Annotated in this window: 59 protein-coding genes, 2 tRNA genes, 1 other RNA gene and 2 pseudogenes (1 of these 64 cut by a window edge); 29 read left to right on the top strand and 35 right to left on the bottom strand. The window is 54.5% G+C overall.

What is annotated here, in order from left to right; genetic code table 11:
* From DXB00_RS03605 to rpsT, 5 genes are all read right to left on the bottom strand, one after another.
* Positions 1-168: the start of an S-layer homology domain-containing protein gene (locus DXB00_RS03605; protein ID WP_119214535.1), read on the bottom strand. 924 nt of this gene lie to the left of the window's left edge; 168 of the gene's 1,092 nt are visible here — the first part of the coding sequence; its start codon is at positions 166-168; the stop codon falls past the left edge of the window.
* A gap of 206 nt (positions 169-374) precedes the next feature.
* Positions 375-1,022: an SdpI family protein gene (locus DXB00_RS03600; protein ID WP_158581249.1), complete on the bottom strand. Its 648-nt coding sequence runs from the start codon at positions 1,020-1,022 to the stop codon at positions 375-377.
* A complete protein-coding gene (locus tag DXB00_RS03595; RefSeq protein ID WP_119214533.1) occupies positions 1,006-1,290 on the bottom strand; it encodes an autorepressor SdpR family transcription factor in 285 nt (94 codons plus the stop codon). The genes DXB00_RS03600 and DXB00_RS03595 overlap by 17 nt, the downstream gene beginning before the upstream one ends.
* Positions 1,290-1,523 (bottom strand): hypothetical protein, encoded by a 234-nt coding sequence (locus DXB00_RS03590; protein ID WP_119214532.1) that lies wholly within the window; start codon positions 1,521-1,523, stop codon positions 1,290-1,292. Before DXB00_RS03590 ends, DXB00_RS03595 begins: the two co-directional genes overlap by 1 nt.
* A 164-nt stretch (positions 1,524-1,687) precedes the next feature.
* A complete protein-coding gene (rpsT, locus tag DXB00_RS03585) occupies positions 1,688-1,951 on the bottom strand; it encodes a 30S ribosomal protein S20 (protein WP_110436956.1) in 264 nt (87 codons plus the stop codon).
* Between the two features lie 140 nt (positions 1,952-2,091).
* Here rpsT and gpr point away from each other — a divergent pair, with 140 nt between their 5' ends.
* From gpr to DXB00_RS03550, 8 genes and pseudogenes are all read left to right on the top strand, one after another.
* Complete coding sequence (gene gpr / locus DXB00_RS03580) at positions 2,092-2,976, top strand: GPR endopeptidase (protein ID WP_119214531.1); 885 nt, start codon at positions 2,092-2,094, stop codon at positions 2,974-2,976.
* A gap of 71 nt (positions 2,977-3,047) precedes the next feature.
* Positions 3,048-3,182 (top strand): hypothetical protein, encoded by a 135-nt coding sequence (locus tag DXB00_RS17635; protein ID WP_305143086.1) that lies wholly within the window; start codon positions 3,048-3,050, stop codon positions 3,180-3,182.
* A gap of 38 nt (positions 3,183-3,220) precedes the next feature.
* The gene (spoIIP, locus tag DXB00_RS03575; protein WP_119214530.1) at positions 3,221-4,114 is read left to right on the top strand and encodes a stage II sporulation protein P; all 894 of its coding nucleotides are present in this window, start codon (positions 3,221-3,223) and stop codon (positions 4,112-4,114) included.
* Positions 4,115-4,203: 89 nt separating this feature from the next.
* Positions 4,204-5,652, top strand: coding sequence for a spore germination protein (locus DXB00_RS03570; protein WP_118729615.1), 1,449 nt, complete (start codon positions 4,204-4,206; stop codon positions 5,650-5,652).
* Positions 5,649-6,275, top strand: a complete 627-nt coding sequence (locus DXB00_RS03565; RefSeq protein ID WP_117490291.1) for a Ger(x)C family spore germination protein — start codon at positions 5,649-5,651, stop codon at positions 6,273-6,275. Before DXB00_RS03570 ends, DXB00_RS03565 begins: the two co-directional genes overlap by 4 nt.
* Complete coding sequence (locus DXB00_RS03560) at positions 6,268-7,122, top strand: hypothetical protein (protein WP_119214529.1); 855 nt, start codon at positions 6,268-6,270, stop codon at positions 7,120-7,122. Before DXB00_RS03565 ends, DXB00_RS03560 begins: the two co-directional genes overlap by 8 nt.
* 142 nt (positions 7,123-7,264) lie before the next feature.
* A pseudogene (locus DXB00_RS03555) lies at positions 7,265-7,599 on the top strand (arsenate reductase family protein).
* Between the two features lie 207 nt (positions 7,600-7,806).
* Positions 7,807-8,223 carry a hypothetical protein gene (locus DXB00_RS03550; RefSeq protein ID WP_118285196.1) on the top strand — a complete coding sequence of 139 codons (417 nt, stop codon included), beginning with the start codon at positions 7,807-7,809 and terminating at the stop codon, positions 8,221-8,223.
* A 355-nt stretch (positions 8,224-8,578) separates the two neighbouring features.
* Here the strand turns inward: DXB00_RS03550 and DXB00_RS03545 are convergent, their stop codons facing one another.
* The 6 genes from DXB00_RS03545 to DXB00_RS03520 all read right to left on the bottom strand — a co-directional run bounded on the left by DXB00_RS03545 (position 8,579) and on the right by DXB00_RS03520 (position 14,144).
* Positions 8,579-9,937, bottom strand: coding sequence for a PFL family protein (locus DXB00_RS03545; RefSeq protein WP_118729621.1), 1,359 nt, complete (start codon positions 9,935-9,937; stop codon positions 8,579-8,581).
* Positions 9,938-10,009: 72 nt separating this feature from the next.
* Positions 10,010-10,279, bottom strand: coding sequence for an ACT domain-containing protein (locus tag DXB00_RS03540; RefSeq protein ID WP_118285197.1), 270 nt, complete (start codon positions 10,277-10,279; stop codon positions 10,010-10,012).
* A gap of 81 nt (positions 10,280-10,360) precedes the next feature.
* Positions 10,361-11,332: a radical SAM family heme chaperone HemW gene (hemW, locus tag DXB00_RS03535; RefSeq protein WP_119214527.1), complete on the bottom strand. Its 972-nt coding sequence runs from the start codon at positions 11,330-11,332 to the stop codon at positions 10,361-10,363.
* Between the two features lie 156 nt (positions 11,333-11,488).
* On the bottom strand, positions 11,489-13,300 hold the full coding sequence (lepA, locus tag DXB00_RS03530; RefSeq protein ID WP_118729613.1) for a translation elongation factor 4: 1,812 nt from the start codon (positions 13,298-13,300) through the stop codon (positions 11,489-11,491).
* A gap of 431 nt (positions 13,301-13,731) precedes the next feature.
* A tRNA-Gly gene (locus DXB00_RS03525) sits at positions 13,732-13,807 on the bottom strand.
* Positions 13,808-14,068: 261 nt separating this feature from the next.
* Positions 14,069-14,144 (bottom strand) — tRNA-Phe (locus tag DXB00_RS03520).
* Positions 14,145-14,896: 752 nt separating this feature from the next.
* On the opposite strand from DXB00_RS03520, the gene DXB00_RS03515 reads away from it, so the two are divergent.
* From DXB00_RS03515 to DXB00_RS03495, 6 genes are all read left to right on the top strand, one after another.
* Entirely contained in the window at positions 14,897-15,430 is a 534-nt protein-coding gene (locus DXB00_RS03515; protein WP_118729612.1) for an RNA polymerase sigma factor, read from the top strand.
* Positions 15,431-15,562: a hypothetical protein gene (locus tag DXB00_RS17630; RefSeq protein WP_256372571.1), complete on the top strand. Its 132-nt coding sequence runs from the start codon at positions 15,431-15,433 to the stop codon at positions 15,560-15,562.
* Entirely contained in the window at positions 15,550-16,110 is a 561-nt protein-coding gene (locus DXB00_RS03510; protein ID WP_119214526.1) for a DUF4367 domain-containing protein, read from the top strand. Before DXB00_RS17630 ends, DXB00_RS03510 begins: the two co-directional genes overlap by 13 nt.
* Before the next feature lie 130 nt (positions 16,111-16,240).
* A complete protein-coding gene (locus DXB00_RS03505; RefSeq protein WP_119214525.1) occupies positions 16,241-18,250 on the top strand; it encodes an S-layer homology domain-containing protein in 2,010 nt (669 codons plus the stop codon).
* A 24-nt stretch (positions 18,251-18,274) separates the two neighbouring features.
* Positions 18,275-19,705: an MBOAT family O-acyltransferase gene (locus tag DXB00_RS03500; RefSeq protein WP_117751612.1), complete on the top strand. Its 1,431-nt coding sequence runs from the start codon at positions 18,275-18,277 to the stop codon at positions 19,703-19,705.
* A 12-nt stretch (positions 19,706-19,717) separates the two neighbouring features.
* Positions 19,718-20,728 carry a hypothetical protein gene (locus tag DXB00_RS03495; protein ID WP_117751613.1) on the top strand — a complete coding sequence of 337 codons (1,011 nt, stop codon included), beginning with the start codon at positions 19,718-19,720 and terminating at the stop codon, positions 20,726-20,728.
* A gap of 57 nt (positions 20,729-20,785) precedes the next feature.
* Here DXB00_RS03495 and DXB00_RS03490 read toward each other — a convergent pair whose 3' ends face one another.
* A complete protein-coding gene (locus tag DXB00_RS03490) occupies positions 20,786-22,201 on the bottom strand; it encodes an alanine/glycine:cation symporter family protein (RefSeq protein ID WP_119214524.1) in 1,416 nt (471 codons plus the stop codon).
* Positions 22,202-22,310: 109 nt separating this feature from the next.
* Complete coding sequence (locus DXB00_RS03485; RefSeq protein ID WP_117751615.1) at positions 22,311-22,943, bottom strand: alpha/beta hydrolase-fold protein; 633 nt, start codon at positions 22,941-22,943, stop codon at positions 22,311-22,313.
* 132 nt (positions 22,944-23,075) lie between these two features.
* Here DXB00_RS03485 and glpK point away from each other — a divergent pair, with 132 nt between their 5' ends.
* Positions 23,076-24,563, top strand: coding sequence for a glycerol kinase GlpK (glpK, locus tag DXB00_RS03480; protein WP_118729606.1), 1,488 nt, complete (start codon positions 23,076-23,078; stop codon positions 24,561-24,563).
* A 69-nt stretch (positions 24,564-24,632) separates the two neighbouring features.
* Here glpK and DXB00_RS16980 read toward each other — a convergent pair whose 3' ends face one another.
* The 8 genes from DXB00_RS16980 to DXB00_RS03445 form a co-directional block, all read right to left on the bottom strand.
* Positions 24,633-24,788 (bottom strand): hypothetical protein, encoded by a 156-nt coding sequence (locus tag DXB00_RS16980; protein ID WP_243022687.1) that lies wholly within the window; start codon positions 24,786-24,788, stop codon positions 24,633-24,635.
* Positions 24,785-25,060: an HAD hydrolase-like protein gene (locus DXB00_RS16975; RefSeq protein WP_243022685.1), complete on the bottom strand. Its 276-nt coding sequence runs from the start codon at positions 25,058-25,060 to the stop codon at positions 24,785-24,787. The genes DXB00_RS16980 and DXB00_RS16975 overlap by 4 nt, the downstream gene beginning before the upstream one ends.
* Positions 25,057-25,512, bottom strand: a complete 456-nt coding sequence (locus tag DXB00_RS03470; RefSeq protein WP_119214523.1) for a hypothetical protein — start codon at positions 25,510-25,512, stop codon at positions 25,057-25,059. Before DXB00_RS03470 ends, DXB00_RS16975 begins: the two co-directional genes overlap by 4 nt.
* On the bottom strand, positions 25,509-25,718 hold the full coding sequence (locus DXB00_RS16970) for a hypothetical protein (protein WP_243022683.1): 210 nt from the start codon (positions 25,716-25,718) through the stop codon (positions 25,509-25,511). The genes DXB00_RS03470 and DXB00_RS16970 overlap by 4 nt, the downstream gene beginning before the upstream one ends.
* A gap of 108 nt (positions 25,719-25,826) precedes the next feature.
* Positions 25,827-26,048 carry an ATP-binding cassette domain-containing protein gene (locus DXB00_RS03460; RefSeq protein ID WP_337764215.1) on the bottom strand — a complete coding sequence of 74 codons (222 nt, stop codon included), beginning with the start codon at positions 26,046-26,048 and terminating at the stop codon, positions 25,827-25,829.
* Positions 26,049-26,276: 228 nt separating this feature from the next.
* Positions 26,277-26,951 (bottom strand): response regulator, encoded by a 675-nt coding sequence (locus DXB00_RS03455; RefSeq protein WP_118729604.1) that lies wholly within the window; start codon positions 26,949-26,951, stop codon positions 26,277-26,279.
* A 12-nt stretch (positions 26,952-26,963) separates the two neighbouring features.
* Positions 26,964-28,106 (bottom strand): sensor histidine kinase, encoded by a 1,143-nt coding sequence (locus tag DXB00_RS03450; RefSeq protein ID WP_147359182.1) that lies wholly within the window; start codon positions 28,104-28,106, stop codon positions 26,964-26,966.
* Between the two features lie 11 nt (positions 28,107-28,117).
* Entirely contained in the window at positions 28,118-28,585 is a 468-nt protein-coding gene (locus DXB00_RS03445) for a hypothetical protein (protein WP_119214521.1), read from the bottom strand.
* Positions 28,586-28,782: 197 nt separating this feature from the next.
* Here DXB00_RS03445 and DXB00_RS03440 point away from each other — a divergent pair, with 197 nt between their 5' ends.
* The 9 genes from DXB00_RS03440 (at position 28,783) to DXB00_RS17895 (ending at position 35,457) form a co-directional block, all read left to right on the top strand.
* Positions 28,783-29,469, top strand: a complete 687-nt coding sequence (locus DXB00_RS03440) for a F0F1 ATP synthase subunit A (protein WP_118729602.1) — start codon at positions 28,783-28,785, stop codon at positions 29,467-29,469.
* Between the two features lie 32 nt (positions 29,470-29,501).
* The gene (gene atpE / locus DXB00_RS03435; protein WP_110436420.1) at positions 29,502-29,717 is read left to right on the top strand and encodes an ATP synthase F0 subunit C; all 216 of its coding nucleotides are present in this window, start codon (positions 29,502-29,504) and stop codon (positions 29,715-29,717) included.
* A gap of 15 nt (positions 29,718-29,732) precedes the next feature.
* Positions 29,733-30,224, top strand: coding sequence for a F0F1 ATP synthase subunit B (gene atpF, locus DXB00_RS03430; protein ID WP_118729601.1), 492 nt, complete (start codon positions 29,733-29,735; stop codon positions 30,222-30,224).
* Positions 30,221-30,727: an ATP synthase delta subunit family protein gene (locus tag DXB00_RS03425; RefSeq protein WP_118729600.1), complete on the top strand. Its 507-nt coding sequence runs from the start codon at positions 30,221-30,223 to the stop codon at positions 30,725-30,727. The genes atpF and DXB00_RS03425 overlap by 4 nt, the downstream gene beginning before the upstream one ends.
* Before the next feature lie 14 nt (positions 30,728-30,741).
* Positions 30,742-32,250: a F0F1 ATP synthase subunit alpha gene (atpA, locus tag DXB00_RS03420; RefSeq protein WP_117489330.1), complete on the top strand. Its 1,509-nt coding sequence runs from the start codon at positions 30,742-30,744 to the stop codon at positions 32,248-32,250.
* Complete coding sequence (atpG, locus tag DXB00_RS03415) at positions 32,238-33,191, top strand: ATP synthase F1 subunit gamma (RefSeq protein WP_119214520.1); 954 nt, start codon at positions 32,238-32,240, stop codon at positions 33,189-33,191. Before atpA ends, atpG begins: the two co-directional genes overlap by 13 nt.
* 17 nt (positions 33,192-33,208) lie before the next feature.
* Complete coding sequence (gene atpD / locus DXB00_RS03410; protein WP_117750962.1) at positions 33,209-34,606, top strand: F0F1 ATP synthase subunit beta; 1,398 nt, start codon at positions 33,209-33,211, stop codon at positions 34,604-34,606.
* Positions 34,606-35,004, top strand: coding sequence for an ATP synthase F1 subunit epsilon (atpC, locus tag DXB00_RS03405; RefSeq protein ID WP_110436414.1), 399 nt, complete (start codon positions 34,606-34,608; stop codon positions 35,002-35,004). The genes atpD and atpC overlap by 1 nt, the downstream gene beginning before the upstream one ends.
* Before the next feature lie 201 nt (positions 35,005-35,205).
* Positions 35,206-35,457 carry a hypothetical protein gene (locus tag DXB00_RS17895; protein WP_118729599.1) on the top strand — a complete coding sequence of 84 codons (252 nt, stop codon included), beginning with the start codon at positions 35,206-35,208 and terminating at the stop codon, positions 35,455-35,457.
* 247 nt (positions 35,458-35,704) lie between these two features.
* Here the strand turns inward: DXB00_RS17895 and ssrA are convergent.
* The 7 genes and pseudogenes from ssrA to DXB00_RS03360 all read right to left on the bottom strand — a co-directional run bounded on the left by ssrA (position 35,705) and on the right by DXB00_RS03360 (position 42,822).
* Positions 35,705-36,058: a transfer-messenger RNA gene (gene ssrA, locus DXB00_RS03395) on the bottom strand.
* Positions 36,059-36,124: 66 nt separating this feature from the next.
* A complete protein-coding gene (gene smpB, locus DXB00_RS03390; protein ID WP_117490323.1) occupies positions 36,125-36,595 on the bottom strand; it encodes an SsrA-binding protein SmpB in 471 nt (156 codons plus the stop codon).
* 717 nt (positions 36,596-37,312) lie between these two features.
* Positions 37,313-37,894 (bottom strand): xanthine phosphoribosyltransferase, encoded by a 582-nt coding sequence (locus DXB00_RS03385; protein ID WP_118479573.1) that lies wholly within the window; start codon positions 37,892-37,894, stop codon positions 37,313-37,315.
* 110 nt (positions 37,895-38,004) lie between these two features.
* The gene (locus DXB00_RS03380) at positions 38,005-38,616 is read right to left on the bottom strand and encodes a toprim domain-containing protein (protein WP_118729598.1); all 612 of its coding nucleotides are present in this window, start codon (positions 38,614-38,616) and stop codon (positions 38,005-38,007) included.
* A 41-nt stretch (positions 38,617-38,657) separates the two neighbouring features.
* Positions 38,658-39,664 (bottom strand): annotated as a pseudogene (gene holA, locus DXB00_RS18105) (DNA polymerase III subunit delta); the annotation flags it as partial.
* A 3-nt stretch (positions 39,665-39,667) separates the two neighbouring features.
* Entirely contained in the window at positions 39,668-41,890 is a 2,223-nt protein-coding gene (locus tag DXB00_RS03365) for a ComEC/Rec2 family competence protein (protein ID WP_118729596.1), read from the bottom strand.
* A gap of 68 nt (positions 41,891-41,958) precedes the next feature.
* Positions 41,959-42,822, bottom strand: a complete 864-nt coding sequence (locus DXB00_RS03360; protein ID WP_118729595.1) for an AraC family transcriptional regulator — start codon at positions 42,820-42,822, stop codon at positions 41,959-41,961.
* Between the two features lie 339 nt (positions 42,823-43,161).
* On the opposite strand from DXB00_RS03360, the gene DXB00_RS03355 reads away from it, so the two are divergent.
* On the top strand, positions 43,162-44,529 hold the full coding sequence (locus DXB00_RS03355; protein WP_118729594.1) for an MATE family efflux transporter: 1,368 nt from the start codon (positions 43,162-43,164) through the stop codon (positions 44,527-44,529).
* Positions 44,530-44,823: 294 nt separating this feature from the next.
* Here the strand turns inward: DXB00_RS03355 and DXB00_RS03350 are convergent, their stop codons facing one another.
* Positions 44,824-46,008 (bottom strand): tyrosine-type recombinase/integrase, encoded by a 1,185-nt coding sequence (locus DXB00_RS03350; protein ID WP_117492469.1) that lies wholly within the window; start codon positions 46,006-46,008, stop codon positions 44,824-44,826.
* A gap of 89 nt (positions 46,009-46,097) precedes the next feature.
* Positions 46,098-46,283: a helix-turn-helix domain-containing protein gene (locus tag DXB00_RS03345; protein WP_110436195.1), complete on the bottom strand. Its 186-nt coding sequence runs from the start codon at positions 46,281-46,283 to the stop codon at positions 46,098-46,100.
* Positions 46,284-46,463: 180 nt separating this feature from the next.
* On the opposite strand from DXB00_RS03345, the gene DXB00_RS03340 reads away from it, so the two are divergent.
* Positions 46,464-47,663 (top strand): S-layer homology domain-containing protein, encoded by a 1,200-nt coding sequence (locus DXB00_RS03340; RefSeq protein ID WP_117492470.1) that lies wholly within the window; start codon positions 46,464-46,466, stop codon positions 47,661-47,663.
* Between the two features lie 53 nt (positions 47,664-47,716).
* On the opposite strand, the gene DXB00_RS03335 is transcribed toward DXB00_RS03340, so the two are convergent.
* The 4 genes from DXB00_RS03335 to DXB00_RS03315 all read right to left on the bottom strand — a co-directional run bounded on the left by DXB00_RS03335 (position 47,717) and on the right by DXB00_RS03315 (position 54,464).
* Entirely contained in the window at positions 47,717-52,147 is a 4,431-nt protein-coding gene (locus DXB00_RS03335; protein WP_158557315.1) for an S-layer homology domain-containing protein, read from the bottom strand.
* A gap of 170 nt (positions 52,148-52,317) precedes the next feature.
* The gene (locus DXB00_RS03330) at positions 52,318-53,175 is read right to left on the bottom strand and encodes a phosphoadenosine phosphosulfate reductase family protein (protein WP_242988269.1); all 858 of its coding nucleotides are present in this window, start codon (positions 53,173-53,175) and stop codon (positions 52,318-52,320) included.
* Positions 53,159-53,512, bottom strand: coding sequence for a type II toxin-antitoxin system PemK/MazF family toxin (locus DXB00_RS03325; protein WP_117492473.1), 354 nt, complete (start codon positions 53,510-53,512; stop codon positions 53,159-53,161). The genes DXB00_RS03330 and DXB00_RS03325 overlap by 17 nt, the downstream gene beginning before the upstream one ends.
* Before the next feature lie 712 nt (positions 53,513-54,224).
* Positions 54,225-54,464 (bottom strand): helix-turn-helix domain-containing protein, encoded by a 240-nt coding sequence (locus DXB00_RS03315; protein WP_117492475.1) that lies wholly within the window; start codon positions 54,462-54,464, stop codon positions 54,225-54,227.
* A 180-nt stretch (positions 54,465-54,644) separates the two neighbouring features.
* Here DXB00_RS03315 and DXB00_RS03310 point away from each other — a divergent pair, with 180 nt between their 5' ends.
* The 3 genes from DXB00_RS03310 to DXB00_RS18100 are packed head-to-tail and all read left to right on the top strand — an operon-like array spanning position 54,645 to position 55,545.
* Complete coding sequence (locus tag DXB00_RS03310; protein ID WP_199697250.1) at positions 54,645-54,944, top strand: helix-turn-helix domain-containing protein; 300 nt, start codon at positions 54,645-54,647, stop codon at positions 54,942-54,944.
* Positions 54,944-55,069 (top strand): hypothetical protein, encoded by a 126-nt coding sequence (locus tag DXB00_RS17625; RefSeq protein WP_278278778.1) that lies wholly within the window; start codon positions 54,944-54,946, stop codon positions 55,067-55,069. The genes DXB00_RS03310 and DXB00_RS17625 overlap by 1 nt, the downstream gene beginning before the upstream one ends.
* 41 nt (positions 55,070-55,110) lie before the next feature.
* Positions 55,111-55,545, top strand: coding sequence for an ImmA/IrrE family metallo-endopeptidase (locus DXB00_RS18100; protein ID WP_110437197.1), 435 nt, complete (start codon positions 55,111-55,113; stop codon positions 55,543-55,545).
* 30 nt (positions 55,546-55,575) lie between these two features.
* On the opposite strand, the gene DXB00_RS03300 is transcribed toward DXB00_RS18100, so the two are convergent.
* A complete protein-coding gene (locus DXB00_RS03300; protein ID WP_117555250.1) occupies positions 55,576-56,205 on the bottom strand; it encodes an ABC transporter ATP-binding protein in 630 nt (209 codons plus the stop codon).
* Positions 56,206-56,464: the final 259 nt, after the last annotated feature.

Here is a 56,464-nt window from a genome sequence, read left to right as displayed (position 1 = left end):
AGCCCACGCGTACTCTCCTGCTGTATCATAAAAGTAAACCGAGTGTTCAGGAAGATACGCATACGTCTCCACGGTGTTCGCGCTCAGTGCATAGGCTGCCGTGATCGCGCTTACGACCACCGCAACCGCCAGCACCGCAACGGTCACCAGCTTTCGCGTTCTTTTCATAATATTCTCCTTGCCCAGTGGTTATAATAGATAGGGTGTATTCCCCACCTATGTAAACTTGCTTCAAAATTATAGCACACTGTTCCCCACTTTACAAGTTAAAATATGACTAAATTTGTTGTAACCATTCTGTAATTTTAACCTTTTTATACAAGAAAAGCGCGGTTTTCCACCAAACCGCGCTTTCAAAGTCCATTTTTCGTCTATCACTGCTGTTCTGCGCGGTACCATCGCCAGCTCAGCACAGTCGGGATAATCGTTGCCGCCGCCATTGGCGCAAGCACCAGCACAAACTTTGCAGTTTCGTTTGGAACGAACGAGCCTGCCGCACCGATAATACCCGCCGCAAACAGCATGCGGCCCGCCGCACGATGCGTTTTCGTCCAGACAGTTTCGCTCGACAGCGTCCACGGCGTTTTGAGTCCGCAGTACCAGTTCATGCGAAACTTCGGCATAATGTTGCCGAGGCACATCACCAGCAGGCTGACGAGCAGACATACGACTGTCGGCACATCGACCGTACCCGGACGCAGTGCTTCCGCAATGCAGATGCCGCACATTGCGGTCAGAAACAGGTCGATCATGATCTGAAACCCGATATAGACATCGTAAAACTTGCTGTAGTTCCTGCTTTTCGGGTCAAACCGCGGCAGAAAGTAAAACAGAACCGCAAACAGCGGTGCCATCCCGGCCACGATCCACAAATGCCATCTGGTTTCGTAATTCATATGGCCGGCAAGATCCCACTGCATGGGAATCTCTGCGGGCAGCCTGCTGTAAAACGCGGCTGTCATTGCCGCCGGCAGCAGCGACAGCACCCACGCCGTCACCTGCAGTCTACTGATTTTTTTCATTCCTGCCATCTCCTTTCAAGGCGCTGATCCATTCAAGAATCTCATCCACGACCGACATATTCAACTCATAATAAATGTACTTGCCCTGCTTGTCATCCAGCACCAGACCCGCATCCCGCAGGACGGACAGGTGATGCGAAATGGTTGCGCCCGACACCTCGAAGTGCGCCGCAATATCGCCCGCCGCCATCGGTCCGCGCTGCAGCAGCGACAGAATTTCGCGCCGCACCGGATCGCTAAGTGCCTTAAAGCTCTGCTGAAACCCCATTACTGTCCCCTCTTTCGTGCGGCAAACCACATTTTGCGTCCGCAGACCGGACAATATAGCTGCCAGTCATTTCCCACATGCGTGCGGAAAACCAGCCGCTTCCACGGCAGATTCTGCTTCGTGCCGCAGGATTTACAAATTAAATCGCACCTTGCAAGCGCTTTTGCCTGCCAGATTACCAGTATTGCCGCTAAAATCAGCGCAATCGCGCAAATCAGAATGGTAATGTCCATTCCGTTCACCGCCCTTCTCGCTATCCTATTAATTAGATGGCCATCTAATTGTTTTCAGTATACCACATCTTCTGCGTTTGTCAATACATTTCGATAAATATCTAAATGACGCAAAAAGAAAAACCGCAAGTTAAACTTGCGGTTTCGATGTTCTATACCAGAACTTACGCCATGCCGTTGAGCTTGGTAGTCATCTTGCTCTTCTTGTTGGACGCATTGTTCTTGTGCAGGAGGTGCTTGGCAGCCGCCTGATCGACAGCCTTGACAGCGGTCGTGTAAGCAGCAGTTGCTTCAGCCTTATCGCCGCCAGCAATCGCAGCATCAAACTTCTTCAGAGTGGTCTTGAGCTCGCTCTTAGCCATCTGGTTGTTCAGCGCCTTTACGGAGTTAACCTTAACGCGCTTCTTTGCAGACTTAATATTGGGCATTCTGAAAACACCTCCTTCGTTTTCTATTCAACAGTGATATTATTCTATCATCTTCTCACAAAAAAAGCAAGTGTTTTTTTCATTTTCTGCATAAAAACTTTTTCCTCGAAAAAAACTATCCTTATAAGGAGGGATTGCGCATGGCTTTCCGCACCGATCTGGCCGTTGAGGCGATTGAAAACCATAAAACAGCCGCTGCCCTGCCGCATGTCCGGCAGTCCGACCACATGCTTGAGGGCTTCGCCGTACACGAGGTACGCATTCTCTCAGAGGATGCCGCCCGCGAGATCGGCAAGCCGCAGGGGCGCTATCTCACGCTTGAGCTGGATGCACTCATCCGCCGTGAGGAGGACGCGTTTCCGCGTGCCTGCAAGGCGCTCAGCACACTGCTGCGCGAGCTGCTGCCGCATCCGAATGACGGTCCGGTGCTCATCGCCGGACTGGGCAACCGTATGATAACCCCCGATGCCATTGGTCCGCAGACCGCCGATCATGTCATTGCCACGCGGCATCTGGTCGCGCAGTCGCCCGCTATTTTCGCGGACTGGCGGCCCGTTTCCGCACTGGCTCCGGGTGTGCTCGGACAGACCGGCGTCGAGACCGGCGAGGTCATCTGCGGTGTGCTCGACCGCGTGCGCCCTGCCGCTGTCATCGCCGTGGATGCGCTTGCCGCCGGTCGGCTGTCGCGGCTGCTGCGTACGGTGCAGCTGGCAGATACCGGCATTACGCCGGGGGCCGGCGTGGGAAACGCCCGCGCAGCGCTCAACAAGGAAACACTCGGCGTGCCGGTTATCGCCGTCGGTGTGCCGACCGTGGTGGACGGCGCAACGCTCGCACATGAGATCAGCAGTCAGCTTGGGCAGCCTGATTGTGAAGCGCTGGACGACCTTTCTCAGCCGGTGATGATCACCACACGCGATATTGACCGCGAGGTCGCTGACATCTCCCGCATGATCGGCTATGCAGTCAACATGGCGCTGCATCCGCACCTCAGTGTTGCCGATATCGACCTGTACCTCTCGTGACAGGTTTCGGGCATACTCGCACGCTGTACGGCGTATGATAGATAGCATGAAACAGCAAGGAGGATGGCGCAATGAAGCGGCGTAAACATCAGAAATTCCGATCGAGAGGCGGCATCCGCCTGCCTGCCGTCATCACCCTCTGTCTGGCGCTGTCGCTGCTGATTTTTCCCGGGCAGGCGGCGAGCCGATCGCACAAAAGGCACTGACCGGTCTGGCTCGCAACAGCGGCTTTGTCACCCGCGCAATGGCGCTCGAATTCGGTGTTTCGCCGGACGATACCGCTGAGGTGTACACGCCGCGCACGGCTGCCGCAGCGCGGGATGAGCAGGCGGAAAATCCGCTTGCAGAGAGCACCTATGTGCCCTCGTCCGACACCGAGAACGACAATCCGGTGCTGTCGGCCGCTGACAAGGCTGCCACGGTCTCCATCAACAACGAGACCTCGTATGACGTGGATGCGGCAGACTGTCTGGCCGCAGACGAGCATTTTTCCGCTGATGGAGATGGGCCGCAGGTGCTTATCTATCACACACACAGCAGCGAAAGCTACACGCCGGATGCCGCTTTTCCGTATACACCGACCGAGACCGAGCGCACGACCGATACCAATTATAATGTAGTGCGCGTCGGTGACGAGCTGCAGAAGGTCCTCGAGAACAACGGCATTGAGGCCGTACATATCCGCGAAATTTTCGATTCGCCCGTGTACACTGGCGCGTATGACCGCTCACTTGCCGTGGTTGAGGACACGCTGGCAAAATATCCATCCATCACAACCGTCATTGATGTGCACCGCGACTCGATCCTGACCGATGACGGCCGCGCCTACAAGACCTCCTGCACGATAAACGGCGAGGAAACCGCACAGCTTATGCTTGTAGTCGGCACAGATGACGGCGGCCTGTATCACCCGGACTGGCAGGAGAACCTGAATCGTGCAGCATCGCTGCAGTACCGGCTCAACCGCACCTATCCGACGCTCATGCGTCCGCTTAATCTGCGGACCCAGCGTTTTAATCAGCATGCAACGCACAGCGCGTTTTTGGTGGAGGTAGGTTCGTCGGGCAATACGATGACAGAAGCGCTGAAAGGGATCAGATTATTTGGCGAGGTTCTTTCGGCCGAATTGACCACTTGACCGTAGGGCGGAATGAGATCACCCCGCCCTACAAGATAACTTTCCGAATAATTTTTATCATAGTGCGCACCCTAACTTGGGGTGAAACTATGGAAACGATCACATTTACCGCCGATCTGGAACGAAACATCCGCATGATGCAGGAGCTGTTCCGGAACGACGATACGCTTATCATACGGCGTGCCATCGGTCAAAACGGACTGCGCTGTGCGCTGTTTTTCTTTGACGGCATGGTAAATTCCCTTGCCATCAACCAGAGCCTTGTGCGGCCGATCCTGCGCTGTGAGCAGCCGCGGCTTTCCGCCGATATACTCGCCGCCGCTGTGCTCCAGGCCGACGAATGCCGCGTGGAAACCGATATGAACAAGGTATTTGCCGCCTTTCTCTACGGTGACGCCATTGTACTGACTGACGGCGATGCACGTCCGGTTCTCGTCAACACCAAGGGCTTCGACAAGCGCAGCACCGCCGAGCCGGAAAACGAGCGCGTGCTTTCCGGCCCGCGAGAGGGCTTCACCGAGTGCTTTATGCCCAATCTGGCGCTCATCCGCCGCCGCGTGAATGACCCTCGGCTGAAATTCCGGTTTATGCGCGTCGGCAGCCGCACGAACACCAACGTGTGCCTGTGCTATATCGCCGGACTGTGTGAAAACAGTCTGGTTGAGCGTCTGGAAACGCGTCTGACCGCGCTCGATATCGACAGCGTGCTCGACTCCAACTATCTTGCCGAACGCATACGCGACCACCGCTGGTCGCCGTTTCCGACGCTCGGCACGACCGAACGGCCGGACGTTGCCGCTTCCCGTATGCTGGAGGGTCGGTGCGTCGTTGTCGTGGACGGCAGTCCGGTAGCGCTCACAGCGCCGTTTCTGTTTCAGGAGTGCTTTCAGTCCAACGACGATTACTATATCAGCTTTCTGCAAGCGAATCTTTCGCGCATCCTGCGTGTCGTCGGATTTGTATTCACGATCACGTTTCCCGCCATGTACGCCGCACTCATGCTCTATCACCGAGAATTAGTGCCCGCGCGGCTGCTGTTCGCTGTCTCCGCCGCACAGCGCGGCGTTCCCCTTCCCATCGGTTGGGAGATTTTGCTCATGCTGTTCGTGCTCGAGGCACTCAAGGAAGCCGGAGCGCGAACGCCCGGTGCCATGGGACAGACGATGAGCATTGTCGGCGGTCTGGTGCTCGGTGATGCAGCGGTTTCCGCGCGATTTGCCGCCGCACCGACCGTTATCGTAGTCGCTATCGCGGGTGTCACCGGTCTGATGGTGCCCAAGCTGCAGACTGCTGCCCTGTGGCTTCGCTTCGTGCTGCTCGCTGCTGCAGCCTCCTGGGGACTGTACGGCGTTGGTCTTGCACTCGGATTAACACTCGCAGCACTGTGCCGCATGCACTCGTGCTCGGTACCGTACCTGCTCAATCTGGTGCCGCGCATCTCTGCCGAGCACGAGGACACCTGGCTTCGCTATCCATGGTTTTTCATGCGCTGCGACCGCTTTGCCGTCAAACGCCCGTCGAAGGAGGAACGCCCGTGAAGCTGCTCAGATTCCTGCCGCTGCTGCTGTTGCTGTGCGGCTGTGCGAGAGAGGTTTCGCCGGTATCCGCGCTCGCGCTCGACTGCAAAAACGGTGTGTACTGCCTGACCGCCGAGGTTGTGCGGCAGGACTCGCCGGATGACACCGCCGCTCCGGCTTACCTGTCCGCCACCGGAACCGATGTGACGGACGCGCTGCGCAATCTGCGCAGTATCCTGCCGGGAGATCTGTATTTAAGCCATGCACAGGTGCTGCTTTTAAGTGAGGAAGCAGTTTCCGAGAGCATTCTTCCGCTGGCGGACTATCTTTGCCGTGAAAACGATGTGCGGCTCAGCTTGCGGGCAGCCGTCGTGCGGGACGGCTCTGCCGCCGAGCTGCTGGAGAACGACAACGAGGTGTACGCGCTCAGCGAGCTGCTTGACCGCTCCGCGCAGGACGGTATTCTGCCGGATATGCCGCTGTACCGCGTCACCGATGTGCTGCACGCAGACGGCACAGCCATTCTTCCGGCCTTGCGCGTGGATGCGTTCGGACAGACAGCACCGGCAGGTACGGCAGTGTTCAAAAACGAACGGCTGAACTGCTTTTTAGACGGTGAGATCGGCGGTGGTGCCTATGCGTGAGCGACTGTTTCCGCGGTGGTGTACGGCGCTGTTTGCCCTGCTGCCGATGAGTGAATTACTGTATCTTCCTGCCGACGGGCAGAGCGTGTACGCCGCTGCACTCGCGTGTACGGTCTGTGCACTGGCCGGTATCGGAGCAGCAAGGCTGTCCGACCGTGTTCGGCATTCGGCTCCTGCACAATGGGTGCTCGCCCTGACCTCGCTGTTTCCGCTGCTTGCATCCATCGCCCGCATGAGCATTTTCCTGCAGAAGACCGTGTTCACCGGACGCTCATGCGGCAGCACAGTTGTGCTGCTGACAGTCTGCATCCTGCTCATGGCATCAATGGGGCTCAACCGCTGTGCCATGTGGGCACTGCCGATTGCGTGGCTTGCCGGTACGGTACTCCTGCTCTCCGGCGTGCTGACATTCACACAGCTTACGCCTGCCAGCTTTTCCGCACCGACAGCGGCATTGCTGCCGCAATTCCGGCATATTCTGTACTCCCTGCTGCCGGCATCGGTCGTACTGGCGTTATCTCTGCCGGAGACCAGGCTGTCCGCAAGCGTGTCACGCGGACTCAGCGCAGGTGGTGCATTGCTCGCACTCCTGCTACTGCGCACAGTGCTGCTGCTTGGAGCTAACACCGCTGCCCTGCTCCCCTATCCGGCGTTCACTGCCGCCGGACTGGCTGCCATCGGCAATTTTGCCCGACACGGCGAGGTATTCTTCGCAGTGCCTCTCCTCCTGTGTGAGTTGGCCGATGCGCCGCACTTGTCTGTGTGCTGCTGTATCCGTTCACACGCACCTGCGGCGTTTTGCACCTGCGCCGACCGCAATAGGATCTGGGCAACACCGCACAATTAAAGCTGCGGTTCCTTGCGCAGGCTCCGGTCGCGCTGCCGCGGCGCTTTGCGCAAATCGCTCTTGTTCAATTATGCGGTATTGCCCTTGTTTTCCTCTCCCAGTTCTGCTATAATGCAAACAGCAGAGCAAAGGAGATTACGGCATGAATATTCAGATTTTCGGCAAAAACAAGTGTTTTGATACCAAAAAAGCGCAGCGATGGTTCAAGGAGCGCGGCATTAAATTCCAGATGATCGACCTTGCGCAAAAGGGCATGTCCAAGGGTGAACTGGACAGCGTGCTGAAGGCTGTCGGCGGACTGGACAACCTGCTCGACCAGAAAAGCAAGAGTTATGCGTCGCTTGCCTACCTCGCCTACGATGAGGACAAGAAGGAAAAGCTGCTCGAGGACGGCACGCTGATGAAAACGCCAATTGTCCGCAACGGCCGTCAGGCAACTGTCGGCTACCAGCCGATGTTTGGGAGCAGTGGGAATAACTTCTCCAAAGCCGTTCTATGCCTCAGAACGGCTTTTTCCGTGTCCGTTGTCCACTTTAGCGCCTTGTATAAAATATTTTTAGGAAAATGCTGTCATTTTGCAAAATATACCCTCTTTCTGTATCTGCTGTCTGATAAACTATGTTCGATAATAAGAAGCGGCATTAATTTATGCTTCTGATTTCATGCGAAAGTGAGGGAGAGCTCATGAAGGGAAAAGGCAAGCGTTTTCTGGTTCTGCTGACCACCGCCAGCCTGAGTCTGAATATGCTCAGCATCAGCGCTTTTGCAGCAGAAGATTCTCCGGAGACGGACGCTGCTTTCGTTTCAGAGATCTCAAACGATGAGACCGATTTATCTGTAAACCGTCCGGATTCCGATGTTCCGGAGGTTTCCTACGAGCCGATCATTATCGACATTCCTGATGGACCGATTCCGGCTGGTGAAACCTGGGACAACGAGGTTTCGGCTACAGATATTGCAGAGAACGATATTCCAACGGCTGACAGCTTCAAGGAGCACCTGTCCGGCGGCTCATCCAAACTGTGGATAACCGTAGGGGTTGTCTCCGGTGCAGGCGTGATTTTCACTACCATGTGCCAGAAAGGCAACGAGAATCGGTAAAAACCATAAACGCCCGCTCATTTTTGAGCGGGCGTCAGTCTGTCAAAAAAGTATTATTTTAATTTTTACGCTTCGTGCGGCAGCACGCATAAAATAGAATTTGCGGAGCAAATTCATAAAAAGTCGGGGCGTGTACCTGACTTTTTATACAAGGGAAGAAAAAATGTGCCCGCAGGGCGCGGTTTTTCTTCAGTATTCGCTCGAAAGCGTGGTTTCGAGCGAGAGGCTGCTCGAAAAACGAAGTTTTTCGACAGTCTCACGCCCGCTCATTTTTGAGCGGGCGTCTTTTCGTCTCACAGGCAGAGCATAAAAACAGCTCAGGCATTGCTGAGCTGTTTTTATGCGCTTTATGCAGTTAGTTCTTAAGACTCTGAATCGGAGCCGGAATACGACCTCCGCGGTTAATGAACTTCGCAGGAGAACCGGTCTTGATCGGCATGATCGGAGCCGAGCCAAGCAGGCCGCCGAACTCGACCATATCACCGACTCCCTTGCCGATGGCCGGGATAACACGGACAGCAGTGGTCTTGGTGTTGACAACACCGATTGCGATTTCGTCCGCGATCAGGCCGGAGATGACCTCGGCGGTGGTGTCACCCGGAACAGCAACCATGTCGATACCAACCGAGCATACCGCAGTCATTGCTTCGAGCTTCTCAAGGGTCAGTGCGCCTGCCTGAGCCGCCGCAATCATACCCTCGTCCTCGGAAACCGGAATGAATGCGCCGGACAGACCGCCGACACTCGAGGATGCCATAACGCCGCCCTTCTTAACGGCATCGTTCAGCATAGCGAGGATTGCGGTCGTGCCGCAGCCGCCGCAGACCTCCAGACCGACTTCCTCGAGGATACGCGCAACCGAGTCACCGATCGCCGGCGTCGGTGCGAGAGACAGGTCAACAATGCCGAACGGCACGCCCAGACGCTGGCTTGCCAGTGCGCCAACCAGCTGACCCATACGGGTGATTTTGAACGCAGTTTTCTTGATCACGTCGGCAACCTCACCGATGGAGCAGTCGCCTGCACGGCGGATTGCGGACTGCACAACGCCCGGACCGGATACGCCAACGTTGATAACGGTCTCCGGCTCACCGATGCCGTGGAACGCACCGGCCATGAACGGGTTATCGTCTACTGCGTTAGCAAAAACAACCAGTTTGGAGCAGCCCATGGAATCGTTGTCCTTGGTCAGTTCTGCGGTCTGCTTGATGATGCGGCCCATCAGACCGATGGCATCCAGATTGACGCCCGCCTTGGTGGACGCAACGTTGACCGACGAGCAGACCAGATTGGTCTCCGCCATTGCCTCCGGAATAGAGTTGATCAGGATCTCATCGCCCTTGGCAAAACCCTTCTGCACCAGAGCCGAGAAACCGCCGACAAAGTTAACGCCGGTGCTCGCAGCGGCACGGTCAAGCGCCTTGGCCAGCGGCACATAGCTGTTTGCCGAGGAGGTCGCACCGACCATGGCGATCGGCGTTACCGAAATACGCTTGTTGATGATCGGGATGCCAAGCTCGCGCTCAATCTGCTCGCCGGTGGCAACCAGCTTTTCCGCACGGCGCGTTACCTTATCGTATACCTTGTCCGCCAGCACATTAATGTCGTCCGCCGCAAGGTCGCGCAGCGAAATGCCCATCGTGATGGTACGAATGTCGAGGTGCTCCTCCTCGATCATCTTAATGGTTTCCAGAATATCTTTCGTGTTGATCATAGACATTTAACTAAACCTCCTGAAAAATTGAGAGTTGAGAATCGGTTACCTGCTCTCGATTCCGTCAATTTGTCAGATTTTGTGCATTGCGTCAAAGATGTCCTCATGCATGGTGTGAATCTTCATGCCGAGCTCCTCACCATCCTTGTCAAGCAGGTCGATGAGCGTGTTGAAGTCTACGGTGCACTTATCAATGTTTACCAGCATGACCATTGCAAATACATCGTCCATTACATTCTGAGAAATGTCGATGATGTTGACCTGATGCTCATAGAGCGTGTTCGAGATCTTGGCGATGATACCGGTACGGTCCTTGCCTGTTACTGTGATTACTGCGCGCATGTTGATTCCTCCATTTTTGCGTATATGTTAATTTATCACAAACAAATGAATAATGGAAAATTGAGAATCCGTCGTTCTCAATTATTCTCCGGCTTCCACCACGGTATTGATGATGCTGTTGGAAACCAGAAAGCCCTGTTCGGTGAGATACCACCGTGTACCCTCGTGAGCGGCAAGACCGTGTTTTTCCAGCATGCGGAATACCTGCTCGTAAGGAGCCGTGCTGACATGGTATCGGTTTTCGAGATCGTGCATATCCGCACCGTCCGAGGTCCGCAAACGCACCAGCAGGTATTCGCCCTGCCGCCGGAAGTCCGAGACCTCCTCCTCGTCCTGCGGGATGCTCTCACCGCTGATATAAGCCCTGATATCCCGGGCAAACGCGAACCGGCGGCCATTCAGGAAGGAATGGGCACCCGGTCCCAGTCCGAGATAGTCGGAAAGATCCCAGTATTTGAAATTATGCCGGGAACGAAAACCCGGTTTTGCGAAATTTGATATTTCATAGTGCTCGAAGCCGTTCCTGCGGAGCAGCCTGCACATGGCAAGATAGGTATCTGCCTGCGTATCATCATCCGGCAGAACCGGATTTTCACGTCCCATCGGTGTTGCAGGCTCCAGTTTGAGTCCGTAGCACGACAAATGCTGCGGATTCAACGTCAAACACTGCGTTACCGAGTCGAGAAACTGCGCCTGCGTCTGGTTTGGCAGGCCGTACATCAAGTCAAGGCTGATGTTGGTAAAGCCACACTGCCGTGCGAGTTCTACGGCTGCCTGTGCCTGTGCAAAGTCGTGGATACGGCCGATGCGTTTGAGCTCGGTGTCGTGCACCGCCTGCACGCCAAACGAGAGCCGGTTGACGCCGTGCTTATGCATGGCCTCCAGCACCGCTTGATATGTGCTCTCCGGATTGCATTCCACCGTGATTTCGGCGTTTTCCGCAATCGCAAAGCATGCCCCGACCGCCTGTAAAATCCTGCTGAGATAGTCTGCGCCAAGGCAGGTCGCGTACCGCCGCCGATGTACACGGTATCGACCGTGTAACCGGAACAGCGTTCGCCGTACGCCTTTATATCACGAATCAGCGCCGCCGTGTAATCGGCTTTGAGCGACGCATCCGTGACCGAATAAAAATCGCAGTACGCGCACTTTTTCACGCAGAACGGGATGTGCAGGTAGAGGCCGAGCAGCTTGCCGCCTGTTGCAGCGTTAGTTTTCCTCATCGAGTTTAAGCACAGCCATAAAAGCCTCGGTCGGCAGCTGAACCGTGCCGAGCGCACGCATCTTCTTCTTGCCTTCCTTCTGCTTTTCGAGCAGCTTCTTCTTGCGCGTGATATCACCGCCGTAGCACTTAGCCAGTACGTCCTTGCGGAGCGCCTTGACCGTCTCGCGGGCGATAACCTTGCCGCCGATGGCTGCCTGAATCGGCACCTCGAACAGCTGGCGCGGAATATTTTCCTTCAGCTTTTCGCAGATACGGCGGGCACGGCCGTAGGCCTTGTCGCGGTGCGCGATAAAGGACAGCGCGTCCACCTGATCGCCGTTGAGCAGCATATCGACCTTAACGAGATCGCTCTTGCGGTAGTCGATAAATTCATAATCGAGCGACGCATAACCCTTGGTACGAGCCTTGAGCGCGTCGAAAAAGTCATAAATGATCTCACCGGTCGGCATTTCATAGTGCAGCTCGACCAGATTGGAGTCCAGATACTGCATATCCTTGAAGATGCCGCGTCGGTTCTGACACATCGGCATGATATTGCCGACGAACTCCTGCGGCGTCATGATGGATGCCTTAACATACGGCTCGCGGGCCTCCTCGATGACATCCGGGCTCGGATAGTCGTGCGGATTGTCGCAGCGCTGCACGGTGCCGTCAGTCTTGCTGACCTCGTAGATAACACTCGGCAGGGTGGTGACAAGATCGAGGTCAAACTCACGTTCGAGACGCTCCTGAATGATCTCCATGTGCAGCATACCGAGGAAGCCGCAGCGGAAACCGAAGCCGAGTGCGACCGAGCTTTCCGGCTCAAACGACAGCGCTGCGTCATTGAGCTGCAGTTTTTCAAGTGCGTCACGCAGATCGGGATACTTGGAGCCGTCCTCGGTGTAAATGCCGCAGAATACCATCGGACGTGCCGGACGATAGCCGGGCAGCGCCTCCGGCGTCGGATTTTCCACACCGGTAACGGTATCGCCCACGCGGGTGTCGGACACCTTTTTAATAGAGGCGGTAAAGTAGCCAACCTCACCCGCACACAGCTCCTGCTGCGGAGACAGACCAAGCGGCAGCATGTAGCCGCACTCAAGTACCTGAAATTCAGCACCGGTGGCCATCATTTTGACCTTCATGCCCGGGCAGATCTTACCGTCAAGCAGGCGCATGTAAACGACAACGCCCTTGTACGGGTCGTACTGGCTGTCGAACACGAGTGCGCGCAGCGGCGCATCCGCATCGCCCTCCGGCGCCGGAATATCGGTTACGATGCGCTCGAGCACCTCGTGAATGTTGATATTCATTTTTGCGGAAATTTCGGGCGAGTCCTCTGCCGGAATGCCGATGATATCCTCGATCTCCTTCTTGACGCGCGGCGCGTCTGCCGCCGGCAGGTCGATCTTGTTGATGACCGGCACGACCTCCAGACCGGCGTCGATGGCAAGATAGGTGTTGCCGAGCGTCTGCGCCTCAATACCCTGTGCCGCATCAACGACCAGAAGCGCACCCTCACACGCCGCCAGAGAACGTGAAACCTCATAGTTGAAGTCCACATGACCCGGGGTGTCGATCAGGTTCATTTCGTAGGTCTTGCCGTTGTCCGCGGTGTATTCCATGCGGACAGCGCGCGCCTTGATGGTAATGCCGCGCTCACGCTCAAGCTCCATATTGTCGAGTAACTGCTCCTCCATTTCACGCACGGAAACGGCCTTGCACTGCTCCAGCAGACGGTCTGCCAGCGTAGATTTGCCGTGGTCAATATGTGCAATGATGGAGAAATTACGAATTTGCTCGCGATTTTTCACGTCGAAAGCTCCTTATCTGTAAACTGTAAACCTAATAAATATAGGCTCATTATAGCATATTTGGCGGGGTGTCACAAGCGTTCTTTCGCAGTTTACGTTTGTTTCTCTGCTGCAAACGTGAATTTTGTATTTTTTCATAAATTTCATTTTCTGATAAGAGGAATTTCATGCAAAGCGGTTATTGTATTATCATGATGAAGCAGTAAACCGACAAAGAATTAGCGGCGGCCGGCGGTTTGGGGTAAAACAAAAGCACCGATTTTACTCGGTGCTTCTAATTGGAGCGGCTGACGAGGCTCGAACTCGCATCCACACCCCGCAAAAGCCGCAGGCTTTCACGGGGACCCCGACCTCCGATTTTATGAAGGTGGAGGAAGCGAGTGTGCTGCGGGCAAAAGAAAAGCACCGAATGACATCGGTGCCCTTTGATTTGGAGCGGCTGACGAGGCTCGAACTCGCTACCTCCACCTTGGCAAGGTGGCGCTCTACCAGATGAGCTACAGCCGCATATTTGATTTTTCGCGCTAACGCGATTTTTAACTCGAAGATGGGTTACTTGTCGCTCCGACGCTACATCTCCGGGCGGAATCGCTTTTTCTACGGAAAAAGCCACGCTGGTTGAAATATGCCACCGGCATATTTCCAAGAGCCGCCTGCTCTCATTCCAATGTCGCAAAGCGACAATTCAGAGGTTAGAGGGCTACGGCCTCGATTCCTCAGCACGGAGGTATTATTTTTTAATGAGTGCCAATGGCACTCATTAAAAAATGGTGCCTCCGGGCGGAATCGAACCACCGACACGGGGATTTTCAGTCCCCTGCTCTACCGACTGAGCTACAGAGGCGTTTTTACAGCGCTTGTTTAGTATATTATATTCCCTCGGAAATGTCAACAACTTTTTTCAAAATTTTTTGTATATTCTGCAAGCAGGCGAAAACAGTCACAGAAGCTCAGTCTGCGACTGTATCACTTTTCTCTTCCGTTTTACGGCGGATTTGTCCCCACAACAAGTCCGCCGCTCTATCCTTTTCATGCGGGAGCAGCCACACGGTGCAGCCCAAAATAGTTCAACTGAAACGCGCCTCCTTTATGTATGTCTGGTCATTTATACTGTCTGCCGCCTGCCTTGCCATTTGAAATGTCGGATAGCGTTCTCTGCAAATCTCGTCATTGGCCGGCACGGCAGCCAACACGCTGGTTTGTGAATCAATCGAGTCCAGTTTCCACTATCCACGCAATCCCTCCTTTCCGGCTCTCCTGCCCTGCTCATACTATATAGACGAATGCCCTTCCGGTTTTGTGACACTCTTCCGCAAAAAAATAGGGCAATACCGCATAATTGGACAAGAGCGATTTGCGAGTAAATTTTGCGTACTGACGAGGCGCGGTTTTGCGGTAATACTTGATGTATTACCGTGAAATCGCAACAAAGTCAGGGCGCGAAATTTCCGCAAAGCGCCGCAGCTTTAATTGTGCGGTATTGCCCTAGAAATTTTTTCGCCATGAGAAGAGCAGCCTGTAAATCCGCTCTTCAGATTGCATCGTCAGGCACAATATGCTATAATCTGCTAAAATAATAGGCAGGAAGGCGTAAAAATGTTTCTCTATCTGGCAATGATCGACTCGGACGCAGACAAGTCCAAGTTCGAGATTCTTTACAGCGAATACAAAAATCTGATGTACTACACCGCAAACCGCATTCTGCGCAACAGCAGAGATGCGGAGGACGTGGTGCATCAGGCTTTTCTCAAAGTCATCGAAATTCTGGACACCATTTCTTCACCGAGGTGTCACAAAACGCGTGCGCTGCTCGTCACTATTACCGAGCACAAAGCGATCGACCTGTACCGCGAAAAGCAGCGCCGCAATGTCCTGCCGCTTGTCGAAGAATATGTCGGAGCCGCGCCTGCCGCCGAGATTGAGCGTCTCGCCGAGCGCGACACTCTGGCGGCCGCTATCGCTGCACTGCCGCCGCGTTACCGCTCGGTACTGCTTCTGCGGTACGACTGCGGCTATTCCAACGCGGAGATCGCGAATATTCTGGATACAACCGAGCCGAACGTGCGCAAGCTCATCCAGCGTGCCAAGGAAAAACTCAGCGCAGCGCTGAGTGGGATGGAGGAACCGTAAATGAAGATCACTGACGATATGCTGTCCGCGCAGGCCGCCGAAGCGCGCGAGCTGTGGCTGCAAGCCTGTACGCCGGATGCGCTGCCTGAGCACCGTTCTCCCGGAAATTCCGGCGCGAAATGCGCCGTCTGATGCGTGCGCAAAAGCACTCTGCGGCGTTCAACCGGAGCCTTCGTCTTGCGCGCCGCACGGCCGCTGTTCTGCTGCTTTCCGCTGCGGTTTCGTTCGGCTGCGCGATGAGCGTAGAAGCATACCGCGTATCGCTAATCAATACTGTCGTGCGCGTGTTTAACGACCTGACCGACTATCGTTTTTCGTCTGCCCTGCCGTCCGAAACCGACAGCAAGGCGTTCACACCGCCGGTTCTGTCCGGTCTGCCGGATACCATGCACAAAACCGATGAGCGCAGCACACCTAACGGCTATACCGTCACCTACGAGAGCACTACCGATTTTCTCGACCTGACCTGCACCCGGATTACGGACACTTCGGAGGCACACAAGCTCGTGGACACGGAAAACGCATCCGTTACCGAATTTGCTCTGCACGGCAGTCCGGTTACGATGGTCGAGAAAAACGGCACGGTCACGCTCCTCTGGACGCACGATGACATCGTCTATCACCTGTACAGCAGCCTGCCCGCCGATACCTGCCGCAAACTCATCGAGAATCTGCAGTGATTCTCTGCTGATATTGCAAAGAATTGCTATTGCGGCCCGCCCTGCCGCGGTGTTATAATGATAAATTGTGAAAGTGTATAAACCACGCGCATGATTTTCTGCGCGAAAACAATCACGGAGGTTTACTCTTTTGAAAAAACATCGCTATACCGCGGCGGCCGTAATGCTCAGTCTTTCGATGCTGACCGGCGCCGCTGCCGCCGATTATTCCGATCTAAAGCCGCACTGGGCCGAGCAGGCCATGGAATTCGCCGTACAGTCCAACCTGATGGACGGCATTTCGGAATATACCTTTGCTGCAGATGCACCTGCGACCCGCGCCTGTCTGGTGCAGGCGCTGTACCGCATGGCGCACGCGCCTGCGGCTGACACAGTGCTTACCTTTCAGGATGTCGCGGAGGATGCGTCCTTCCTGACCGCGGTTCAGTGGGGTGTGTCCAACGGCATCATCACCGGTTACAGCGACACGGTGTTTCGCCCCGGCACCTCACTTACGCGCGAGCAGTTCGCCGTTATGCTGTACCGCTTTGCCGAATACAAAAAGCTGGATGTGACGGCACAAAGCGCGCTCTCCGGCTACACGGATGCTTCTTCGATTCATCCGTATGCGCAGGCCGCCATGCAGTGGGCCAACGCCGAGGGACTGATCACCGGCACGACCGCGACCACACTGTCTCCGCAGCGCACAGTCTCCCGCGCACAGCTGGCGACTATTTTGCAGCGTTTTGCACCGATGGTCTCCTACCAGCAGCGGGAAACCGATGCGCCGCAGCCGCCGCAGACCCATTCCTACACGGCCTTCACCACCAAACTGGGTGACGTGACGCGCAGCGAGACCGAACAGGACCTGACCGAAGTCCATCGAGCGACCCGCCGTTACACGGACGGTCAGGGCTGCGCGGTCGAAATGGGACACTCTGCCGCCGTGCTGGACGCACCCGCGCACACAGCCGCGCAGTTTGAGATGAAGGGCATGTCCGGCACCGTTCGCTGGTACGACACCGCAGCGTCCTCGTGGAAACAGCAGCCGCTCACTGCGGGCACGCTGCCGAGCGGCATGTACTTCCTGCGGGTGGACGGCGTGGACAGCATTCTCGTCACGCCGATGACCTATGCCGCGCGAGACAACGGCATGATCGAGTATTTCCCGGGCAAAAACGGCTCGCTGAAGATCGAGCGGACAGCTTCTGGCTTCCGGTTCTCCGTGCAGGTTGCGGCTCTTACGCAGGGCACCTACAGCGACTATCTGCTGCTGACTTCTCAGCAGACGCTCATCGACTGGAGCGACCCATCCATGCTCAGCCGCTGGGCGAACTACAGCCTGATCGGCACCAACCGCTGGTGCTACAACGGTTACTACTATACCGCACCTTCGACCTACTATCCGTTCGACGAGAACTATTTCTACTCGCTTCCGGCGGCACATATTGCCGGCAAGATGGCAAACGACACCGATCAGCCGGCCTCCCGCGCGATCGGTCTGGCGATGATCGACCTGATGCGCGAGCAGCAGAACGAGTACGGCTTTATCCCCTCTCAGGCAGGCAGCACCTGGCTCAAGACGGATTACGGCATCGAACCCGGCTACTACGACACCCGCTTCAACACGGATTTCTGGCTGGCGAACATCAACGCAGCCGAAAACTTCGGTGTGACCGGCTGGCTGGACAAGACCCGTAAGTATGCGGATTTTCTCGTCAGCTTTGCCGAGCAGCATCATTTCACCTTCGGGGCCGGCGATGACGAGGGATGGCTCGTGCAGGATTACTGGCACCCGAACGGAGAGTCCTCGCCGACACACGCTTCGCTCAACCATCATGCCGCCGAAGCCGAATTCCTGTACCGGATGGCAGACGCAGTTAAGGAGGACAGCTACGCCGTCCTCGCTGACCGCATGGTGCGCGGCATTGAGCAGAGCGAACTGCTGTGGTACAAGCCGGACGGTGATCTGAACTACTCCTACAAGCCGGACGGCACCTGTTCCGGTCAGGATTATCCGTATTTGACCTACAACGACCTGCTTGAGCTGCAGCGGCTGTATGCAGCCCGGCACGGTCAGGAAAATCCGGCGATCGCCCGTTTGCTGCAGGTCAAGCTGACCTGGATGAATAAAAACGGCGTGACCGGCTACAACAAATAATTTTGGGGACGGAGAGAAATAAACGTGACACCAAATTCATTCGCTTATATCGTCTTTCTGGTGATAGGCGCACTCATTTACCACCCACTGTCACAGAAGGCCAAGAAACCCTTTCTTCTGCTGCTGAGCATCTGTTTTTACGCCATCGGCGGTGTAAAATTTCTGCCGTTGCTGGCGCTGACCGTTGCCTTCAACTTCTTTGCGGCGCAAAAGCTGGAACGCACCGAGCGTAAGCGCGGTCTGCTCACGCTGGTGCTTGTGCTCAACCTCGGCGCACTCGGGTTATTCAAATACCTCGGCTTTTTCGGAGAGCTGCTCGGCTGCACCGGTGTGCAGCTCAGTCTGCCTCAGCTTGCTCTGCCGATCGGCATTTCGTTCTACACGTTCGTCATCTGCGGCTATATGATCGACGTGTACCGCGGTCGTGAAGCCGAGCGCAATTTCCTCGATTTTGCGCTGTTCACCACCTTCTTTCCGGCAATCCTGTCCGGCCCGATCGAGCGCTCGAAGAACCTGCTCCCGCAGATCAAGCAGCCGCGCCGCGCAACTGCGGACGATGTGCGCTTTGCCGCCGAACGGCTCATCGAGGGCACGGTCAAGAAGGTGCTGCTCGCAGATAATCTGGCGATTCTGGTCAACACTGCATACGCTGATCCGGCGCAGTTTTCCGGTCTGGAGCTGGCGTTCGCCGCAGTGGCGTATGCCCTGCAGATCTACTGCGACTTTTCCGCCTACTCCGATATGGCGATCGGCTCCGCGCGGCTGTTCGGCATTACGCTGATGGAAAACTTCCACGCACCGTACATGGCGCAAAGCTCCAAGGAATTCTGGCACAGATGGCACATTTCCTTGTCCACCTGGTTCCGCGACTACTTATATTTCCCGCTCGGCGGCAGCCGCAAGGGCAAAGCGCGCACCTACATCAACGTGCTGATCGTGTTCGCACTGAGCGGCCTGTGGCACGGTGCCGCCATGAAATATGTGCTCTGGGGACTGCTGTTCGGCGTTTTCCAGGTTATCGGCGGCCTGCTGACACCGGCAAAGCAGCGCCTGTGCGCTGCACTGCACATTCCGTGGGACGCAGGCTGGCTGCAGATCATCCGCGTGATTATCACCTTCGGCCTTTCCACGTTTGCGTGGATATTCTTCCGCGCGGATTCCGCTTTGCAGGCGTGTGCTATTATCAAACGCATTGTGACGGCGGCAGGCGCATGCTTCCCGCTTAACCTGACGCATCTCGGTCTGACCGAGCGTGCGCTGCATGTGCTTGCCGTGAGCCTCATCGGACTGGTGCTGACCGACATCATCGGCGACCGGTTCCCGCTGCGGGAAAAGCTGCTGGAGACCGTCTGGCTCCGGTACGCGGTCTGGGTTATCCTGCTGGCAGTGACGGCCGTGTGCGGCGCGTACGGCACCGGATTCAACCCGCAGGAATTCGTCTATTTCCAGTTTTAAGGAGGAATCGCCGTGAAACACATTTTCAAGAGAGAACTGGCGGCCTTCCTTGCCGCTGCGGCAGTGCTCGGCGGTATCCTCGCCGGTGCGACCCATTATCTCACACCGCAGCAGCATGATTACGGCTCGGTCTGGGGCATGTACGAACAGGAGCAGACGGATTCGATCGATGTGCTGTTCTTCGGCTCGTCCGTCACCTACTGCGATGTCGTTCCTGCCGTGTACTGGAAAAACTCCGGTCTGACCGCCTTTGTGCAGGCCGGACCCGAGCAGCCGCTTCCGCTGACGCTGGATTACTTAAAGGAAAGCCTGCGCACGCAGTCACCCAAGGCGGTTTTCGTGGAGTGCACCGGTATAGCGTTCCACAAATACATGGGCTTCACCAAAACCAACATCGGTCAGATGCCGTGGGGCATCAATCGTCTGCACGCGACCTTTTTTAACGCCGAACCCGAAGTCCGCAAGGGACTGCTGTTTCCGCTGTACTTCTATCACGACCGCTGGACGACCCTCAAGAGCGAGGACGTGCAGCCGTACACCGAGGATATGCTGGCCGGCTACACCTTTCTGTCCGGCGGCACGGACAAGGGTCCGGACGACTGCGAAACGGTTGATATTGCCCCCGAGGACTGGGCGCGCAATATGGACGCCCTCGAAGACATTTACGCGCTCTGCCGCAGGAACAATATTCAGCTGGTACTGTACCGTGCCCCGACAAAGCGTCTGCACGATGCCGACTGGAACAGGCTGACCGCGCAGTTTGACGGACGCGAGGGTGTATCGACACTGAATTGCAGCGACTACACCGCGCAGATTGCCGCAGATCCGGAAAACGACTTCTACGACTCACTGCATTACAACTGTGTCGGTGCGGAGAAATTCAGTGTGTTTCTCGCGGACTGGACGAAGAACAATCTCTCGATCTCGCCGGATGAACCGCAGGATACCACGCTGTGGACGGCACGCCTGCAGCATTTCCGCGATTTAACGGCAAATCCGCCGCAGGAGAACACAAACGCATAACAAAAAAGGACTGCTGCACAGGTTTTATCCTTGTGCAGCAGTCCTTTTCTTATGCGCTTATTTCCAGAAATCAGTTTCTTCCTTGATGCCAATGTTCTTCGCGTGAAATACCGGATTCTCACCGCGCTTGCGGCTTGCAACGTAATCATTCAAGCACCTGATTGCCGTGCCGCCAAGAATCAGGATAGTCGGCACGTTGACTACGACGATCATACCCTGCAGCATATCCGCAGTATCCCAGACCAGACCGGCGTTTGCAATCGCACCGATGAACACGATGGCCGTAGCAAACAGACGGAAGAGGAGCAGCTCATGCTTTTTGATGTTGCGATGCAGGATGAACTCCAGACAGCCCTCGCAGTATGAGTAGTTGCCGAGCAGCGTGGTGAACGCGAACAGCATCATCGCCACAGCAAGGAACACCGGACCTGCCGTACCGAGCGTGGATGCGATAGCATTCTGTACATAAACCGCACCGGCGATTTCCTCGGTCGGAACAACGCTGGTGGACAGACACATGAACGCCGTTGCCGTACAGATGAGCAGCGTGTCGATGAATACGGACAGCATCTGCACCAGACCCTGCTTGGCCGGATGGGAAACAGATGCGGTTGCGGCTGCATTCGGTGCAGAACCCATACCTGCTTCATTCGAGTACAGACCGCGCTTCACGCCGTACATGATGCAGCTGCCGGAGAAGCCGCCCATCACGGACTGGAAGTCAAATGCGTTGCGGAAGATCGACGCGAACATGCCCGGTACATTCCTGATGTTCAGGAAGATGATGAGCAGCGAAACCAGTACATACAGGATACCCATGAACGGAACAAGGATTTCGGTGATGCTTGCCAGACGCTTTGCGCCGCCGAGTACCATTACACCGAACAGGAACGCCAGAATGACGCCGATGAACGCCGGCGTGATAACCGGATGGTAGAACTTGAACACCGAGAATGTGGACTGCAGATTGTACGCTGCCAGCATGTTATAGCCGACTGCGTAGATCAGGATGATGAGCACCGAGAAGATGACACCCATCCAGCGCTTGCCGAGTGCATCGCGCATGTAGTACGCAGGACCGCCGTAGCAGCTGCCGTCCGGTGCACGCTTTTTGTAAATCTGCGCGAGCGTAGACTCGATGAAGGCGGTTGCACCGCCGAGCAGTGCGGTTACCCACATCCAGAAGATAGCGCCCGGTCCGCCGAGGCAGATTGCCGTGGATACACCGATGATGTTGCCCGTGCCGACACGTGACGCGGTGGAGATCATGAGTGCGCCGAACGAGGAAATGCTCCCCTCGCTTTCCGGCTTCTCCATGATGACCTTGCACGCGTCCCTGAACAGACGAATCTGGATGAACCTGCAGCGGAACGTGAAATAAATGCCGCTGACTACCAGCAACAACGGCACAAACCACGGCTGATACAGCACATCCGATATCGCTGCGATAACGGAGTTGATCGTTTCCAACATAATTTCTATTCCCTTTCCAAAGTACTTTTGTTATCGGTTGTAGTCAACCGGTAACATTTATTTATTATTATACAGGAATCCGACAGACTTCTCAAGCATAAGTTATACCTTAATAAAATAAGTGTTCCAGTACCCACGCAAACGCCTTTGCCGTGCGGCAGTCCGGCTGCTGAAAATGCCCGCCGCTGTTCCATTCCAGTGTGCAGCTTACGTTTTTCTCCTGCAGGAGCGCATACGCTGCCCGCATGCGGTCACCGACGGCAGCCATCACCGGATTGCGCGTCTTTTCCTCGCGGTTGCCCAGGCTGAGATAGACGGCAGCGCTGTGCAGATCATGCGCCTGCATGTACTCCAGAAATTTCGGAAACCACAGAGACGGCGAGGCTGCCGCGATGCCGGAAAAACGGTCGGTCCGATATGCGCTCCACAGGGCAAACAGCCCTGCCATCGAGTACCCGCCGATGATGTATCGTCTGTCTGCGTCCTCACACAGCGGCAGGATTTCGCGGAGCAGTGCCGCAGCACCGTCTCCGAAGTCCTCATGACCGAAAACCGCCGGTGCGCACCACGGAGACAGGTCATTGTTCCAGCTTTCAACCTTGACGGCAATCAAACGGAACGGCTGTGCAGTCAGCCGCTTGATCTCACGAATTTCGTTCTCGATGGCCGGCAGGTCGTGATCCCCAACCGGCTGCAGCAGCACGTTTTTCGCATTCGGCTCGCCGTATTCATAAATTCTCATGCAATCCCCTTCTTCTATGCATTTTTCGCACTGATTTTACCACAAAATGCACTGCACCGTCAAATTTGCAGCGATTGACAATCCGCGTCCGCAACGGTATGATAGATGCAAAGAGTAAAAGGAGTTTCCGCTATGGGAAAATATATACTGGCGCTCGATCAGGGCACGACAAGCTCACGAGCGATCTTATTTGACAGCGAACAGAATATTCTCGCCATCCGGCAGCATGAGCTGACCCAGCACTATCCGCACGAGGGCTGGGTCGAGCAGGACCCGATGGAAATCTGGTCCACGCAGTATGCAGCTATGCTCGAGGTGCTGGCGGCAGCCGATGTTTCTCCGTCCGATGTGGCGGGCATCGGCATCACCAACCAGCGCGAGACGACCATCCTGTGGGATAAAAATACCGGACGGCCGATTCACAACGCTATCGTCTGGCAGTGCCGCCGCACAGCGGATATTGTGGACAGGCTGGTGCAGGACGGTCTGTCCGGGCACATCCGACGTACGACCGGTCTGGTGCCGGATGCGTATTTTTCGGGAACGAAAATCAAGTGGCTGCTCGACCATGTGGAGGGCGCACGAGAGAAGGCCGAGCGCGGAGAAATCCTGTTCGGCACGGTGGATTCCTGGCTGGTGTGGAAGCTGACCGGCGGCAAGGTGCACATCACGGACGCGACCAATGCCGCACGCACGATGATCTTCGACATTCACCGTCTGGACTGGGACGATACCCTGCTCCACGCGCTCGATATTCCCCGGGCGATGCTGCCGCGCGTGTGCTCCTCGAGCGAGGTGTACGGTTCTGTTTCCCTGCCGGGCGGCGATATTCCGATTGCAGGCATTGCGGGCGACCAGCAGGCGGCACTGTTCGGTCAGACCTGCTTTGCGGCAGGCGATGCGAAAAACACCTACGGCACGGGCTGTTTTCTGCTGATGAACACCGGCACGTCCGCTTGCGAGAGCGAAAACGGCCTGCTGACCACCATCGGCATTCAAATCAGCGGAGAGACGCAGTACGCGCTCGAGGGCAGCGTGTTTGTCGGCGGCGCCGTCATCCAGTGGCTGCGGGATGAGATGCGCTTTTTCTCCGAGAGCCGCGATGCGGAATACTACGCGGGCAAGGTGAAGGACACCGGCGGCGTGTACCTCGTGCCTGCATTCACCGGTCTGGGCGCGCCGCATTGGGATATGTACGCACGCGGCTGTCTCATCGGTCTGACGCGCGGCACGACCCGCGAGCACATCATCCGCGCCGCACAGGAGTCCATCGCCTATCAGGTGAACGACCTGCTGACCGCCATGAAACGCGATACCGGCACTACCCTCTCCTCCCTTTCTGTGGACGGCGGTGCCAGCCGCGACAGCTTCCTGATGCAGTTCCAGAGCGATATTTCGGACTGCACGATTCGCCGTCCGGTCATCCGCGAAACGACCGCGCTCGGCGCATGCTATCTTGCCGGACTCGCGACCGGTGTGTGGCGCAGCCGCGAGGAGCTGAAGCAGCTCTGGCGATGCGATACGCTGTATGCGCCCTCGATGGACGAGAATAAACGCCGCAAGCTGCTCTCCGGCTGGGATAAGGCGGTTGGACGGTCGCTTGATTGGGCGGAGCATTAAAAACAGCAAAAAGCAAACCCGAAGTGCAGGCGTAAAACCTGCACTTCGGGTTTTGTATTTCAGTATGCTTTAATCGTTCGCCTGAATCCACGCGGGCAGCTGCTCGATGTTCAGCAGCACATCGTCCGCACCGGCCTCGAGGAACACCTGCCGCGCACGATCGAGTGCAGCCTGCTTTTTCTCAGCAGAGAGTGCCTCATAGGCTGCCTGCGTCATGCCCATCACACTGCTGCCTCGAGCACGCCGAGCGAGCGGACACCGGCATTCCTGCCTTCCTGAATGTCAGACACAGTGTCACCGACCTTGACGACCACCTGCACGGACGGCACCTGGAATTTCTGCATGTTGGCAAAAATCATATACGGGTTCGGGCGGCCCAGACCGTCCACCGAATCCGGGCTGAACCACGCGTCCGGTGCGTAGCCCTGTTTTGCCGCATTTTCGGTGACAACTGCCATCATTGCATCGGTATAACCGGTCATGGAGCCGATTTTCAAACCCATTGCTGCTTGATGTAGTCATACATCTCGCGGAAGCCATAGATATTGAACAGCTGACGGCCGAACACCCGTGTCAGCAGGCCCTGTTTGCCGAAGGAATAAATGATGGCAAAGCCGTAGGTGATGGTCGGCAGGTACATCGGCAGGGTTGCGATTGCCTGCAGAGCCTGTTTGAGCGGACGCGCAATACGCGGGTAATGAATTGCGTAAGCAATGACGAATGCGATTGTCGTTGCCAGTACAGCCGCTGCCGCCGATACGCGGAAGCTGTTGCCGAGTGTCCGTCCGAAGCCCTTGCTGTGCAGCACCGAGGTGTAAAACCCGGTCGTGATGCCGTTATCCAGAAAGGATTTTCCGAACAGCTTGAGCACCGGCACGGCCAGAAATATAAGGAACAGCAGTGCGATTACACCAAAGATCACATGCAGCTCCCTGTTATGTCGTTTCATGCCGCGTTACACCACCGCTCCGATCGCTGCCGTGCTGCGAACAATGCGTAAATATTATTGCGCTTGATCTCAAGCTGATTGAGGATAAACTTGCGCACGAAGTCGTTGTTCGGACGGTTTTTCAGTCCGTACAGGACATTGTGCTGCACATCCAGATTGGGAAACAGCGCATAATCCTGAAATACAATGTTAAGGCAACACCGCACAATTAAAGCTGCGGCGCTTTGCGGAAATTTCGCGCCCTGACTTTGTTGCGATTTCACGGTAATACGTCAAGTATTACCGCAAAACCGCGCCTCGTCAGTACGCAAAATTTACTCGCAAATCGCTCTTGTCCAATTATGCAGTATTGCCTTAAATCCGCGTTTCTCCATCGGCGTATATGTGATATCCTGTCCGTTATAGCGGATGGAGCCGCTGTCCGCGCCGATAATGCTGAGGATCAGGTTGAGCAGCGTGGTTTTGCCGCAGCCGGACGGACCGAGAATGGAGACAATTTCACCGTCCTCAATACGCAGCGAAATATCCTTCAGCACCTCTGTGCCGTCGAATGCTTTGCGAATATGCTCCTAACATAAGCTGTTGTACTCCCTTCTTGTTTTCAACGGTTTCCATTGTAACCGAACAATCGGTGCCGCTTCTAACGCTTGCGCATCAAGTTCTTATCAAAATCCTGTAAAGTGAGGTCGGGAAATGTAAAGTAAAAATCCTCCGTAAAACGGAGGATTTTTACAACACTCATCTTATATAGAATGATATAGGATTTATTTCCGCAGAAAATACACCAGACACGGTCGTCCGCCGGTGCGGTAATCCATCTCACTGCCAATAACCTGCTGTTCAGTCAGGTAATTCATATACCGGCGCACAGTGACAACTGACAAGCCAACATGCGATGCGATCTCATCACTGGTATGCCGTGTATCCGGCGCAGCCCGCAGATATGCCTCAATGCGCGAAAGCGTCTGGCTCTGCAAACCTTTTGGCGGCGTGACAGGCTGTGTCGGCATCGCAGCCTGAAACAGCGTATGATCGAGCGCCTCCTGACTGAAGCTGTCGCGCTGCACGCTCTCTCTCCGGCGGCAGAACACGTCCAGCGCCTGCCGGAACCGCTCATATGCGAATGGTTTGACCAGATAATCCACTGCACCCAGTCGCGCGGCATCGTTGACCGTTTTTGCGTCATTCGCCGAAGTGACCATGATGACATCCGCGTCCACACCTTCCGCGCGAAGCTGCAGCAGCAGTTCGGTGCCGCTCATCTGCGGCATGTAAACATCTAAAATAATCAGGTCGATCGGGTTGCGCTGCAGCCAAAACAGCGCCGGATGCGCCGCTGAAAACGTCTGCACGACGGCAAACCGGCTGTCCTGCTCGATACACCGGCGGTTGAGCCGTGTAATCATCGGATCGTCCTCAATAATAACCGTTGTGTACATCGGATTTCCTCCTTACTGCTGTCCGTTTGCGGATTCCGCAACCGTAATGATGAACGAGCTGCCGATTCCCGGCTCGGATTCGACGCGAATCGTTCCGTGGAACGCGTTCACGGTTTCCTTGACGAGTGACAGACCGGTGCCTCTGCCCTCGCCCTTGGTGGAAAAGCCGCGCTCGAAAATGCGGTCCAGCTTATCGGCGGCAATGCCTGCACCGCTGTCGTCCACGCTGATGAGCATGCCGTGCTCTCCCTCGCGAATGCTGACCGTCACTTCCTTCTGTGCGTTTTCCGGTGCATCCCGCAGTGCGTCAAACGCATTCTCAGTCAGGTTTCCAAGAATGGTGATCAGACTGCTCGCCGGAAGATACTGTCCGTCTCCATGCAGCTCACTCGCCGGGTCGAGCACAAACCGGATGCCCAGCTCTGCCGCACGATACGCCTTGCCGATCAGCAGCGCCGCAACCGACGGCTCCCGAATACGCTCAGAAATATAGCCGATCGAGTGTGCGCGCGTCTGCGTTAAATGCAGCACATAGTCCTCCGCCTGCTTGTACTCGCCCAGCTGTAACAGACCGAGAATCACATGCAGCTTGTTGGTAAACTCATGCGTATACGCCCGCAGCGCACCGACAATGTGCTGCACGCCGGTCAAATCCTGCGCCAGTCGCGTGACCTCGGTCCGGTTGCGGAAAATAGCGATAACACCCTCCACCTTGCCGTCCCGCCAAAGCGGCATACGGTCGGAAATTACCGAAACGTGCTTGATGGACTCCAGACCGATGTTGTATTCACTTTTGCCGGTCTGCAGCACGCGCGCCATCGTCGAGCGCGGATAGACCGTCTTTAACGGCTGACCGAGTGCATCCTTCACCTTGATTTTGAGAATATCCGCTGCCGCACGGTTCATATAGGTGATCATGCTGTGTTCGTCGATCGCCATCAGACCCTCATCCAATGCATCCAGAATATCCATGCGCTGCAGAAACAGCTGACGGAACGCGTCCGGCTCATAGCCCAGCAGTTCCCGCTTGACCCGCTTGGAAAACCGCACGCTGAGCAGACTGCCGATGCCAAGCGCGAACAGCGTGATGAGCAGATACGACAGCAGCACACGCAGCACCGTCCGATGGTAGGAGCGCAGATACAGCCCTGCCATGACGATACCGGTCACCTGCCGTTTTCATCGCGCATGACAGCATAGGCACAGCGATCCGCGCCGTCCGGCATCTCATCGTTCGAGAGCACCGGCTTTTCCTCGCTGCACAGGCGGCTGACCGTATCCGCTTTCAGTTCGGGCAGCAAAGATGCGTCGCCTGTACCGGACACGAGATCGTAAAACACTGTCGGCTTGCCCTTAATATCATACACGCCGAGCATATCCACTTCAGATACACGCCGTACGGTCCGCGCCAAATACTGCTGTGCGTTATCTGCCCGAATATCCTCGATCAGCAGCGGCGCATCTGCCGCCATCTGCGCTGCATTGGACAGCAGCTGGTCGCGCGTCCGCACCTCCTGATACAGGCCGATGCCCAAACCGACCGACGTGGACAGCAGCACCACCACCGCAATGCACAGGATCAGCATCCGGCGCACCTGCCGGTGCAGTGAGCCGGAGGAACGTGCATTTATCAAATTCATCCACTCCTTTTAAGAAGATACTTCATATCATAACACACTGGTCAACATTCATCAAATCCCCTCTGCAGATTTATGCAAATCTGTCAAATTGCGCGGGTTAATTTTTTTTAGTTTCATAAGCTTGCGTAAACTCCGACAGGTTTTTACAATAAGCGCGTAAACCAACTTATAGACAAACGAGGTGATGCCCTTTGGGTGAAATCAAAGCGGAATTGAATGCCGAACTGCAAACCCATATTGCGTTCGAGATTCCGCTGTTCGGCGGAATACCGGTTCCGGAATCCGCTGTGGTAAGCTGGGCAATCATAGTTGTGCTGACCCTGCTTGCCATCTGGCTGACGCACGGACTGCGCAAGCGTCCCGGGCGAAAGCAGATCGCCGCAGAGATGCTGGTGGGCTTCATCAACAATTTCTGCCGCGACACACTGGGCGACAAATACTGGCGCACCTTCGCTCCGTACCTTGGCACGGTAGGCCTGTATCTTGCGCTGGCGAACATGGCCGGTCTGTTCGGCGTAACGCCGCCGACCAAAGACCTGAACGTCACCGCCGGTCTGGCGATCATGAGCGCCCTGCTGATCTACGGCTCGCAGTTCCGGTTCCACGGTCTGCGCGGCGGACTGAAAAAGTTCAGCGAACCGGTTTCGGTCGTCACGCCGCTCAACATTATGGAGATCGGCATTCGGCCTTTGTCGCTCTGCATGCGACTGTTCGGCAACATTTTCGCCGGATTCGTTATCATGGAGCTGGTCAAAATGGCCATTCCGGTCGTTGTCCCCATCCCGCTGAGCCTGTATTTCGATGTATTCGACGGTATGATACAGGCAATCGTATTTGTATTCCTGACAACACTTTTTCTGTCGGAATCGCTTGAGTAACCACTGTTTTATCTGAGAAAGGATCACAAAAAATGAGTATTGCTATTGGTGCAGCTATTGCAGTTATGACCGGCATCGGCGCCGGTCTCGGTATCGGCTATGCAACCGCGAAATCCTCGGAAGCCATTGCACGTCAGCCGGAGGCCTCCGGCCAGATCAGCAAAAACCTGATCCTCGGCTGTGCACTGGCCGAGGCAACCGCCATCTACGGTTTTCTGATCGGTATCCTGCTTATCTTCATGAATTGATCGGGGTGAGATCGAATGATCCTCAATCTAAATTCGCAGATTATCTGGGTGTTTGTTGATCTGCTCATCCTGTTCGTGCTGATGAAGAAATTCCTGTTCGGACCCATCACAAAAATGCTCGATGACCGTGCGCAGCAGGTGTCGGACACGCTCGATCAGGCGGACAAACGTCTCGCCGAGGCTGAGCAGCAGCAAAACGCGCACGCCGCACAGCTTGCTTCCGCAAAGCAGGAGGCAGCGCAAATCATCGAGGATGCCCGCACGCGCGGTCAGCAGGAGTACGACCGGCTGGTTGCAGAAGCGCAGACCGCTGTGCAGCGGCTGGACGAGCAGGCTGCCCGCCGTCGGGAATCCGAGCGGACGCAGATGCTCCGTGAGGCGAAAAAGGAGATTGCCGCTCTCGTTCTGCTGACCACCGCCAAGGTATCCCAGCGGACGCTGAACAGCGACACCGACCGCGCCATGATCGATGATTTTCTGCGGGAAGAAACGGAGGCCGCGCGATGAACTCGACCGCCGTACAGTATGCCGGTGCCCTGCGTCATACCGGCTGCACGCTGAGCAATCTGCAGCGAACCACCGATTATCTGACCGGCTGTGCGCCGCTGTGGGACGCGCTGTGCTCGCCTGCCGTTTGTGCGCGGGAGAAAAAAGCTGTGCTGTCCCGCCTGCCCGATTTTGACACGATGGGCGAGCTGAAGCACTTTTATCTGCTGCTGGCGGACAAAAACCGCTTTGCGCTCCTGCCGGAGATCGTCCGGCAGTTCCGCCTGCTTGAGCTGCGCGACCGCGGCGAGGGCCTGTGCGTATTCCGCTGTGCCCGCGAACCGGATGATGAATCACTGAGTTCGCTTGCCAAACTGCTGTGCGCACGGCATGGCTGCCGCGCGGTTACGTTTGAAATCGTGCAGGACGACACGCTGCTCGGCGGCTTTACTGCCGAAATCGACGGCGTAACCTACGATAAAAGCGTGCGCGGACAGCTTCGCGCACTGGCGCATGACCTGTAAAGGGGTGAAAACCATTGAACCATTCAGATGAGATTTTATCTATTCTCCGCGAGGAGATTGAACAATATGACAACCGTACGCGCTGCGACGAAACCGGCACGGTCATCGAGGTCGGCGACGGTATCGCCACCGTTTACGGTCTAAACCGCGCTGTATACGGCGAACTGGTGCAGTTTGACACCGGTGTGCACGGCATCGTGCTCGACCTTAAACGCGACAGCGTCGGCGTGGTACTGCTCGGCAGCGAGGACGGCCTGCATGAAGGCTCGGCGGTCAGCCGCACCGGACGTGCGGCTGACGTTCCGGTCGGCGATGCGATGATCGGCCGCACGGTCAACGCCCTCGGTGAACCGATTGACGGCCTTGGACCGATTGAAACGACCGAGCGCCGTCCGATCGAGCGAGAGGCTTCGGGTGTGGTATCGCGTGAGCCGGTAAACCAGCCGATGCAGACCGGCATCCTTGCCATTGACGCGATGGTGCCGATCGGACGCGGTCAGCGCGAGCTGATCATCGGCGACCGCCAGACCGGCAAAACGTCCATTGCCATCGACACCATCCTGAACCAGAAGGGGCAGGATATGATCTGCATTTACGTTGCCATCGGCCAGAAGGCATCCACAGTGGCGCGCCTGCGCGGCACGCTCGAGAAATACGGCGCACTCGATTACAGCATCATTGTTTCTGCCACTGCAGCAGACGGTGCGCCGCAGCAGTATATCGCGCCGTATGCCGGCGCCGCTATCGGCGAGTATTTCATGAGTCAGGGCCGCGATGTGCTCATCGTGTATGATGATCTATCCAAGCACGCGGTCGCTTACCGCACGCTGTCGCTGCTGCTGCGCCGCTCGCCCGGCCGTGAGGCGTATCCGGGCGACGTATTCTACCTGCATTCCCGTCTGCTCGAGCGTGCCTGCCGCCTGACGCCGGAGTACGGCGGCGGCTCGATGACCGCGCTTCCTATCATTGAAACGCTGGCAGGCGATGTTTCCGCCTACATTCCGACCAACGTCATTTCCATCACGGACGGTCAAATTTATCTGGAAAACGACCTGTTCTTTGCCGGTCAGCGTCCGGCGATCAACGTTGGCCTGTCGGTATCGCGTGTCGGCGGTGCGGCACAGACCAAGGCCATCAAGAAAACCGCCGGTACGCTGCGTATCGATCTTGCTCGCTTCCGCGAGTTGGAGGTATTCACCCAGTTCAGCTCGGATCTGGACAAGGACACTCAGCAGGCCCTCGAGCACGGCAAACGCCTGATGGAAATCCTCAAGCAGCCGCTGTGCCACCCGATGCCGGTATGGCGGCAGGCGGTTATCCTGTATGCTGCGACCAACGGTCTGCTGAGCGATGTTCCGCTCGACCGGGTACGCGATTTTGTGCAGAAATTTGCCGACAGTCTGCCCGATTCCCTGCTGACAGAGATTCAGTCCACCGGTACCCTGACCGGCACGGCTGCCGAGCAGATCCGGGAAGCCCTGAAAACCTATAAAGATCAGGTGAGTGCAGCATGGCAGGCATAAAGGAGATCCGCACCCGCATTGACAGTGTGCAGCAAACACTCAAGATCACAAACGCGATGTACCTGATCTCGTCCTCCAAGCTGCGCAAGGCAAGGCAGCAGCTGAACAATGTGCAGCCGTATTTTCTCAAGATCAGCTCCACGATTGCCGATATTCTGCACCATTCCCCTGAAATCGAGCATATTTATTTCGACAAGCGGCCCGAGGTCAAGCACCGCAAGTCCGGCTACATCGTTATCACGGGCGACAAGGGACTGGCCGGTGCGTACAATCACAACGTGCTGCGTCTGGCCGAGAAGCATCTTGCACAGGAGGACGATCCAACGCTGTTCCTCATCGGTCAGATGGGCCGCGCGTACTTCGCCGAACGCGACATTCGCGTGGACGGCGAGTTCATGTTCACCGTGCAGGACCCGACGATTGCCCGTGCGCGGGACATTGCGGATATTTTCATCCGTCTGTTCCGCGAAGGTCAGCTCGACGACGTGTATGTCGTCTACACCGAAATGGTAACGCCTATGCGGCTTGAGCCGCGCGTGCAGAAGCTGCTGCCGCTCGACATTGACGCGTTCCCATGGGAGCCGCGTCCGAGTGAACACGGACCGTATCATCAGATGGTGCAGTATGTGCCCTCGGCAGACCGCGTACTCGAGCACCTCGTGCCCGGCTATGTCAAGGGTGAGCTGTTCGGCGCGCTGGTCGAGTCCTTCTGTGCCGAGCAGAATGCCCGCATGACGGCAATGGACTCCGCGACCGACAACGCACGCGATATGCTCAAATCGCTGTCACTGCACTACAACCGCGCACGGCAGTCCGCCATCACGCAGGAGATCACCGAGATCGTCGGCGGCACACAGGGCAGCGCCGCGGAAACACCGCAGCCCCGCCGTCCGATTCCGACGCGGACCGTCCGCTTTCTCGCAGACGGCAGACGCGCATAGAAAGTGAGGAAATTACTATGAAACGCAAAGGTACCGTGGTACAGGTAACAGGTCCGGTTGTGGACGTTGCTTTTGACGGCGGCAGCCTGCCTGAGATAAATGAAGCACTCTCCGTTGCACCGGACGGACAGCCGCGCATGATGGAGGTCGCACAGCACGTCGGCGGCGACACCGTGCGCTGCATCATGCTCTCCCCGAGTGAGGGCATCGGCCGCGGCGACGAGGTGCTGTCCACCGGTCACACGATTGAAGCGCCGGTCGGTGAAGCGACCCTTGGACGCATGTTCAACGTGCTCGGTCAGCCGATCGACGAAAAGGGCGATGTAAACGCACCGGAAAAGTGGTCCATCCACCGTGCGCCGCCGGATTTTGCACAGCAGAACCCGACGACCGAGATTCTCGAGACCGGCATCAAGGTCATCGACCTGCTCGCGCCGTATGCCAAGGGCGGCAAGATTGGTCTGTTCGGCGGCGCCGGTGTCGGCAAGACCGTGCTCATTCAGGAGCTGATTCACAACATCGCCACCGAGCACGGCGGCTACTCCATCTTCACCGGTGTCGGCGAACGCACGCGAGAGGGCAACGACCTGTGGCGCGAGATGGCGGAATCCGGCGTACTGAGCAAGACCGCGCTCGTGTTCGGACAGATGAACGAACCGCCCGGAGCGCGTATGCGCGTTGCACTGACCGGTCTGACCATGGCGGAATACTTCCGCGATGTGAAAAAGCAGAACGTGCTGCTGTTTATCGACAATATTTTCCGCTATGTACAGGCAGGCTCGGAGATTTCCGCACTGATGGGCCGCATGCCCTCGGCGGTCGGCTACCAGCCGACGCTGGCTGATGAGGTCGGTGCTCTGCAGGAGCGTATCGCCTCCACCAAGGACGGCGCAATCACGTCCGTGCAGGCGGTCTACGTTCCGGCGGATGACCTGACCGACCCGGCTCCGGCGACCACGTTTACCCACCTGGACGCCAAGACCGTCCTCTCCCGTAAGATTGTCGAGCAGGGCATCTACCCTGCCGTTGACCCTCTGGATTCCACCTCGCGTATCCTCGAGCCGGATATTGTCGGTGAGCGGCATTACAAGGTCGCACGCGGCGCACAGGAGCTGCTGCAGCGTTACCGCGAACTGCAGGACATCATCGCCATCCTCGGTATGGAGGAGCTTGGTGCAGACGACCGCCGCATTGTCGATCGTGCCCGCCGCATGCAGCAGTATTTCTCGCAGCCGTTCTCGGTTGCCGAGCAGTTTACCGGTCTGGAAGGGCGCTATGTAACGCTTGAGGACACCATCAGCGGCTTTGAAGCGCTGCTCGGCGGTGAACTTGACCAGTATCCGGAGGCTGCCTTCTCCATGGTCGGCACGGTAGACGAGGTCCACAAAAAGGCCAAGGATATGGGGGCACTCTGATGGAGAACACCTTCTATCTGGAGATCATCACGCCGGACCGGCAGTTTTACACCGGACCGGCAACCAATTTGACTATGCCTGCACTCGACGGTGAATACGGCGTGCAGCCGGGACATGAGCCGGTCGTTACCGCACTCCGTCCGGGTACGGTGCGGTTCCAGACAGACGGCACACCGCACGAGGTCGTTGTCAGCGACGGCTTCGCAGAAATTATGCCGGACTACTGCATTCTTCTGGTATCCAGCGCCGAACGTCCTGACGAAATCGACCGTGCGCGTGCCGAACGCGCCAAAGAGCGCGCGGAAGAACGGCTGCGCCAGAAGCAGAGTATTCGTGAATATCATCTCTCCAAAGCGGCTCTGGCCCGTGCTATGGCACGCCTGAAGGCTACCCGCTGACTCCCCTTTTTTATCGCCTGCTCCGATGTTATCAGATGGAACATCGGAGCAGGCGTTTTCGCAGACGCTTACGCTGACCAGTACAGGTGTCAGCACCTAAAAACTCAACCGACTTGAGCAATTCGTTGCTGATGATCGGTCTGGCTGCCGCACTCGCCTGCTGTGCCCTTACATTTCTACTCGGCGGCGCCTGGGTTCGAGATGATACTCGCGTTCTTCGGTGCAGGTATCGGCAACGCCGTGCGCTGTAAGCGGTCCAAGCACTACCTGATTCTTGTGCTCTGCACAACCGTTTCGGCCGCGGCGGCCTGTCCGGTGTACGCAGGCTGTCTCAAGATTGCCGAAATGACCTGCGGCATCGCCATGGTCAAGTCGGATATGCGGTCGGGTCTCGAACGGCATCATTCCTGCGCTGCCGCTCGGATTCATCCTCGCCCGCATTATGATGGATAAGATGTTCCGCCACTGCGCCTGATATCGCAGAAAAATCCCGCTGACCTAAAACCAGCGGGATTTTCCTGTTTTCTGCGTTTTCACAGCTGCAGAACTCCGTAACGCCCGCAAAATGCAGAAAAACCGCTGTGAAAATGCTCCGCAGCGGTTGCTTTTTATGCAGCTGAAACGGAAAAATCTTGATTTTATGCAGTTTTCGAGCATAGAAAAAGTCCACCGTAATTCTATCAAAATTACGGTGGACTTATGGTGGAGCCGAGGGGAGTTGAACCCCTGTCCGAAAGCGCATCCACGAGGACTTCTCCGGGCGCAGTTTGTCGATTAAAATTCCCGCCGCGGCACGCCGGCAAACAGGCTTACCGTTTTGGTAGAGTCATTTTACATGACGAGGGCAACTCTTACCTCGTACACGTTCACCACTAATCGACGCCGGGTCTCTGAGCCGTGGTCCTCTCTGAGCCGACGGGCTAAGCCTAATTAGGCAGCCTGAAGAGTATAATTGTTGTTGTTTAATTTATAAACAGTTGGAGCTTTTATCGCAGATCCCCACTGCGGCCCGCTATCCCGGCTTCAACACCCCCGTCGAACCCGTTACGGCCCCATTTGGAAATGGAGAATGAAAAATTGAGAATGGAGAATATTCTGCTCTCAGCTTTTCCATTTTTAATTAACGATTACGCTCTTTCATCGCACGGTCCATCTCGCGTTTTGCATCGCGTGCGGCGATACTGTCACGCTTATCGTGCAGCTTTTTGCCCTTGCACAGGCCGATTTCGACCTTCACACGCGAGCTTTTGAAATAAACCGCCAGCGGAATGACCGAATAGCCGTCCTGCTTGGTCTTGCTGAACAGGTTGACAATCTCACGCTTGTGCATAAGCAGCTTACGCACGCGCAACGGGTCCTTATTAAAGATATTACCCTTTTCGTACGGCGAAATATGCATGCCGCGCACGAAAATCTCACCGTCCTTGAACGAACAGTAGGAATCCTTGAGATTGATCTGTCCCAAACGGATAGACTTTACCTCGGTACCCGCAAGCTCGATGCCCGCTTCATACTTTTCCTCGACAAAGTAGTCATGCCATGCCTTTTTGTTGGCCGCAATCTGCTTTGTGCCCTTTTTGTCAACAGCCATGGCGAAACCTCCCTTACCGTGGTACATCTTATAATAACACGATTGCACGCATTTGTAAAGTTACGTCTGTGTTACAGAGTGTCCTCTCGTGCAGACGGTTTGCCTTTTTGCCGCAGACTGCGGCTGGGAGCGCCGCTGCGCGCGGCAGGCGCACAAGAGGGTAGACAACCTGCAGTTTCCACCCTCTTGTGAATTACCCCTTTTCCCTTAGAGGGCTTGGGTGCAGATGGTAGACTGCGTAAGCGTAGAAAAAGAGGAACGACAGAGGATTTTTTCTACTTCGTGGTATAACACCTTTCCGCATTGTCGGCTGCATTACTGCTACACATATGGTTTACTCTACGCAGGCGCGGCATACCCATGCCGCGCAACACGTTTTCCGGTGCAGGTTATCCATCACCTGCGAGTAAAACTTCTGCTTATTGATGAATACTACTACCGTGGGGCGGCATGACCCCATGCCGCCTTGCAAACCTTTTGCACAATTTTAATTTATCGGCACGTGCCTGTAGGGGCGCGCATTGCGCGTCCTTTTTACCTTCTACACAATTTCAATTCCTTGACACATACTCCGTAGGGGCGGACCAATGTGTCCGCCCTGTGAACCGTTACACCAGTCGTTAAAACGGGCGCACACCGCTGTGTTATATCATTCCCACATTTGCGGTCACTCAAACAAAAAGGAGGCTGCACGCCTCCTTTTTTTCTCATATGCACTTACTGCTCCCGGAAGTGCACCTTACCGGTCTCAGCGTCCATGCCGTCCACGATAGCGAGCGACTCGAGCTGATAGCCCAGATTGCGGATAATACGGCCGCCCTGCTGGAAACCCTTCTCCACGGCAATGCCGATGCCCTCGACCGTACCGCCGGCCTGTGCCACGATGGAGATCAGGCCCTGCAGCGCACAGCCGTTTGCCAGGAAATCGTCGATAACAAGCACATGGTCATCCGGACCGAGGAACTTTTTAGAAACGATAACCTGATTCTTACACTTATGTGTAAAGGATTCAACCTCGGCAACATAAACCTCGCCGTCGATGTTGACACTCTGGGTCTTCTTCGCAAACACGACCGGAACGCCGAAATGACGAGCCACGATGCAGGCAATGCCAATGCCGGATGCCTCAATGGTAACGATCTTGTTGATCGGCTTGTCCGCGAAACGGCGCTTGAACTCCTCGCCCATCTGATCAAACAGGTTAATATCCATCTGATGGTTCAGAAAGCTGTCTACCTTCAGAATGTTGCCTTCCTTAACAACGCCATCCTTGACAATTCGTTCCTCTAAAAAGTTCATGCTGCCACTCCCTGTTTTTTGCTTTATTTTCATCAGCTCTGCAATAGCTGCACTTGGTATTTTATCATTGTACTATACTTCGACAGGTTTTTCAATCATTCGTGCGGAAATTATTCCTCAATTTTCTCCGCATACTGCTGAATGATTTCCGCAACCTGCTCATGCGTGCCAACGGCGTTGATAAACTCCAGCAGCGCATTTGCCGTCATGTGCGCAGGCAAATCCAGCGCGTGCAGAACGGCAGCGCGGCGCGCCGTGCTGTCCGATCTGCCGGACAGTCCCCACTCGTAAAAATCCGCCTTGGTGATGACCGGATGCACAGGTGTTTCGATTTCGTCCTGCTGTGCAAAGGTTGCACCCGCTCGGCGGAGCGCGTCCAGAATCACCTGCGGACGCATGCCCTCCACGCCCAGCTTGCCCTCCTTGGAGCCATGCCGCTTGCGGCGTTCCTTGCCCGCGATATCGGGCACATACGCCTGCTTGACGCAGCCCTTCGGCAGTGCGCCCTTGAGGTAATTGCGGATGACAAAGCCCGCACCGTCACTGTCGGTCAGCACGATGAGGCCGCGCGTTTCCGCGATACGGCGCAGCAGCTTGAGCTGGTCTTTATTGTTAAAAATGCGGAATCCGCCGCTTTCGAGCACCACGGTGTCCACCACCTGCCGAACGGTGTTCACGTCATACCGTCCCTCTACCAGAATCGCTTCCCTGATGCGCGTCATTTCTTTTCCCCCTTCAGCTCTGCCGCCATGGTGAGCAGCGTCAGCTCGATCTGCTTCTGCCGGTCTGCCGCGCCGCCCTTGAGTGCGGCATCGGTCTCCGCGCACAGCGAGGCCGCCTTTCGCAGCCAACTGAGCGGCACACGCCGTGCTGCATTCTGAATCTGCCTTGCGTAGTACGGCGATTTCGAGCCGATCATCTCCATCAGCTGTTTTTCGCCGCCGCGATTCTCCGCGCACAGCTTGGCGGCATACAGACGCTGAATATGACGCGTGATAGCAGTGAAGATCATGACCTCGTTGTTCTTCTGCGCGAGCAGCTCACCGACGAGTGCGACCGCCCGATCAAACCTGCCTGCGGTTACCGCGTCGGTCAGATCAAACACGACGGCATCCAGCACCGGCGAGCATACCGCGTCAATGTTATAGCGCTTGATAACGCCGGTTGTGGTATGCGCGGCTGCCTTTTCCATCTCACCGGCGAGGTTGGTCATGGAATTGCCGCACAGAAAGATCATGTACGATGCATCTCCCGGTTCGATCATGCAGCCAAGCGCTTGGCACGCCGCTCGAGCCACGCCACCAGCTCCTGCTCCTCCGCGTGTGCGAACTCGGCAAAGCAGGCGCGCTTCTCGAGTGTCTTGTACAGCTTGGTTCGCTTGTCCGGCTTGCCGTCCAGCACGTCGTAGTAGAACACGAGGCAGACGTACTCCGGCAGGTCGCTGAGCACGCTCGGCAGCACGTCTGCGAAGCCGGCAGGCGGCTTGAACAGGTCGAAGTCCTTGACGATGATGAGCTTTTTATCTGCCATCGCGGGATAGCTGTCAATGGCTTCGGTCAGCATTTCCGGTGTCAGGCCCTTGCCCTCGAACTCAATAAGATTGAAATCCGCAAAGGTCTCGTCCACCACCTTCTGCCGCAGCTGCCGCAGATAGTATTCCTTCATGTAGCTTTCCTCGCCCGAAATGATGTACAGCGTGGCAAATTCGCCGTTTTTCAGGTCGCGGATCAGCTGTGATTTTCCGTTTGGTTTGGTTTCTCTTGCCGCCATGTGTTACTCCTTTTTGAACTGCCGTGCGATCTCACCTTCCCTATAGGTGCTCTGCACGTCCAGTCCCTTGTGCGACCGCAGTCCCTTCTCCGAACTCGCCGCAATGATGATATGCTGTGCGCCTGCCGCTTCGGCGTACTGTGCCATGCTTTCGCCGCTGCTCAGATGGTTCGCGCTGATCACCAGCTCCGCTGCGGCAGGCAGCGTGTTTTTCTCTAAATAGGCCGATAGCTGTTTCTCGGTCGGACTGTGCAGAATCAGCACCTCGTCCGCTATGCTTACGGCCAGTTTTCCCTCGGTGATCGGGAAAATCTCCACCGGTGCGATCGGGTTCGCAAGCGTCACCGGCTCGCTTATCTCCCGCGCCTCACGCTCGTGCACGAAGGAAAGCAAATCGGCGTTGGTCTTGCGCTCCTGACAGCCTGCGGGCATGAGCAGTTCCCCAACCTCGACCGTTTCCATCAGCTCCGGCAGGTTGCGCGCATGTCCCTGATCGACCGCGGTCAGCACAACCGTATCCAGCCGCTTCAAACCATTCCAGCGCAGCCACTCGCGCACCTGACGCGCAGCATTCCGGTAGCTGCCGCAGTCGATGAGCATCGCGTGTTCGGTGTCGCTCAGCAGAACGGCCTGACCGCTGCCGCATGGCAGATACGTCACCGTATAGTGGCCGTTCTGGTACTGCACCTCGGCGATACACAGGCCGGTCAGCACCACAGCGAGACACGGCAGCACGGCTTTCCATTTGACGTGCTTTCCGGCAGTCAGCCACACGAGCAGCGCCGCGAACACGATGCCGAGCGCCGCCAGACCGAAGGTGTTGTTCGGGTGCAGCGTGCCGAAGCCGAGGTCCGCGATGGTATTCGCTGACCAGAGCAGATAGCTTATGAGCGGACGCACCAGTCCGGCGAGCATCGGCACAAGCGCCGGACAGACCGCTGCTGCAACACACAGCACGAACCCGCCCACAAAGCAGAGCGAAGTCACGCCGACCGTCATCAGGTTGCTGATGGGCGACAGCACGGACACCGCGCCGAACGAGGTCAGCAGAATCGGTACTGTAAATATCGTAGCGCAAACCGTGCAGCTGAGTGCGCTCGTGATGACCGCAAGCACCTTGCGCACGAGTTTCGGCGCACCGGCAAACGGCTTTTCGAGTGCATGCTGCAGCTTCCCTGCGAACAGGATAAGACCGAGCGTGGACGCGAATGAAAGCTGCAGGCCCACGCTTGCAATCGAGTACGGATTGACAAGCAGCAGAACAGCCAGTGCCATCAGCAGCGCGTTCAATCCGCCCGACCGGCGCCGGAGCAGAAATCCGCCTGCGGCCGTCAGGTACATCAGTGCCGCACGCAGCACGGACGGCGTGGCTCCCGCGACCGGCACAAACAGCAGCACCAGTGGGATGGACACAACCGTTCCCCACCGTTTGCCGAACAACAGCGTGCAGAACCCGACAAGAAAGCCGATGTGCAGTCCGGAAACGGCCACCAGATGGCTTAAACCGGCAATACGGAACGCCGTCTGGTCGGTGTCGCTCAGGTTTTTGCTTCCGCCGACCAGCAGTCCGGTCAGCAGACCGGCTTCGCGTTCCGGAAGGGCACGCTGCACCGCATTTCGGCAGAACCGTGCGATCCTCTGCGGCGCAAAGCGCAGGCTGTCCCGCTTGGAATCTAAGACCTCAAATTTTACCGGATTGTGCTCCTCGTCGGTCGCATACGCGCCCGCGATATAGCAGCCCTCGGACGCCTGATACGCCGCACGGTCAAAGCCGCCGAGCGTGTCCGGCACATAAAGTGTGGCCGCGGCACGCACCCTGTCTCCTGCCAGCAATGGCGGTTCGGTTTCCGGTAAGTAGCACCGCAGGCGAAACCGCCTGCCGTCTGCAGTCTCCGCCGATAGCAGCACGCGCTGGTCAGTATCGTACACCTCGGCATCCCGCAAGGCGGTCGCGGTGATCTCCTGCGTTTCGCCGGCTAAAGCACGAATGGGCGCGACCCGCAAATCCCGGAACACGGCAAAGCCGGTCAGCGCAAGAGCGGCAGCCGCCAGCACGGCAAACACAGTCAGCAGACACTTGTGGCGGCGCAGGAACACAGCCGCAAGCACCAGCAGAAGCGCAATCGGCGCGGCAATGCCAAGCTGCACCGGCAGCTCCAGGCAGACTGCCGCGTACAGCGCGGCAGCCATCGGCGGCACCAGATAAACCAGAGGGCGTTCTCGCATACGGGTCACTCCCTTGCCTTTTCTACTATTATAGCAAAGACCGGAACGCACCGCAACCGCAGACCGCCTTACAGCGTATTTCTGCGGAACCGGGTCGGTGTTGCGCCGGTTTTCTCGGTAAAGGCTGTAATAAAGTTGACCTCACTGCGGTAGCCGACACGGAACGCGATCTCCTTGACCGAAAGCGACGTGGACTGCAGCAGGGCCTTTGCCTCGTCAATCCGGTGCAGCATAATGTACTCGTGCGGGGAAAATCCGGTCGTGCTGCGGAACAGCCGCGAGAAATGCGACGGACTCAAGCTGACCGCGTCCGCCACCTTCTCCACGGATAACGATTCAAACAGGTGTCCTCCGATATACTTGACCGCCTGTGCAATGGCATCGTTTTTCCGGTCGGGTCCCGCCTGTGCCGGAAACAGCAGCGCGCACAGGATTCGGTAGATGCGCTGCGAGCGGTCCAGCTCGGTCATATCGCCGGTGCGCAGACCGGAAATGATCTGTGCCAGCTCCTGCTCGATGCGTAAATTCGCCGGCGGCGTAAGCACCTGCCTGCCGCCGCGGAACGCGAGTATCTGCTCGAAAAATGCCTCCGCGTTTGCGCCGTCAAAGTGAATCCAGAGCGCTTCCGCGTCGCCCTTGGTATAAAAATGATGCGGTCTGCGGCAGTCCACCAGTCCGATCTGTCCGCGCTCGACGCAGTAGAGCTGGTCGGTCTCAAAGTACATCGTACCCGAGCGAACGTAGGTCAGAAAGAGATTCTTGTGGCTCTCCAGATGGGCGATGTCGCAGCTGTCGAGAAAATTATACCGCGCATCGTAGTAATAATGTCCCACGCGGGTGACGTAGTAAAACAGCCGCCGAGCGGTCGCAGACGGCGTTGAGAAAAATCGTTCCGAGCGCGACAGCACACCCGGCTCACTGAAAACCTTCACGGCATTCCCTCCTCTGCTTTCTATGATAGCACAAAATATGAATAGATTGCAGTATTTTGTTATTGCTAAATCAAAGAAAATTCGGTATGCTGTTAGCAGAAGTAAAAAAGCTGAACCGGAACGATAGATATTGCGGTCTGTCTCATTTGGTCGGCTTTAGGTAACACCGCATAATTAAACAAGAGCGATTTGTGAGGAATTTTGCGTGCTGATTAGGCGCGGCTTTGCAGCAATACTTTGTGTATTGCAAAAAGTCGGAACGACATCAGCGCACAAAATTACCGCAAAGCGTCGCAGTTTAATTATGCGGTGTTGCCTCCACAAAAAGGGGTTGTTGTAATGATAAAGGAAAAGACGTTTTATAAATCCTTTATGGTGCTGGCACTGTCGCTGGCGCTGCAGAACCTGCTCACCTACGGCGTAAACCTGATGGACACCATGATGCTCGGCCGGTACAGTCAGGATGCCATGGGCGGCGTAAGCCTGTGCAATCAGGTGCAGTTTCTGCTGCAGATGCTGGTCGTCGGTGCAGGCGAGGGCGCGGTCGTTATGGGCTCGCAGTACTGGGGCAAAAACAAGCTGGAGCCGATCCCTCACATCATCGGTGTGGCTTTGCGCTTCGGCGGTACACTGGCGGTGTTGATGTTCGGCATTGTACTGTTCTTCCCGCACCAGCTGCTGTCGCTGCTGTCCAACTCACCGACGGTCATCGCGGAAGGTGAAAAGTATTTCCAGATCATCTGCTTTACCTATATTATCTTTACAATAACCAATATTCTGGTCGCGTCTCTTCGCTCGATCGGTGTAGTAAAGATCGGCTACATGATCTCGGGTTCGACGCTCATCATCAACGTGTGCCTGAACTACTGCTTGATCTACGGCCACTTCGGCTGTCCGGAGCTGGGTGTGCGCGGTGCGGCTATCGCAACGCTGGTTTCCCGCTGTGTGGAGCTGCTCATCGTCATTTACTACCTGAAGTTTAAGGAGCACAAGCTCAATCTGAGCCTGCGCAAGCTGGTTCACATCGACACCAGCTATGTGCAGGATTACATGCACGTTTCCCTGCCGGTGCTCATCAATCAGGCGCTCTGGGGCGTAGCGCAGATGGTACAGACCGGTATCCTCGGCCATCTCGGCGGCGATGCCACGGCTGCCAACGCGATTGCAGTGCAGGTATATCAGGTTCTGTCGGTTGTCTGCTATGGCGCCGCGTCCGCATCCGGCATTGTGGTCGGCCGCACCATCGGCGAGGGCAATCAGCAGCGGCTGCATCCGCTCGTACATACACTGCAGGTCCTGTTCGTCTCCATCGGACTGTGCTCGGGTCTTTTGATCTTCCTTCTGCGCGTACCGATTCTTGCGCTGCTCGGCGGTACGCTCACCGAAACGGCGTACAAGTATTCTCTGCAGTTCATGATGGTGCTCGCCATCACAACGGTCGGCACCTCGTACCAGATGGCATGCGATAACGGCATCATCCGCGGCGGCGGCGACACCAAGTTCAGCGCCAAGATGAATATCATCAGCATGTGGCTTATCGTCGTGCCGTTCTCGGCAATGGCAGCTTTCTGGTGGAAGTTCCCGCCGGTTGTCGTGTTCTTCCTGCTCAAGTGGGATCAGCTGTATAAGATCATTCCCGTGGCTATCCGCCTGCACAGCTGGAAGTGGGTCAAGAAGGTTACGCGTCCGGATACCGCGGAAGGTTAAGCCAACACCGCACAATTAAAGCAGCGGCGCTTTGCGGAAATTATGCGGTATTGCCTTAAAATCGAATTTATCCTACCTCTCTCTTTGGAGCTCGCTGTAAGGCGGGCTCCTTTTTTCTGCACCGGGTTTCCGGGGGATTTTCGCTTGCGAAGCGAACGGAACTGCGCTGACGCCGCGCGGGCGCACAAGAGGGTAGACACCTGCGGTTTTCCCCCTCTTGCACCCTTAAACGCCTATATTACTGGGCTTTAAGTCGTTTTTTCGAGAGGCGTACACCAATGTTACACCTTTTCGCTACATAGCTTCAAGAACGTCTAACGCTGTCAGCCGTTCCTGTTCCATAGCGTGAATGTAGATATTATATGTGGTGGAAATACTGGCATGCCCCATCCATTTGCTTACTACGCTGATGCTTACGCCAGCATTTAACGCACGGCTTGCAAAAGTGTGACGTAGCTGATGGATCGTGAGCGGCTTGTCTATCCCCGTGTGCTTCAACATACGCTCAAGTAAATTGTGCATACGGTTATTAGTGAGGAAGCCGCCTTTTTGCGAACAGGCAACATATTTGCTTTTGATGCCGCATTGCCTGTAAATCATCTGCAATTCCCTAAGTGCGTTGATTGCTTTACTATTTAGTGGGATAATCCGGTTGCTGCTGGATGTCTTAGTGCCTTTTACCTGTAAGGTGCTTTTGGACGTATCTTTTCCGGTATCCCTGTTCTTGATCTTTGCCAGATTTTTATTTATGGATACCGTCTTGCTTTCAAAGTCAATATCAGACCATTCCAGCGCAAGCAGTTCACCACACCGCAGGCCGGTATGCAGCATAAATACGATCAGGTTTCCGTGAACAAAAAGCGGACGGCCTGTACCATACTTCTCTCTGGCTGCTTCCTCCAACCGTTTAACCTCTGCATCCTCTAATATCAGCATTTTCCGCTCTGGCTTAAACTTGCTCCGTTTTGCCATGATAACATTTGCCATTGGGTTTTTAAGAATGTCACCCTCAGTATAGGCATGTTGGAAAACCTCAGAAAGTATCTGCCGGATCATCTTGACGATAGTATAAGAATATTCAGTGCTTTTCTGGTTTAACAGTGTTTGAATATCAACCGCTTTGATATTCCCAAGTTGGAAGCCGCCAAGCGTCGGCTTGATATGCGTGTAATAGACAGACTCCAACCGATCAAAGCTGGTATTCTCCACGGCTGCGGCCTTGAAAGTATATAACCATCGCTCAATATAAGTGCTAAGCAATACTTTTCTACAATCCGTAATGCCATGCACTATTGTTTTCTTAAATTCACGCAATTTCCGTCTTGCTTCCGCTTCTGTCTTACCATAGACATAACGCGGTTTCAACATCTTTTCGTCCTTATATTTGCCGACCCAGCGGCCATCTTTCCGCTGATATACACTACCCTCCCCATATCCGCGGATTCTCTTAACTTTATTGATATTTTCTACTGTATTCATGCGTATCGCTCCTATCAAATAAACAGGGGCGGCAGCATAAACAGCTAACGCATATATTATAACGCCGTCCCTCTGTAAAGGCAATTCAATCAGTAAAATATCTCTTTCCCTTTATTTGCTTCAAACCACCGGTCAAGTTCACGTTCATTCGTCAAATAATCCCGTCCCACTTTCACCACAGGCAATACGCCTGCTTCCAGCAGGCATTTTAGCTTGGTTTTGCCAAAAGGGAACAACTCAAGCAAATCGTCCTGCGTCAAAATTTTATAATCCATAAACCACAGCCCTCCTGCGTATTGGTTATCATCTATGCAGCAACAATTTACTGCATCTCGTTTGCAATTCAAAATCCCCACATGGTTTTTGTGCGCCATGCCCGCTACCGGAACGGACAGCAACATGATATAATGAAACCATGATAAACTTTTCTGTTCTTTATTGTGGGGTATGACTTTATGAAAAAAGAAATCACATCTATCTTGTGTGCGGCAGCTATTACCTGTTCGGCAGGCGCCGCCAATGTTTCAAACTTTTCGGACGTCCGTCCGTCGGACTGGTATCACGATGCGGTCAACTATGTTTGCGAAAACGGGCTGATGAATGGTACATCGGATACGGCGTTCAGCCCGAACGCAACTACCAGCCGCGGCATGATCGTGACCATCCTGTACCGACTGGCAGGTTCACCTGATATGCCCGAAAGCAACTGGGGATACCCCTATGCAGACGTAGATACAAACGCCTATTACAGCGCGCCTGTCTACTGGGCGCGCATGAATGACCTCGTTACCGGGTACAGCGATACGCAGTTCGGCCCGAATGATGCGATCACCCGCGAGCAGCTTACGGCCATCCTGTACCGCTACGCGGACCACCTTGGCCTTGATACAGATACCGGCTTTATACCAGATAAATACTATGATTTCTCGGACTATCAATCAGTTTCCCGTTACGCAACAAACGCCATGAGCTGGTGCGTCAACAAGGGCATTGTCAGCGGCTCGGACGGAAAGTTAAATCCGCACGGGACAGCTACTCGTGCCGAAGTCGCAACAATGCTGATGAACGCGGAAAACATCTTGGACGCAAATGAACCGACGGAGCCGGAAACACCGGTTTCACCAGACGGACAGCCTGTGCCGGATGATACCGACAACGAAACCGCAGACGATAACCAGACCGTAACAGATGAAATCAGTCTACGCCCTATCGGCAAATCTGCGGTAGACGAGTACGGCGGCTATTGGGATTATGACCTGTCCAATGCCACCTTTGACGCCATCAACGACCTGCGCGAAGAAAACGGTTTGCCACGTCTGACTTACTCGTTGAAAGTACAGGAATGGGCGGACACTCGTTCCCGCGAAATCTGGATTGTTGACGAACGAGACGGGGATATTTCTCATACAAGACCGGATGGCTCGGTGTTCGCATCTGTTGGTTATGGATGCAATGCTGAAAATGCACTCATAGGTTTAATTACAACCAATGCGCAGGAAAACTTAAACAAATGGTATGGCTCACAAGGTCATCGAGAAAATATGCTCAACACCCGTTCAAAAACTACTGCTGTCTCTGCCTATGTCCAAGGTGAGAAAGTGTACGCTTTGCAGCTTTTTGATAAACTAACAATAACAGAATTAAATAATCGGTAAGCAAATCCCTCGTTTCACAACGAAACGAGGGATTGCCTTTTCCTATAAAATTGTTAAATCCAATACTCATTCCCGTCTGTGTCAAGCACATAATCGTGTTCGTGCGAGACTTCAGTAATCAGGTCCTCAGAAGAACCACTATCCGTGAAATATTGGATATGGCCGCTGTAAGCCGAGGTATCCGGGTCGGTATCCCGTCCGGTAAGCTGGCAAATCAGCTTGGCAAAATTCAGGCGGGACACATCACCGCTGAGCCCTGCATTCGTGCCAGTGATATACTTCACAAGCGTATTAAGCTGTTCCGAGGTAGCCCAGATTCGCAGATAGCCTTTTTCCGAAACCTCATAATTGATTTCGTAATCAACATCTTCGGTCATTTTCGTTGTGTCGAATACGCTTGCGGGCAGCACACCGATAGAGACAAAATATTTTGCTTCTTCGGGGATGCTGAACTCGTAGTCCGGCACCGTCACCGTGCCACGGTCCAGCCACGTGTTCCCGCCGTTGGAAATCAGACGATATGCTACGATGCACGCTTCTTGCAGTGAAATACGGTCTGCGGGTCGCCACATATTTTCGTCATAACCATTATAAAGCTGATAATGAATATCAGTTATCAAATCAGCAACTGAGCTGATAATTTCAACTTCCGGCGACTTTCCGATAGCATTGCCGTTATCGCCCTCTCCGGTCGCATAGTTGACGTAGGTCTTGCCGCCTGCATCGTTCTTAAAGCGGACGGTAAGCAAAATTTTATGCGATTGGCCGGGTGCAATGTCACCCAATTCCAGAGTGAATGCCTTGCCTGAAAAACTCCATTTATTACTTAGGACTCCGTTCACATAAACATTGTTTTGCAAAACAGGCGTTACCACAGAGGTATCCAGCGTATCTTTCAGCACGACGTTTTCCCACATTATATCACTGTGATTTCCAACAATAACCGTAAATGTTGCCGTTCTGGATACTTCGTCGGCATCCTTACTTACATCAACCACCGTCTTATCCACATCTTTTGTGACATAGAAGCCGGTGGCATCATTAGGGTTTTGCGGCTCAACCTCCGGTACGGTTACGCCGTCATCTGTTGCCGTGCCGATGCCGTTATCGCCGGTCACATCCACGCTGTTTTGAAGGGTCGTACCGGCCGCTGTGTCAAGTACCTGCACATCAAAGGAGATTACTACGCTTTCGCCTGCAGCCAAATCACCCACCAGCACGGACAGCGCGTTACCGTTCAGCTTATGCAGCGCCACCTTACCATCCAGATACACGTTGCCGATCAACTTCACGCCAGCCGGAAGCGTGTCGTATGCCACGACGTTTTTCCACGGCGCAGTAGCCTTATCGCCATTTTTGACCGTGATCTCATAGGTGAACATATCGCCAATATCAGCTTTGGTCACGCTCGCGGACTTAGTTACAATCGGGTCGGCTTCGCCCTTGTTGATCTGCACGCCTGCATCCGGAAGCGGCGTTTGCTCGTTGCCATCCGTCAGAATAGCCGTATTGACGATAAATTCGCCCTGCATACCCTCGTCTACCGTCACATCAAAGGTGTACACCACCTGCGTATCCGGTGCGATTGCGTAAGGCGTGAGCGTCAGCGTGCGTGAAGATGAATCGTAGGAATATTCCGTCGTTGCCTGACCGTCTTTCTGGACGTTGCCTGTGAAAGTCACACCATCCGGCAGAGCATCGGTCACGGTAACGCCGGTCCAGTCCGCCGTTGCCATTGCGCTATTTTCCAGCGTGATCGTGTAGGTGATTGTATCACCCACGCGCGCGGTCATTTTATTGGCTGACTTTGCACCCGCACGGCCGTCCGGCGTGCCGTTCTCGATGGTGACGCCGTCATCCGTGTCCTCCGTATCCGGCGCATTGCTGCCGGAAGCGACCGCCGTGTTCTCAATCATCATGCCGTAGGCATCACTGTTCACCAGCACATCAAACGAAATAGTTTTCGTCTGGCCGGGGGCGATCGCATCCAGCGGAACAGAAAGGGTTCGGTTTTCATTGTCATACTGATATACCGTTGAGTAGCCGTCCACTGTGACGTTGCCGCGGAAGGTCAGGCCATCCGGGATAGCATCCCGCATCACCGTGTCGCGGATATTTACCTCTGCACCCGCACCATTGGAGACTTGTACCGTGTAGGTCAGAGTATCACCGACACGAGCAGAAGATTTATCAACACTCTTGTTGATGGACAGGTCGGTCATACCGTCTGCAACGACAACGCCGTCGTCCTTGTCCTGTACCGGCTCGGTGTTGTCCGAAGTCAGGGTGGCAAGGTTCTGAATCGTCGTATTGTAGGCATCTTCGTTGACGGTCGCCACAAAGGAAACCGTGCGGCTGGTATCCGGCTCAATGCTGCCGACGTTTACCGTCAGCAGGCGGGTATTTTCATCATAGGTGAAATCACTCGTGCCGCTGCCGTCCAGCATGACCGAGCCGTACTCGAACGTCAGGCCAGCTGGGATAACATCAGTAACGGCCGCATTTTCTACGGGTACAGTCGCGGTCTCGCTGTTAGAGAGCGTCAGAATATAGGTGATCTTGTCGCCGACCTTGGCAGAGGACTTGTCCGCCGACTTCTCAATGCTGGGGCGGGCTTTACCGTCACCGATGGCAACACCGTCGTCTGTGCCCTCGGTGTCCGAAATATTGTCACCGGACATGACCGCAGTGTTGTAAACTGTTTTGCCGTAGGCCGATTCATTGACGGTCGCTGCAAAAGTAACCGTCGTTTTTGTATTCGGTGCAATTCTGTCCAGCGGCACGGTCAGGGTACGGGTCTCGTTATCGAATGAATAACCTGTACTTACACCGTCTACCTGCACGCTGCCGTCCACAAAATCCAGTTCCGCCGGGATAATGTCGGTCATGGAAGCGTTTTCGATTTCATAAACGGCACCCTCTGCGTTGCCGAGCGTGACGGTATAGGTGATCTTATCGCCGACCTCGGCGGAAGGCTTGTCCGCACGTTTTTCCACATAGGGCGCGGTGTCGCCCTTGTTGATATAAACACCGTCGTCTGTGTCCTCATACTTGCCGGTTTCGCTACCGCTTTCATCCTTAACGATACCGTTTGCGCCCTCGGCGACTGCGGTGTTGTAGATCGTCTGGTTGTACATATCGCTGTTCACGGTTGCTTTGAAAGTGACTGAAACCGTCTGACCTGCGGCAATGTCGCCCAGAGGGACAGAAAGCAATCCGTTTTCAAACGAGTGCTTTGCCGCCTTGCTTTCTACGTACACGCTGCCATCCGCGAAAGTCAAGCCGTCCGGAATTTCGTCGGTGAGGACGACTTCTTTCCACGCGGAAGAAGCTGCTTCATCATTCGTCAGCTTCACCGTATAGGTCAGGGTATCGCCTACATTGGCGGTTTTGGCGTTCGCCGTCTTTTCAATGGACGGGATCGCATCACCGTTCGTGTACTGATAAACGATCGTGCGGATATAGCCGCGGTACTCGTATGCCGGGATGACCTTGGGTGAACTTTCTTCCTTGCCCGCTGTGGTGACAGTTTCAGCAAGTTCCTTGCCGTTCTGGTCTATGAATTTTTCAACGATGATGTTGTAAATACCGTCATTGTAGCTGAGGCCGTGCCATTCTTCCGCGCTGTGCGGAATGCTGGCTTCTATCAGATCGCAGTAACCCCAGTGATTCTCAACCAGATCATTGTACGGACATTCGATGCCCAGCTCTTTCAGCTTGTCCAGCGTGACGTTACGGTTAATCATACCGTTTACCAGCCGCACGACCTCGGCACGGCTGATCGGCTCATCCGGCCGGAAACTGCCGTCCGGGTAGCCCTCTACCCAGCCAGCGTTTGCGGCTGCATTGATATAGCTGTACGCCCAATGGCCGTTGGGAACGTCGTCAAAGAGATTGCCGCCCTCGTAGTCCAAATTGGCGAACCGCGCCGCCATGACGGCAAACTCCGCGCGGGTGACGGGCGCATCCGGCGAGAATTTGTGTTCATCCGTGCCGTCTACAATTCCAATGTTATACAGCGTTTCGACTTCTTTGTAGAACCAGTAATCCGTCTTGACGTCCTCGAACGTGCCGTTTGACATGCGGCGCTCAAACTCTGGATACTCGCCGTCATAGAGACGGTAAAAGACCGTAGTTGCTTCTGCACGGGTCATGGAAGCATCCGGCCGCACGCTTTCGTCCGGGTAGCCGACAATATAAGTCAGATCCTTATGGGAGTAGACGTACTCGACGTTTTCCGTGTAATCGACGTAGGTGTAGTTCTCGATTTCCTGCGGCTGCCGTTCCTCATGTGTTACGCTATATATCTCTTGCTCGGCAATCTCCTTGCCGTTTTCCGCGTCGATATACTTTGCCGTTACTTCGGCAAGCGTGCTGGTGCTGTCCGACGCGGCAAAGGCCGTGGCCGGAAACGCCGACGCAGACAAGAGCAATGCCAGCCCCATCGACGTAAGCCGCTTGAGCCGTTTCTTCAAAAAATCCATTTCCTCATCCCTCCATCTCAAACTTATTTCCAAACCGATACTGCATGGATTAACCATGCACCGAGTAGCACACTGGAACCACCCCCTTGAAATTTGGCGTGTATATAATAAAACCGCGCGGGAATCCGCACGGTACATACCTGGGCTCTATCCGTCAAAGCCCTCAATCTTCATTTGTCCCTCGATATTCCGGTCCTGCATCCACCAGCGGAATATATCCTCGCCAGTTGTCCCAGCACGCCATGTGCTGTCGAGCTTGCCGCGTGCAACACGTTCTTCGAGCATTCGCTCAAAGGCACGGATGTAGCGCGCTGATACGTGGGATACCGGCCGAACTCAAACAGACGCATTCGACGTCCTGCCATCGGGCAACCCACACAACCGACCCTATGGAAGCCGCACGAATACAGCGGATTTATCGGTATTCTCTCAGCATGGATATACGACCACACATCATAGTCCGACCAATCCACAATGGGATTGCAGACCCGCTTCGCCTGCAATTTGCAGCTCTCGAACAAAAGGCGGGTATCTGCATTATCGTTGTTGATAATGACCTTTTTGCTGAGATCGTGCGGCATACTCTCGTAAATGCCGCGTTTGGTACGGCGGCTGGCGCTTTCCGCCCAGCGGACACCCGTCGTAATCATGCGGCCAGCGCCGCCGCTTTCTTTCAGCACCGAACAGCAGTATCTTACTGTTCTTGTGGGCGGCATCAGCTTTTGCGGTATAAGCATCCACATATTGACCGGTACGCCCTTGTAAGTCGGGTAATTGACAGTACATTTCACACCGGCGAGCTCCAAACGCCGGAACTGCTCGCGCACGTGGTATACAGTCTCCGGTGCATCCACGCTGGTATGGTTGTGCATGACCTCATAGCGGATACCGGAAGCGGCGGCAAGGTACAGGCATATATCGCTGTCTTTCCCGCCACTCACTGTAATAATCAATGGCTTACCGTAATAGGCTTCGCTCATTTCCGCTGCCAACCGCAGACGGGCGATTGCTCTATGTTCTAAATCCATCCGTCAGCCCCAAACTGCACATCACACTTTCATCAATCTTATTCAATGTCTCTTTATCCATTACACCGACAAAATTCCCCAGTCGTGCTTTATCTACTGTCCGTATCTGTTCTAACAACACAACCGAATATTGCGGCAAGCCCTGCATACAGACGGGCACATGAGTAACAAGATGCTTGTCCCGATGCAAATTGCTTGTAAGCGGCGCTACAATCACCGTAGGCGAGTATTTGTTTCCAATATCATTTTGCAAAATTACAACAGGACGCACGCCGTCCTGTTCTGAACCAATAACAGGACTGAGATCAGCCCAAAACACATCACCACGTTTATACATTTATTTCACTCCCACTCCAAACACTGAACTTTTGGAATTAAAAAACTTTCCCGTATCGTAGATACCGTCCTGCCAAAGAACGAAGCACATACCTGATATTCTGCTACAATGAACCGGTCGTCCGGATGGACAAAGATAACAGTAGCAGGTACGGTCTTACGGCAACTGGTTTTTGCCCAGATACAATCTATGATTGCGGGCCGCACTAATACACGTTCGCCAACCTCGTATTTATGTTTCTTTGGTTGGATTTCCCAATCTGGCATTTCATTCACATCCTGTCTGCTTGTTGTGATGTACGCGCGACAGACAGTAATCTCCCGTCTGCCGCAAAACCTTAAAACACTTTAGACACATCCTTTCCTGCTGCCAAGCCTATTTGTTCTCAACGCCCCGGCTTGTGGGGAAGCAGACAGATGATCGCTGGCGAACGATTCCATAGGCCGTTTTACCTCTGCGTGGTTCTCACATCAGCCGCCCCCATTGCTTGTGTCTGTGGCTGGGCGGAAGTCTCATTATCTGTCTGCGTGTCGTCGCTTTACGGGTGCCGCCCCGTATTTCGTACCGTCATGGTTTACCGCTCTGCCGGACTTGTCCGGCGTCCCCGCGCATGGGTACCGCAGCTCGGCGCAAACAGTTTTGTATCTGCTGCCTGTATATTCAATTTTCAAGGTGCATATGTAATCCGCTTTCCTTTTTCAAAAAGTACATTTTATTGGTCTTTCCTTTTGGTATAATCACCCTGAACAGCGATGCCAAGTATTTCGCATATCGCATCCACGATTTTCGGCGTCGCAAGCTGTCCGGTTTCGATTTTGCGAAGATAGGAGCGGTCAAAATATAACCCTGTGTGCCGCTTGACTTCTTCGATCAGCCAGCCTTTGCTTTGCTCAAGAGCAATAAGCCGATGGTTAATTTTTTTACCAAACGAGCAAAGTTCCCTTTTTTTCATGGTCAACTACTTCCTTTCTATTGACATTTACATAAAAGTGTAATATTATATATTTGTTCTATAAATTACGTTTTAGCGAAATCTATGAGTGAATTATATTATTCTGTCGCGTAAGTGTCAACGTGTAAAATTTCGTTTTTACGTAATTTTGGCATATACTACAAATGGACGGGTGATTTTATGTCAGAGTTGTACAACAAAATAGCTGCATTGTGCGCGGAAAAAGGAATTACAGTTACAGAGCTATGCAGGCAATGTAAAATAAGCCGTGCATCGCTGTCCGATCTCAAAGTGGGACGAAAGAAAAACCTTTCTACTAAAAACCTTTCAAAAATTGCCGATTACCTAAATGTGCCGATTGAATTTTTACTTAACATGGAGCAAAAAGAAACGCCCGTCCTGACAAGGCGGGACGAGCGTGACATAGCAAAAAGACTGGATATGATTTTAGGTGATCTTGCGACGCCGAAGCAAGCCTGATGTTTGATGGTGAGCCAATCGACGATGAAACGCGGGAACTCCTGCGCATTAGCCTGCAAAACCAGCTTGAAATTTCCAAACGGATTGCCAAGCAAAAGTTTACTCCAAAAAAGTACCGGAAATGAAATAGAGGTGCTGCATATTGTCAATAAAGCATAAGGTCGATATGTTATGCCGAAAATGTGATACCAGAGACCCGTTCACAATCGCTGCAAAACTCGGTATTCGAGTTCTCCACGAACCCCTTGGAAGTATCAGAGGATATTACAGCCGCACACACAGAATCAAGTTCATACATATCAATCAAGACCTTTCAAAAGAGCGACAGCGGCAAGTATGCGCGCACGAATTAGGACATGCAATCTTACACCCGAAAAGCAATACACCATTTCTGAGAGCAAACACGCTCTATTCTGTAAACAAGCTGGAAACAGAAGCGAACCGTTTTATGGCGCTGCTGTTGCATCCAGCAACTGAGATTCAGGACTATGCTCAATGCGGCTATACTCTTTATCAAATAGCCGATATATGCGGACTAACGCCGGAATTAGTAGAATACATTATAACCACTTATAACAGAAATGATGCCGCCTCATCTTGAAGCGGCATTATCTTTATGATATTTTTGCTATCAGTTTAATATGCATCCATCCTGTAAATGGATAACTTGATTACAGACTGACATTATATCTTCTTGATGATGGGAAGTTAAAATGATTAATTTTCCCTGTTCTTTGTATTGAAGTAATATACTTCGCAAAATATCTACCGACTCTGCATCAAGCGCATTGAATGGTTCGTCAAGAAGAAGTAAGGAAGGATCCTCCATAATTGCTTGAATAATTCCTAATTTTTGTTTCATTCCCAAAGAATATTTTTTTACAATCTGCTTGGAGTTGAAATTTAATCCGAATTTATCCATATAATGCTTAATATCATCATAAGATATTATGTTTCTTATCTCTGCAAGTAATTTTAAATTCTCTAACCCGCTAAGATATGGTAATAGTTCAGGCTTTTCAATAATGATTCCTATATCAGGCGGGAAAGATATATCTTTATTCAAAACTTTGCCATCTACAGTAATAGTACCACGATTTAAACAGATTAGCCCTGCTATAGCTCGTAGAAGCATTGTCTTTCCACTACCATTTTGTCCAACAATCCCATAAATATTTCCACTTTTAAACTCAAAATTTATATTATTAATTACAAATCTGTGATCAAGTATTTTTGTAGCATCTTGTAATTTAATAAGCATAATATCCTCTTTCCAACACTATTATCATTTAAAGGACATCCATATTTTTGGACGATTTTCTTCCAAGATAATATGTAACACTTATCCAGCCGGCGATAACTAAATAACTTATTATAGTATCTCTAAATAACCAGCTAAAAATCAAATATATATTAATTGGGAAAAACTTATTTAATAGTGGAACAATCGAAAAAATTTCTGCAGTAAAAAAAATATAAGACTACAATATATGATGCTGCCATATATTTTTTCTTGCATT

Source organism: Butyricicoccus sp. OF10-2, assembly GCF_003481925.1.
Taxonomy (GTDB): domain Bacteria; phylum Bacillota; class Clostridia; order Oscillospirales; family Butyricicoccaceae; genus Agathobaculum; species Agathobaculum butyriciproducens.
This window is presented reverse-complemented; position numbering and strand designations above follow the sequence as displayed.

Excerpts from the sequence above, each read along its gene's own strand:
- DXB00_RS03600 (WP_158581249.1), bottom strand. The coding sequence starts at position 1,022 with ATGAAAAAAATCAGTAGACTGCAGGTGACGGCGTGGGTGCTGTCGCTG.
- DXB00_RS03595 (WP_119214533.1), bottom strand. The coding sequence starts at position 1,290 with ATGGGGTTTCAGCAGAGCTTTAAGGCACTTAGCGATCCGGTGCGGCGC.
- DXB00_RS03590 (WP_119214532.1), bottom strand. The coding sequence starts at position 1,523 with ATGGACATTACCATTCTGATTTGCGCGATTGCGCTGATTTTAGCGGCA.
- rpsT (WP_110436956.1), bottom strand. The coding sequence starts at position 1,951 with ATGCCCAATATTAAGTCTGCAAAGAAGCGCGTTAAGGTTAACTCCGTA.
- gpr (WP_119214531.1), top strand. The coding sequence starts at position 2,092 with ATGGCTTTCCGCACCGATCTGGCCGTTGAGGCGATTGAAAACCATAAA.
- DXB00_RS17635 (WP_305143086.1), top strand. The coding sequence starts at position 3,048 with ATGAAGCGGCGTAAACATCAGAAATTCCGATCGAGAGGCGGCATCCGC.
- spoIIP (WP_119214530.1), top strand. The coding sequence starts at position 3,221 with ATGGCGCTCGAATTCGGTGTTTCGCCGGACGATACCGCTGAGGTGTAC.
- DXB00_RS03570 (WP_118729615.1), top strand. The coding sequence starts at position 4,204 with ATGGAAACGATCACATTTACCGCCGATCTGGAACGAAACATCCGCATG.
- DXB00_RS03560 (WP_119214529.1), top strand. The coding sequence starts at position 6,268 with ATGCGTGAGCGACTGTTTCCGCGGTGGTGTACGGCGCTGTTTGCCCTG.
- DXB00_RS03550 (WP_118285196.1), top strand. The coding sequence starts at position 7,807 with ATGAAGGGAAAAGGCAAGCGTTTTCTGGTTCTGCTGACCACCGCCAGC.
- DXB00_RS03545 (WP_118729621.1), bottom strand. The coding sequence starts at position 9,937 with ATGATCAACACGAAAGATATTCTGGAAACCATTAAGATGATCGAGGAG.
- DXB00_RS03540 (WP_118285197.1), bottom strand. The coding sequence starts at position 10,279 with ATGCGCGCAGTAATCACAGTAACAGGCAAGGACCGTACCGGTATCATC.
- DXB00_RS03515 (WP_118729612.1), top strand. The coding sequence starts at position 14,897 with ATGTTTCTCTATCTGGCAATGATCGACTCGGACGCAGACAAGTCCAAG.
- DXB00_RS17630 (WP_256372571.1), top strand. The coding sequence starts at position 15,431 with ATGAAGATCACTGACGATATGCTGTCCGCGCAGGCCGCCGAAGCGCGC.
- DXB00_RS03510 (WP_119214526.1), top strand. The coding sequence starts at position 15,550 with ATGCGCCGTCTGATGCGTGCGCAAAAGCACTCTGCGGCGTTCAACCGG.
- DXB00_RS03490 (WP_119214524.1), bottom strand. The coding sequence starts at position 22,201 with ATGTTGGAAACGATCAACTCCGTTATCGCAGCGATATCGGATGTGCTG.
- DXB00_RS03485 (WP_117751615.1), bottom strand. The coding sequence starts at position 22,943 with ATGAGAATTTATGAATACGGCGAGCCGAATGCGAAAAACGTGCTGCTG.
- glpK (WP_118729606.1), top strand. The coding sequence starts at position 23,076 with ATGGGAAAATATATACTGGCGCTCGATCAGGGCACGACAAGCTCACGA.
- DXB00_RS03470 (WP_119214523.1), bottom strand. The coding sequence starts at position 25,512 with ATGAAACGACATAACAGGGAGCTGCATGTGATCTTTGGTGTAATCGCA.
- DXB00_RS03455 (WP_118729604.1), bottom strand. The coding sequence starts at position 26,951 with ATGTACACAACGGTTATTATTGAGGACGATCCGATGATTACACGGCTC.
- DXB00_RS03450 (WP_147359182.1), bottom strand. The coding sequence starts at position 28,106 with ATGGCAGGGCTGTATCTGCGCTCCTACCATCGGACGGTGCTGCGTGTG.
- atpE (WP_110436420.1), top strand. The coding sequence starts at position 29,502 with ATGAGTATTGCTATTGGTGCAGCTATTGCAGTTATGACCGGCATCGGC.
- atpF (WP_118729601.1), top strand. The coding sequence starts at position 29,733 with ATGATCCTCAATCTAAATTCGCAGATTATCTGGGTGTTTGTTGATCTG.
- DXB00_RS03425 (WP_118729600.1), top strand. The coding sequence starts at position 30,221 with ATGAACTCGACCGCCGTACAGTATGCCGGTGCCCTGCGTCATACCGGC.
- atpG (WP_119214520.1), top strand. The coding sequence starts at position 32,238 with ATGGCAGGCATAAAGGAGATCCGCACCCGCATTGACAGTGTGCAGCAA.
- atpD (WP_117750962.1), top strand. The coding sequence starts at position 33,209 with ATGAAACGCAAAGGTACCGTGGTACAGGTAACAGGTCCGGTTGTGGAC.
- atpC (WP_110436414.1), top strand. The coding sequence starts at position 34,606 with ATGGAGAACACCTTCTATCTGGAGATCATCACGCCGGACCGGCAGTTT.
- DXB00_RS17895 (WP_118729599.1), top strand. The coding sequence starts at position 35,206 with ATGATACTCGCGTTCTTCGGTGCAGGTATCGGCAACGCCGTGCGCTGT.
- smpB (WP_117490323.1), bottom strand. The coding sequence starts at position 36,595 with ATGGCTGTTGACAAAAAGGGCACAAAGCAGATTGCGGCCAACAAAAAG.
- DXB00_RS03385 (WP_118479573.1), bottom strand. The coding sequence starts at position 37,894 with ATGAACTTTTTAGAGGAACGAATTGTCAAGGATGGCGTTGTTAAGGAA.
- DXB00_RS03380 (WP_118729598.1), bottom strand. The coding sequence starts at position 38,616 with ATGACGCGCATCAGGGAAGCGATTCTGGTAGAGGGACGGTATGACGTG.
- DXB00_RS03365 (WP_118729596.1), bottom strand. The coding sequence starts at position 41,890 with ATGCGAGAACGCCCTCTGGTTTATCTGGTGCCGCCGATGGCTGCCGCG.
- DXB00_RS03355 (WP_118729594.1), top strand. The coding sequence starts at position 43,162 with ATGATAAAGGAAAAGACGTTTTATAAATCCTTTATGGTGCTGGCACTG.
- DXB00_RS03350 (WP_117492469.1), bottom strand. The coding sequence starts at position 46,008 with ATGAATACAGTAGAAAATATCAATAAAGTTAAGAGAATCCGCGGATAT.
- DXB00_RS03345 (WP_110436195.1), bottom strand. The coding sequence starts at position 46,283 with ATGGATTATAAAATTTTGACGCAGGACGATTTGCTTGAGTTGTTCCCT.
- DXB00_RS03340 (WP_117492470.1), top strand. The coding sequence starts at position 46,464 with ATGAAAAAAGAAATCACATCTATCTTGTGTGCGGCAGCTATTACCTGT.
- DXB00_RS03335 (WP_158557315.1), bottom strand. The coding sequence starts at position 52,147 with ATGGATTTTTTGAAGAAACGGCTCAAGCGGCTTACGTCGATGGGGCTG.
- DXB00_RS03330 (WP_242988269.1), bottom strand. The coding sequence starts at position 53,175 with ATGGATTTAGAACATAGAGCAATCGCCCGTCTGCGGTTGGCAGCGGAA.
- DXB00_RS03325 (WP_117492473.1), bottom strand. The coding sequence starts at position 53,512 with ATGTATAAACGTGGTGATGTGTTTTGGGCTGATCTCAGTCCTGTTATT.
- DXB00_RS03315 (WP_117492475.1), bottom strand. The coding sequence starts at position 54,464 with ATGAAAAAAAGGGAACTTTGCTCGTTTGGTAAAAAAATTAACCATCGG.
- DXB00_RS03310 (WP_199697250.1), top strand. The coding sequence starts at position 54,645 with ATGTCAGAGTTGTACAACAAAATAGCTGCATTGTGCGCGGAAAAAGGA.
- DXB00_RS17625 (WP_278278778.1), top strand. The coding sequence starts at position 54,944 with ATGTTTGATGGTGAGCCAATCGACGATGAAACGCGGGAACTCCTGCGC.
- DXB00_RS18100 (WP_110437197.1), top strand. The coding sequence starts at position 55,111 with ATGTTATGCCGAAAATGTGATACCAGAGACCCGTTCACAATCGCTGCA.
- DXB00_RS03300 (WP_117555250.1), bottom strand. The coding sequence starts at position 56,205 with ATGCTTATTAAATTACAAGATGCTACAAAAATACTTGATCACAGATTT.